57 protein-coding genes and 1 tRNA gene (2 of these 58 running past the window's edge) are annotated in these 54,576 nt (G+C 66.2%); 37 read left to right on the top strand and 21 right to left on the bottom strand.

The genetic code is table 11. From position 1 onward, the window contains the following. Positions 1 to 273, bottom strand: the start of a protein-coding gene (locus WCL10_RS00880) for a division plane positioning ATPase MipZ (protein WP_336893722.1). The gene continues 540 nt to the left of window position 1, outside the view; 273 of the gene's 813 nt are visible here — the first part of the coding sequence; its start codon is at positions 271 to 273; its stop codon lies off the left edge, out of view. Positions 274 to 377: 104 nt separating this feature from the next. On the opposite strand from WCL10_RS00880, the gene panC reads away from it, so the two are divergent. The 3 genes from panC to WCL10_RS00865 are packed head-to-tail and all read left to right on the top strand — an operon-like array spanning position 378 to position 1,845. Continuing rightward, positions 378 to 1,274 (top strand): pantoate--beta-alanine ligase, encoded by an 897-nt coding sequence (panC, locus tag WCL10_RS00875; protein ID WP_336893721.1) that lies wholly within the window; start codon positions 378 to 380, stop codon positions 1,272 to 1,274. Further along, positions 1,271 to 1,591 (top strand): hypothetical protein, encoded by a 321-nt coding sequence (locus WCL10_RS00870; RefSeq protein ID WP_336893720.1) that lies wholly within the window; start codon positions 1,271 to 1,273, stop codon positions 1,589 to 1,591. Before panC ends, WCL10_RS00870 begins: the two co-directional genes overlap by 4 nt. 26 nt (positions 1,592 to 1,617) lie before the next feature. Beyond that, entirely contained in the window at positions 1,618 to 1,845 is a 228-nt protein-coding gene (locus WCL10_RS00865) for a helix-turn-helix transcriptional regulator (protein WP_336893719.1), read from the top strand. Positions 1,846 to 1,849: 4 nt separating this feature from the next. On the opposite strand, the gene WCL10_RS00860 is transcribed toward WCL10_RS00865, so the two are convergent. From WCL10_RS00860 to WCL10_RS00850, 3 genes are all read right to left on the bottom strand, one after another. Further along, positions 1,850 to 2,065 carry a hypothetical protein gene (locus tag WCL10_RS00860; protein WP_336893718.1) on the bottom strand — a complete coding sequence of 72 codons (216 nt, stop codon included), beginning with the start codon at positions 2,063 to 2,065 and terminating at the stop codon, positions 1,850 to 1,852. Next, positions 2,062 to 3,507, bottom strand: a complete 1,446-nt coding sequence (locus WCL10_RS00855; RefSeq protein WP_336893717.1) for an ATP-binding protein — start codon at positions 3,505 to 3,507, stop codon at positions 2,062 to 2,064. The genes WCL10_RS00860 and WCL10_RS00855 overlap by 4 nt, the downstream gene beginning before the upstream one ends. A gap of 103 nt (positions 3,508 to 3,610) precedes the next feature. Next, positions 3,611 to 4,234, bottom strand: coding sequence for an SOS response-associated peptidase family protein (locus WCL10_RS00850; RefSeq protein ID WP_336893716.1), 624 nt, complete (start codon positions 4,232 to 4,234; stop codon positions 3,611 to 3,613). 30 nt (positions 4,235 to 4,264) lie between these two features. On the opposite strand from WCL10_RS00850, the gene WCL10_RS00845 reads away from it, so the two are divergent. After that, positions 4,265 to 5,032 (top strand): class II aldolase/adducin family protein, encoded by a 768-nt coding sequence (locus WCL10_RS00845; RefSeq protein ID WP_336893715.1) that lies wholly within the window; start codon positions 4,265 to 4,267, stop codon positions 5,030 to 5,032. A 44-nt stretch (positions 5,033 to 5,076) separates the two neighbouring features. Further along, on the top strand, positions 5,077 to 5,586 hold the full coding sequence (locus tag WCL10_RS00840; RefSeq protein WP_336893714.1) for a (2Fe-2S)-binding protein: 510 nt from the start codon (positions 5,077 to 5,079) through the stop codon (positions 5,584 to 5,586). Positions 5,587 to 5,614: 28 nt separating this feature from the next. Here WCL10_RS00840 and WCL10_RS00835 read toward each other — a convergent pair whose 3' ends face one another. The 5 genes from WCL10_RS00835 to WCL10_RS00815 all read right to left on the bottom strand — a co-directional run bounded on the left by WCL10_RS00835 (position 5,615) and on the right by WCL10_RS00815 (position 10,565). Beyond that, a complete protein-coding gene (locus tag WCL10_RS00835) occupies positions 5,615 to 7,693 on the bottom strand; it encodes a TonB-dependent siderophore receptor (RefSeq protein WP_336893713.1) in 2,079 nt (692 codons plus the stop codon). A 235-nt stretch (positions 7,694 to 7,928) separates the two neighbouring features. Beyond that, the gene (locus tag WCL10_RS00830) at positions 7,929 to 8,054 is read right to left on the bottom strand and encodes a hypothetical protein (RefSeq protein WP_336893712.1); all 126 of its coding nucleotides are present in this window, start codon (positions 8,052 to 8,054) and stop codon (positions 7,929 to 7,931) included. Positions 8,055 to 8,119: 65 nt separating this feature from the next. Then, a complete protein-coding gene (locus WCL10_RS00825; RefSeq protein ID WP_336893711.1) occupies positions 8,120 to 9,268 on the bottom strand; it encodes a M14-type cytosolic carboxypeptidase in 1,149 nt (382 codons plus the stop codon). Continuing rightward, a complete protein-coding gene (locus WCL10_RS00820) occupies positions 9,265 to 9,849 on the bottom strand; it encodes a DUF4136 domain-containing protein (protein WP_336893710.1) in 585 nt (194 codons plus the stop codon). The genes WCL10_RS00825 and WCL10_RS00820 overlap by 4 nt, the downstream gene beginning before the upstream one ends. Beyond that, complete coding sequence (locus WCL10_RS00815) at positions 9,846 to 10,565, bottom strand: DUF4136 domain-containing protein (RefSeq protein WP_336893709.1); 720 nt, start codon at positions 10,563 to 10,565, stop codon at positions 9,846 to 9,848. The genes WCL10_RS00820 and WCL10_RS00815 overlap by 4 nt, the downstream gene beginning before the upstream one ends. A 150-nt stretch (positions 10,566 to 10,715) precedes the next feature. On the opposite strand from WCL10_RS00815, the gene galE reads away from it, so the two are divergent. The 3 genes from galE (at position 10,716) to WCL10_RS00800 (ending at position 12,656) form a co-directional block, all read left to right on the top strand. Next, the gene (gene galE, locus WCL10_RS00810) at positions 10,716 to 11,720 is read left to right on the top strand and encodes a UDP-glucose 4-epimerase GalE (RefSeq protein ID WP_336893708.1); all 1,005 of its coding nucleotides are present in this window, start codon (positions 10,716 to 10,718) and stop codon (positions 11,718 to 11,720) included. A gap of 83 nt (positions 11,721 to 11,803) precedes the next feature. Beyond that, the gene (gene ykgO / locus WCL10_RS00805; protein WP_054122357.1) at positions 11,804 to 11,929 is read left to right on the top strand and encodes a type B 50S ribosomal protein L36; all 126 of its coding nucleotides are present in this window, start codon (positions 11,804 to 11,806) and stop codon (positions 11,927 to 11,929) included. Positions 11,930 to 12,053: 124 nt separating this feature from the next. Next, positions 12,054 to 12,656: an HAD family phosphatase gene (locus WCL10_RS00800; RefSeq protein WP_336893707.1), complete on the top strand. Its 603-nt coding sequence runs from the start codon at positions 12,054 to 12,056 to the stop codon at positions 12,654 to 12,656. Here the strand turns inward: WCL10_RS00800 and pgeF are convergent. After that, a complete protein-coding gene (gene pgeF, locus WCL10_RS00795; protein ID WP_336893706.1) occupies positions 12,653 to 13,429 on the bottom strand; it encodes a peptidoglycan editing factor PgeF in 777 nt (258 codons plus the stop codon). The genes WCL10_RS00800 and pgeF overlap by 4 nt on opposite strands. Beyond that, the gene (pepN, locus tag WCL10_RS00790; protein ID WP_336893705.1) at positions 13,429 to 16,068 is read right to left on the bottom strand and encodes an aminopeptidase N; all 2,640 of its coding nucleotides are present in this window, start codon (positions 16,066 to 16,068) and stop codon (positions 13,429 to 13,431) included. Before pepN ends, pgeF begins: the two co-directional genes overlap by 1 nt. A 147-nt stretch (positions 16,069 to 16,215) precedes the next feature. On the opposite strand from pepN, the gene WCL10_RS00785 reads away from it, so the two are divergent. Next, the gene (locus WCL10_RS00785) at positions 16,216 to 17,505 is read left to right on the top strand and encodes a M48 family metallopeptidase (protein WP_336893704.1); all 1,290 of its coding nucleotides are present in this window, start codon (positions 16,216 to 16,218) and stop codon (positions 17,503 to 17,505) included. Next, positions 17,502 to 18,347 carry an SDR family NAD(P)-dependent oxidoreductase gene (locus tag WCL10_RS00780; RefSeq protein ID WP_336893703.1) on the top strand — a complete coding sequence of 282 codons (846 nt, stop codon included), beginning with the start codon at positions 17,502 to 17,504 and terminating at the stop codon, positions 18,345 to 18,347. Before WCL10_RS00785 ends, WCL10_RS00780 begins: the two co-directional genes overlap by 4 nt. Here WCL10_RS00780 and WCL10_RS00775 read toward each other — a convergent pair. Both WCL10_RS00775 and WCL10_RS00770 read right to left on the bottom strand, forming a co-directional pair. Continuing rightward, positions 18,257 to 19,195, bottom strand: a complete 939-nt coding sequence (locus WCL10_RS00775; protein WP_336893702.1) for an EamA family transporter — start codon at positions 19,193 to 19,195, stop codon at positions 18,257 to 18,259. The genes WCL10_RS00780 and WCL10_RS00775 overlap by 91 nt on opposite strands. Beyond that, positions 19,192 to 20,208 (bottom strand): beta-eliminating lyase-related protein, encoded by a 1,017-nt coding sequence (locus WCL10_RS00770; protein ID WP_336893701.1) that lies wholly within the window; start codon positions 20,206 to 20,208, stop codon positions 19,192 to 19,194. Before WCL10_RS00770 ends, WCL10_RS00775 begins: the two co-directional genes overlap by 4 nt. 64 nt (positions 20,209 to 20,272) lie before the next feature. Here WCL10_RS00770 and WCL10_RS00765 point away from each other — a divergent pair, with 64 nt between their 5' ends. After that, entirely contained in the window at positions 20,273 to 20,563 is a 291-nt protein-coding gene (locus WCL10_RS00765) for a GNAT family N-acetyltransferase (RefSeq protein ID WP_336893700.1), read from the top strand. Between the two features lie 30 nt (positions 20,564 to 20,593). On the opposite strand, the gene WCL10_RS00760 is transcribed toward WCL10_RS00765, so the two are convergent. Together WCL10_RS00760 and WCL10_RS00755 are read right to left on the bottom strand one after the other, a co-directional pair. Then, the gene (locus WCL10_RS00760) at positions 20,594 to 21,022 is read right to left on the bottom strand and encodes a hypothetical protein (protein WP_336893699.1); all 429 of its coding nucleotides are present in this window, start codon (positions 21,020 to 21,022) and stop codon (positions 20,594 to 20,596) included. 29 nt (positions 21,023 to 21,051) lie between these two features. Next, complete coding sequence (locus tag WCL10_RS00755) at positions 21,052 to 22,017, bottom strand: fatty acid desaturase (RefSeq protein WP_336893698.1); 966 nt, start codon at positions 22,015 to 22,017, stop codon at positions 21,052 to 21,054. A gap of 132 nt (positions 22,018 to 22,149) precedes the next feature. On the opposite strand from WCL10_RS00755, the gene WCL10_RS00750 reads away from it, so the two are divergent. Together WCL10_RS00750 and WCL10_RS00745 are read left to right on the top strand one after the other, a co-directional pair. Beyond that, positions 22,150 to 22,983, top strand: a complete 834-nt coding sequence (locus tag WCL10_RS00750) for a helix-turn-helix domain-containing protein (RefSeq protein ID WP_336893697.1) — start codon at positions 22,150 to 22,152, stop codon at positions 22,981 to 22,983. Then, positions 22,976 to 23,797 (top strand): PhnD/SsuA/transferrin family substrate-binding protein, encoded by an 822-nt coding sequence (locus WCL10_RS00745; protein WP_336893696.1) that lies wholly within the window; start codon positions 22,976 to 22,978, stop codon positions 23,795 to 23,797. The genes WCL10_RS00750 and WCL10_RS00745 overlap by 8 nt, the downstream gene beginning before the upstream one ends. 13 nt (positions 23,798 to 23,810) lie before the next feature. Here WCL10_RS00745 and WCL10_RS00740 read toward each other — a convergent pair. Next, positions 23,811 to 23,885, bottom strand: a tRNA-Thr gene (locus WCL10_RS00740). 125 nt (positions 23,886 to 24,010) lie between these two features. On the opposite strand from WCL10_RS00740, the gene WCL10_RS00735 reads away from it, so the two are divergent. The 6 genes from WCL10_RS00735 (at position 24,011) to WCL10_RS00710 (ending at position 28,053) form a co-directional block, all read left to right on the top strand. Further along, positions 24,011 to 24,163 carry a hypothetical protein gene (locus WCL10_RS00735; RefSeq protein ID WP_336893695.1) on the top strand — a complete coding sequence of 51 codons (153 nt, stop codon included), beginning with the start codon at positions 24,011 to 24,013 and terminating at the stop codon, positions 24,161 to 24,163. Between the two features lie 208 nt (positions 24,164 to 24,371). Further along, positions 24,372 to 25,058, top strand: a complete 687-nt coding sequence (gene gpmA / locus WCL10_RS00730; protein ID WP_336893694.1) for a 2,3-diphosphoglycerate-dependent phosphoglycerate mutase — start codon at positions 24,372 to 24,374, stop codon at positions 25,056 to 25,058. A 28-nt stretch (positions 25,059 to 25,086) separates the two neighbouring features. After that, positions 25,087 to 25,572, top strand: a complete 486-nt coding sequence (gene purE / locus WCL10_RS00725) for a 5-(carboxyamino)imidazole ribonucleotide mutase (RefSeq protein WP_336893693.1) — start codon at positions 25,087 to 25,089, stop codon at positions 25,570 to 25,572. A 4-nt stretch (positions 25,573 to 25,576) separates the two neighbouring features. Continuing rightward, entirely contained in the window at positions 25,577 to 26,632 is a 1,056-nt protein-coding gene (locus tag WCL10_RS00720) for a 5-(carboxyamino)imidazole ribonucleotide synthase (RefSeq protein ID WP_336893692.1), read from the top strand. After that, positions 26,633 to 27,121 carry a dihydrofolate reductase gene (locus tag WCL10_RS00715; protein ID WP_336893691.1) on the top strand — a complete coding sequence of 163 codons (489 nt, stop codon included), beginning with the start codon at positions 26,633 to 26,635 and terminating at the stop codon, positions 27,119 to 27,121. Further along, positions 27,121 to 28,053, top strand: coding sequence for a bifunctional riboflavin kinase/FAD synthetase (locus WCL10_RS00710; protein WP_336893690.1), 933 nt, complete (start codon positions 27,121 to 27,123; stop codon positions 28,051 to 28,053). Before WCL10_RS00715 ends, WCL10_RS00710 begins: the two co-directional genes overlap by 1 nt. Here the strand turns inward: WCL10_RS00710 and WCL10_RS00705 are convergent. Beyond that, positions 28,038 to 28,538, bottom strand: coding sequence for a TspO/MBR family protein (locus WCL10_RS00705; RefSeq protein ID WP_336893689.1), 501 nt, complete (start codon positions 28,536 to 28,538; stop codon positions 28,038 to 28,040). The genes WCL10_RS00710 and WCL10_RS00705 overlap by 16 nt on opposite strands. Before the next feature lie 113 nt (positions 28,539 to 28,651). Here WCL10_RS00705 and WCL10_RS00700 point away from each other — a divergent pair, with 113 nt between their 5' ends. The 5 genes from WCL10_RS00700 (at position 28,652) to WCL10_RS00680 (ending at position 34,440) form a co-directional block, all read left to right on the top strand. Further along, on the top strand, positions 28,652 to 29,293 hold the full coding sequence (locus WCL10_RS00700; protein ID WP_336893688.1) for a hypothetical protein: 642 nt from the start codon (positions 28,652 to 28,654) through the stop codon (positions 29,291 to 29,293). A gap of 66 nt (positions 29,294 to 29,359) precedes the next feature. Next, a complete protein-coding gene (locus tag WCL10_RS00695) occupies positions 29,360 to 30,385 on the top strand; it encodes a glycerophosphodiester phosphodiesterase family protein (RefSeq protein WP_336893687.1) in 1,026 nt (341 codons plus the stop codon). A 49-nt stretch (positions 30,386 to 30,434) separates the two neighbouring features. Continuing rightward, positions 30,435 to 33,497 (top strand): isoleucine--tRNA ligase, encoded by a 3,063-nt coding sequence (gene ileS, locus WCL10_RS00690; RefSeq protein WP_336893686.1) that lies wholly within the window; start codon positions 30,435 to 30,437, stop codon positions 33,495 to 33,497. Then, complete coding sequence (gene lspA, locus WCL10_RS00685) at positions 33,494 to 34,027, top strand: signal peptidase II (protein ID WP_336893685.1); 534 nt, start codon at positions 33,494 to 33,496, stop codon at positions 34,025 to 34,027. Before ileS ends, lspA begins: the two co-directional genes overlap by 4 nt. After that, positions 34,027 to 34,440 carry a DUF3035 domain-containing protein gene (locus tag WCL10_RS00680; protein WP_336893684.1) on the top strand — a complete coding sequence of 138 codons (414 nt, stop codon included), beginning with the start codon at positions 34,027 to 34,029 and terminating at the stop codon, positions 34,438 to 34,440. The genes lspA and WCL10_RS00680 overlap by 1 nt, the downstream gene beginning before the upstream one ends. 55 nt (positions 34,441 to 34,495) lie before the next feature. Here WCL10_RS00680 and WCL10_RS00675 read toward each other — a convergent pair whose 3' ends face one another. Continuing rightward, complete coding sequence (locus tag WCL10_RS00675) at positions 34,496 to 35,821, bottom strand: hemolysin family protein (RefSeq protein WP_336893683.1); 1,326 nt, start codon at positions 35,819 to 35,821, stop codon at positions 34,496 to 34,498. Between the two features lie 167 nt (positions 35,822 to 35,988). Here WCL10_RS00675 and WCL10_RS00670 point away from each other — a divergent pair, with 167 nt between their 5' ends. The 3 genes from WCL10_RS00670 to WCL10_RS00660 all read left to right on the top strand — a co-directional run bounded on the left by WCL10_RS00670 (position 35,989) and on the right by WCL10_RS00660 (position 38,631). Further along, on the top strand, positions 35,989 to 36,681 hold the full coding sequence (locus WCL10_RS00670; protein WP_336893682.1) for an OmpA family protein: 693 nt from the start codon (positions 35,989 to 35,991) through the stop codon (positions 36,679 to 36,681). A gap of 70 nt (positions 36,682 to 36,751) precedes the next feature. Next, entirely contained in the window at positions 36,752 to 37,753 is a 1,002-nt protein-coding gene (locus WCL10_RS00665; RefSeq protein WP_336893681.1) for an aldo/keto reductase, read from the top strand. A 296-nt stretch (positions 37,754 to 38,049) separates the two neighbouring features. After that, positions 38,050 to 38,631, top strand: a complete 582-nt coding sequence (locus WCL10_RS00660; RefSeq protein ID WP_336893680.1) for a hypothetical protein — start codon at positions 38,050 to 38,052, stop codon at positions 38,629 to 38,631. A 76-nt stretch (positions 38,632 to 38,707) separates the two neighbouring features. On the opposite strand, the gene WCL10_RS00655 is transcribed toward WCL10_RS00660, so the two are convergent. Beyond that, positions 38,708 to 39,484, bottom strand: a complete 777-nt coding sequence (locus WCL10_RS00655; protein WP_336893679.1) for a 3'(2'),5'-bisphosphate nucleotidase CysQ — start codon at positions 39,482 to 39,484, stop codon at positions 38,708 to 38,710. 230 nt (positions 39,485 to 39,714) lie between these two features. Here WCL10_RS00655 and sucC point away from each other — a divergent pair, with 230 nt between their 5' ends. Together sucC and sucD are read left to right on the top strand one after the other, a co-directional pair. Next, positions 39,715 to 40,914: an ADP-forming succinate--CoA ligase subunit beta gene (gene sucC, locus WCL10_RS00650; protein WP_336893678.1), complete on the top strand. Its 1,200-nt coding sequence runs from the start codon at positions 39,715 to 39,717 to the stop codon at positions 40,912 to 40,914. A gap of 3 nt (positions 40,915 to 40,917) precedes the next feature. Continuing rightward, positions 40,918 to 41,802, top strand: coding sequence for a succinate--CoA ligase subunit alpha (gene sucD / locus WCL10_RS00645; RefSeq protein ID WP_336893677.1), 885 nt, complete (start codon positions 40,918 to 40,920; stop codon positions 41,800 to 41,802). A gap of 118 nt (positions 41,803 to 41,920) precedes the next feature. Here the strand turns inward: sucD and WCL10_RS00640 are convergent, their stop codons facing one another. After that, positions 41,921 to 43,336, bottom strand: coding sequence for a short-chain fatty acyl-CoA regulator family protein (locus WCL10_RS00640; protein WP_336893676.1), 1,416 nt, complete (start codon positions 43,334 to 43,336; stop codon positions 41,921 to 41,923). Between the two features lie 177 nt (positions 43,337 to 43,513). Between WCL10_RS00640 and WCL10_RS00635 the strand changes: the two genes are divergently transcribed. The 8 genes from WCL10_RS00635 to WCL10_RS00600 all read left to right on the top strand — a co-directional run bounded on the left by WCL10_RS00635 (position 43,514) and on the right by WCL10_RS00600 (position 53,057). After that, the gene (locus WCL10_RS00635) at positions 43,514 to 45,040 is read left to right on the top strand and encodes an acyl-CoA carboxylase subunit beta (RefSeq protein WP_336893675.1); all 1,527 of its coding nucleotides are present in this window, start codon (positions 43,514 to 43,516) and stop codon (positions 45,038 to 45,040) included. Positions 45,041 to 45,061: 21 nt separating this feature from the next. Further along, on the top strand, positions 45,062 to 46,240 hold the full coding sequence (locus WCL10_RS00630) for an acetyl-CoA C-acyltransferase family protein (protein ID WP_336893674.1): 1,179 nt from the start codon (positions 45,062 to 45,064) through the stop codon (positions 46,238 to 46,240). Between the two features lie 2 nt (positions 46,241 to 46,242). After that, positions 46,243 to 46,683 carry a methylmalonyl-CoA epimerase gene (gene mce, locus WCL10_RS00625; protein WP_336893673.1) on the top strand — a complete coding sequence of 147 codons (441 nt, stop codon included), beginning with the start codon at positions 46,243 to 46,245 and terminating at the stop codon, positions 46,681 to 46,683. Between the two features lie 113 nt (positions 46,684 to 46,796). Then, complete coding sequence (scpA, locus tag WCL10_RS00620) at positions 46,797 to 48,935, top strand: methylmalonyl-CoA mutase (protein ID WP_336893672.1); 2,139 nt, start codon at positions 46,797 to 46,799, stop codon at positions 48,933 to 48,935. 4 nt (positions 48,936 to 48,939) lie between these two features. Further along, on the top strand, positions 48,940 to 49,245 hold the full coding sequence (locus WCL10_RS00615) for a DUF1330 domain-containing protein (RefSeq protein ID WP_336893671.1): 306 nt from the start codon (positions 48,940 to 48,942) through the stop codon (positions 49,243 to 49,245). Then, positions 49,245 to 51,266: an acetyl/propionyl/methylcrotonyl-CoA carboxylase subunit alpha gene (locus WCL10_RS00610; protein ID WP_336893670.1), complete on the top strand. Its 2,022-nt coding sequence runs from the start codon at positions 49,245 to 49,247 to the stop codon at positions 51,264 to 51,266. Before WCL10_RS00615 ends, WCL10_RS00610 begins: the two co-directional genes overlap by 1 nt. Before the next feature lie 112 nt (positions 51,267 to 51,378). After that, on the top strand, positions 51,379 to 52,125 hold the full coding sequence (locus WCL10_RS00605; protein ID WP_336893669.1) for an electron transfer flavoprotein subunit beta/FixA family protein: 747 nt from the start codon (positions 51,379 to 51,381) through the stop codon (positions 52,123 to 52,125). Then, positions 52,125 to 53,057 (top strand): electron transfer flavoprotein subunit alpha/FixB family protein, encoded by a 933-nt coding sequence (locus WCL10_RS00600; RefSeq protein WP_336893668.1) that lies wholly within the window; start codon positions 52,125 to 52,127, stop codon positions 53,055 to 53,057. The genes WCL10_RS00605 and WCL10_RS00600 overlap by 1 nt, the downstream gene beginning before the upstream one ends. Positions 53,058 to 53,142: 85 nt before the next feature. Here the strand turns inward: WCL10_RS00600 and WCL10_RS00595 are convergent, their stop codons facing one another. Continuing rightward, a protein-coding gene (locus WCL10_RS00595; RefSeq protein ID WP_336893667.1) for a M10 family metallopeptidase C-terminal domain-containing protein crosses the window boundary here: on the bottom strand, positions 53,143 to 54,576 show its 3' portion. The gene runs 285 nt beyond the window's last position; only the last 1,434 of its 1,719 coding nucleotides appear in the window; the start codon falls outside the window, past its right edge; it ends in the stop codon at positions 53,143 to 53,145.

The raw sequence follows: 54,576 nt of genomic DNA, 5'->3' as shown, positions 1-54,576 counted from the left end.
GCCCAGATGCCCGGCCAAAGCGTCAAGGTCTTCGGTACTCGTGCCTTCATAGACCGAGAAGGTTGCGCTCGGCAGCGCGATCCCACGCCGTCGCTGCGTCTCGGCGCGGTTCTCGAAGTAGCGGTGCATGGTGCGCTGGCGGGAATCGAGATCGATCGCCGCCACCCGCGCGCCCAGATAGGCCAGCGCGATCGCCACGTGCACCGCCGTGGTGGACTTGCCGGTGCCGCCCTTTTCATTGGCGAAGACGATTCGATAAGGCGCGGCGGACAAGCGATGATCCTTTCCAAGAGTGGCGGGCCCCCTTGCCGCCGGGCAGGCCGCCCGGCTAGAGGGCGCGTTCCCCTTTTGCGGGGATTACTGGAGAGGCGAGGCGCGTGCAAATCCTGACTGGGCTTGAACCCTTGCGCTCTGCGCTCGCTGCGCTGAAATCGGGGGACAATTCGGACCGCCCTGGACTGGCTCTCGTGCCGACAATGGGTGCGCTCCACGAGGGTCACCTCACGCTGGTGCGCGAGGCGAAGCGCCGCGCGGCGCATGTTGTCGTCTCGATCTTCGTCAATCCGCGCCAGTTCGCCCCGCATGAGGATCTGGCAACCTACCCCCGCAGGCTGGAAGCCGATGGCGCACTGCTCGAGGCCGAAGGCGTCGATGTGCTCTGGGCGCCAACGGTGCAGGCGATGTATCCCGCAGGCTATGCCACAAGCCTTCAGGTTGGCGGGCTCGACGCCGTGCTCTGCGGCGCCGCGCGGCCCGGCCATTTCGATGGCGTTGCGACAGTGGTGGCCAAGCTGTTCAACCAGGTGCAGCCCGACGTGGCCTTGTTCGGCGAGAAGGATTGGCAGCAGCTCGCCATCATCCGCCGCATGGCCCGTGATCTTGACCTAACCCACCCGCGCGCCGATGCGATCCTCGGCGTGCCGACGGTGCGCGAGGCGGACGGCCTAGCGATGAGCAGCCGCAACCAGTATCTGACGGCGGAGGAACGCTCGCAGGCCCCCGCACTGAACCGCGCGATGCGTGGCGCCGAGGCGCTGATCCTGGCGGGCGAACCGGTGGCATCCGTGCTGGCAGGCCTCAGGGCCGAAGTGCTTGCCTCAGGCTTCCGTCAGGTGGACTACGCCGATCTGCGTGATGCGGCGACGCTGGAGGAGCTGTCGGCGTTTGACGGCCGCGCTGCGCGTCTGCTGGTGGCGGCGCATATCGGCAAGGCGAGGCTGATTGACAATATGGCGATAGGGGGCCGGCCAGACCTGCTAGATGTGCTCGGATGACTAACATCCACAGGCTTTCCGGTGTCGTCGACGTTGACGGGTTTCCATACGAATGGGAATTGCGGAGCGAGCCGCAATGGAGCGAGTCTCTGGGTTGGAAGGGCATGACCGTTGCCCTGCTACGCAAGCATACCCAGCGCGCGGCCTTGCTTGAATTTCCCCCGCCGAAGCGCCTGCTGAAAGGGATGCAGCGCGGTCGGCTTCAGATCAGCGATGCGATTGTATCGCGGGGAATCCGGGCTGCGCTGGATGCGGGATGGGAACCTGAATCGCGCGGCAAGCCGATGGTGTTCATGGTCGATGCGGATGGCAACTAGGGCCGAGACAATCTGACGGGGCACGCATGCAAAATCGACAGGACCACTTCGCCTATTGTGCCCAGCTGTTCGGCGGCACCACGGCCTTCTCGCGCCGCCTCGGCATCGATGAGCGTGCAATCCGGCGCTTCATCAATGGCGAGCGGCCAATCAGCGACGGCTTGCTGGCGGACACCGCGCAAGCCTTGCGCGCGCTAAGCGTCGAAGCGGCTGCAGCTGCCGAACAGATCCCCGGCGCACACGGCCTTCCATAAGGGGTTACAGGCTCCCCGGGCCATCGACCGCGCCGCTCTTCATGGCCGCGTAGGCCTTCTCCCGTGCCTCGGGAGTGAGGGACAGGAGGTAGCGGCTTGCCTCCTTGTAGGTCAGGAATGACCGGTCATCGGCGATTATGGGCACCGTGCGGCCATTGTAGATCCGGCGCAGCAGCCGGCGCTCCGCCCTCCCCAGCGCCGAATCGGCGTCTTCGGTCACGGCGCGGTCGGCTCCGTTGTCCAGCCCAGCGCGGGAATCGTGATTGAACGGCGGCCGGAGAGATCTGTGCGCGCGACGATGATGTTGCGCTCTTCCATGTAGCTCAGCACACGCCGCGCGCGGCCGAGCGAGCTGGTGCCGTAGACCTGCGCCAGTTCCTGATCGCTCGGGCAGGGGCGGCTTTCGCTGGCGGCACGGGCGATCAGCAGGAAAGCGCCGAGCATGTCATCCGGCACCTTGCTGCCCGCCTCCAGCGCGGGGGCCCATTCGTCTTCGAGGCCTTCGAAAATCCCTGCGCGTGCGGCGGCCAGGCGGCGCGTGAAGCCGGCCAGATCGAGGGGCGCCTGCCGGAGACCGAGCATGCGGCAGCGGACCTGAAAGTCCTGATAGAGGACCGCAGTCGTCTTGCCGGTCGCGTCCTCGTCACCCACGATCGCGCGCAGCGCGGTGACCATGACCGGATCAGTATCGACGGGGGCCGTCTGTTCCTCGTCCGCCGGTGCGGCGGGCAGGCGGGCCAGTTCTTCGAGCACGGTAGCGGCCGGTTGAGGGCGCGGCGTGGGCGCAGGGGCGGGCATCGGCGCCTCCTCCATGCCCGCCAGCAGGAACTGCCGCATATCCGCGGACGGCGCATCGGGCAGCGGCATCAGCACCGGGCTGCTGCTGCGCGCCGAGGTTTCGACGGGGCCAATCCTGAGCTTGACCGGCCGCCGGGCAATCGCCGGGCCAAGCCCCAGGAATGTGCCCCGGGCGAGGTCGCGGATCGATTCGGCCTGTCTGCGCTCCATCCCCAGGAGATCGGCCGCGCGGGCCATGTCGATATCGAGGAACGTGCGCCCCATCAGGAAGTTGCTCGCCTCTGCCGCCACGTTCTTCGACAGCTTGGCAAGGCGCTGGGTCGCGATGATCCCGGCAAGCCCGCGCTTGCGGCCGCGCGACATCAGGTTGGTCATCGCGCCGAGCGACGCGCGCCGCACCTCTTCGCCCACTTCCGCGCCCGCGGCGGGTGCGAAGATCTGCGCCTCGTCGACAACGACCAGTGCCGGAAACCAGTGCTCGCGCGGTGCATCGAACAGGCCGGAGAGGAACGACGCGGCGCATCGCATCTGCCCTTCCATCTCCAGCCCCTCGAGGCTTAGGACCACCGATGTGCGATGTTCACGGCAGCGCCGCGCGAAATGCGCGATTTCGGTGGCGGAATAGTCGATCGCTTCGATCGCCACATGGCCGTAGGGACCTGACAGCGTGACGAAATCACCCTCGGGATCGATGATGATCTGCTGGACCTGCCCTGCGCTTCTTTCGAGGAGGCGGCGGAGCAGATGCGATTTGCCCGAGCCGGAATTGCCCTGAACCAGAAGGCGCGTTGCAAGCAGCTCCTCCAGATCCACCAGCGCCGGACCGCCGGTACCATCGAGTCCCATGTCAACCTTGAGTGTCATCCGGCGTGGCATGACCCGTTTGCGCGCGGACGGGCAAGTCCCGGGCAAGGCCTTATACGCTGAATATGTCGGCGCGATCGACGATGAGGAGCCGAGGCAGTGGTCAGAACAGGCTCGCTTGAGACCCTGGCGGCTCATCACCCGCAATCTCGCACATCAGATCATCGGCCAGCGCCACCTGCATTTCCGCGGCGCCGGCGCCGTCCGCCGTCAGCCAGCGGTCAAAGGCCTCGCCCCCACGCAGGATCACCGGCATGGCTTTGGGGTGAACGCGGCCAACGGTCTCGTTGGGCGCGCAGGTGAGGAAGGCGAAGCGGGGGCCCTGGTCGGTAGGCCGCCAGAGGCCCGCGAAGGCGAAGAGTGGATCGGCAGGCACATCAAACCAGTGCTTGCGCTTGCGGCCCGTCTTCGCATCGGGGGCGGCCGACCATTCGGAGAATGCGGTGACGGGCACAAGGCAGCGCCGCGCGGGATCGGCGAGCGCGCCGCGCCACATCGGGGAGGCAAGATTGCGCACGTTGGTGATCGGGCGCTTCACTTCGCCGAATGGCGGCCAGCCCCAGCGCATCAGTTCGAGGCTGCGTCCCGCCGCATTGGAGACCACCACCGGTGCATCCTGATCGGGGTAGATATCGCCGAGCGCCGGCAGATTGCGCCCACCGGTCTCCGCGCGGAAAAGCTGCGCGATTGCTTGCGCATTGCTGGTCATGCGATAGAGATTGCACATAATCGGCGAATGATAGCGGGAGAGAACGCGATGGCCACCCAGATCCGGCCCAACATCAATTGCAGCGATGCCGAGTGGCACGCGCGGCAGGAACTGGCCGCCTGCTATCGCATCTTCGATCTGCTCGGCTGGTCCGAATCGGTCTACAACCACATCTCGCTGCGCGTGCCGGATGAGGAAGGCGCCTTCCTGATCAACCCGTTCGGGCTGCTCTATTCCGAAGTCTGCGCCAGCAATCTGGTCAAGATCGACATCGACGGCAACAAGCTCGATGACAACCCGCACCCGGTGAACCTCGCCGGATTTACGCAGCACGGCTACTTCCACCGGCACCTGAATTGGGCCCACGCTATCTGCCACGTCCACACCACGGCGACGATGGCGGTGTGCAGCCTTGAAGAAGGGCTGATGCCGATCAATTTCTACGCCTGCAACTTCATCGGCCGTCTTGCCTATCACGATTTCGAGGGCATCACCGTGCGCGCCGAGGAAGGCGAGCGGCTGCTCTCCAATCTGGCGGACAAGAACATCCTCATGCTGCGCAACCACGGCCCGGTCGTGATGGCCAAGTCGCTGCAGGCGATGTTCATCCAGCAGTGGGCGCTGCAGCGGGCCTGCGAGATCCAGATGGCGACGCTTTCGATGGGACGGCCGCCGATCATGATTTCGCAAGACGTGATCGACGTCCACCAGCGTGACCTCAACATGGCAACGCCGCCCGGCGGCGGCCCCGGTGTCGGCGATTTCAACGCATGGACCCGGCGGATCGACCAGATCGACCGGTCCTGGCGCGACTGAGCGCCTTGCCCATGGGCGTGACGGTGCGGTAGGCGGCAAGCGCCATGGCCATCCTCACCGTCAACAACCAGCCGATCGAGATCAAGCTGGAGAGCGACACGCCGCTGCTTTGGGCGCTGCGCGATGCGGCCAATCTCACCGGCACCAAGTATGGCTGCGGCACCGGCGAATGCGGCGCGTGCATGGTGATCGTCGACGGGCAGGCCATGCCAAGCTGCACGCTCACGCTGGGTGAGGCCGAAGGGCGCAGCGTGACCACCATCGAAGGCCTCGGCCCCGATCGCAATCACCCCGTGCAGCAGGCATTCGTGGCGGAGCAGGCGATCCAGTGCGGCTTCTGCACGCCCGGCCTCGTGATGGCTGCTGCGGCGCTGCTGGCGCACAACGGCGATCCGACCGAAGCCGATATCAAGGCGGCGATTACCAACATCTGCCGCTGCGGTGTCTATCCCCGCCTCGTGCGCACGATCCAGCGCGCCGGGCGCATCATGCGCGGGGTGGAGCCGGGCGTGCCGCTGCCCGTGCCGGCGACCGCGACGACGCCGGGGCTCTAGGGGGCGAGGCCCCGACCCACGTTATGCTCTAGAACGCCATCCGCACTGCCAGCTGCGCGCTGCGGGGCTGTGCGGTGGAGATATTGTTGTCGGTGTGCGCCGTCGGAAAATACTGATCGTTCAGCAGGTTGTCGACATTAAGCTGGATCGAGACCGACTTCGAGAGGGTGTAGAACACCGCCGCATCGACCCGCGTGAAAGCCGGCAGCGTGACAGCATTGCTCACCGTGGTGAAGCTCGAGGCCTGGTGCGTTACGCCGAGGCCGAAGCCGAGGTTCTTGCGGACATCGTAGCGCGTCCACAGCGCGATCTGGCTTTCGGGCAGGAGCGCGAGGCTGCGCCCGGCAGGGGCGGCGGTGGTGCTGGAGCGGACCTTGCCGTCCTGCATGGTGTAGCCGAGGCTGACCTGCCACTCGGGGAGGATCTTGCCGGTCGCAGACAGCTCGATCCCGCGCGTGCGGGTCTTGCCGGAAAGCTGGGGCAGGCCGGTGACCGGATCGTTGAACCGCGAGTTCTCGCGGTCGAGCCGGTAGGCGGCAGCGGTAAGCGCGAGAGTGGGCGTCACGTCCCACTTGGCGCCTAGCTCGAGGTTGCGAAACGCCTCGGGCGCGAGCGTTGCCTGCACGGCATCGAGCGCGCTGAACTGGTCGCCTGACTGGGGGAGGAAGCTCCGGGTATAGCTGGCGTAGAGCGAGACGTTCCGGCGCGGCTTCACGATCACCCCGGCGCGGGGCGACCACTTGTGATCGGAGCGCTCGGCGCTTGTGCCGGTGAGCAGGTTGTCGGCGCTGATCTTGAAGGCGTCATAGCGCACACCGCCTACGATCTGCAGGAACGGCGCGAGCTCGATCTGGTCCTGCACATAGGCCGAGAAGGTCGTGACCTTGGCGTAAGTCGAGCGGCTGGGCGCGCCGAAGGTGACGCCCGGGATTGCAAGGCGATCGGCCAGCGCGACGGTGGCGCTGCCAAGCCCGCCGGCGAACACACCCTCGGAACGGCGCGCATTGGTCGCCTGGTCGGCGCCTTCGATACCGGCGATCACGGTATGGCCGATGGGGCCGGTCTTGCCTTGCCAGGTGAGGTTCGCCTGCCCGATCCAGCTCTTGCGCAACACGGCGCTGTTGTAGGCGCTCAGCGAGACGGTGCGGGTGGCCGCATCGACCGCGTGGGCAGCGAAGATATTGCCGTAGTATTTGTCAGTGTGGCTGTACTGGCCGGCGAGCGTCAGCGTCAGGCTCTCCGCCAGCTGCTGGGCGAGCCGCGCCTCGACAATATGCGCCTTGACCGCGGCCACGTTGGTGTCCTTGCGACCGAAGAAAGTGTCGCGGTAGCCTTCGAGCGGCATGCCGCCGAGCGAGGGAATGCCGCGATCGGCAGTGCGGCGATCATCGTCGTAATTGTACGAGAGGTCGATGCGGGTGGCGGACGAGGGCGTGAACGCGAGCGTGGGGTTCACGCCGAAGAAGCGGCCGTGAAAGTCCTGCCGGTGGTTGTCGAATTCCTCGTAAGTGCCGTTGAGCCGCAAGCCCACGGTTTGTGACAGCGGCTGGTTGAGATCGGCGGCGAGCGCGAATTCGCCGAACGTGCCGACGGCGGCATTGGCACCGAGGCTCTTGCCCGAAAGCGAGGGGGTCTTGCGCACGCGGTTGATCACCCCGCCGCCGCCGCCGCGCCCGAAGAGCAGGGCATTGGAACCCTTGAGCACTTCGACGCGCTCGATGTTGTAGAGCGAGCGGTAGTACTGTGTGTCGTCACGCAAGCCGTCGAGGTAGAAGTCGGCAGTGGTGTTCTGGCCGCGCAGCACGATCTGGTCGCGGTTGCCCTCGCCCTGCCCGAGCACGACGCCGGGCACATAGCGCAGCGCATCACCAAGCTGGCTGACGCCCTGATCGTCGAGCTGCTGGCGGGTGAGTACAGTCACCGTCTGCGGGACGTCGATCAGCGGGGTGGGCGCCTTCACGCCCGCGGCGGTGTCGGCATGATAGCTGTCGGCAACGCCGGTGACCACGATGACCGGGTGACCGGCCTCATCCCCCGCCTCTTCAGCCTGCGCGGCAAGCGGCAGGAGGGCACTGGTGGCGAGGAGGAGGGAGGCGAGCGATTTCACGGGACCGGGTCTTTCTTGAGAGGCATTCTCAAGAGCTATCTATTGCGAGTCATTCGCACTTGCAAGACTGATATTGCGAATGCTTCGCGATTGAATGCGAATGCTCGGAGCCGAGGGCTGAGGCGATGATCGGGGTCGGGATCGAATGTCCGCAAGCCTAGCCGTATGCGGGCGAGGCAAAAGGTGAGCGGTGCGAAGCGAAGAGAGCGCAGGCCAGGTGGCTAGCGCAGAGCGCTCAGATCAGCGGAAAGGCTTTTCCGGCCAGGATCAAAGCAAGGGCCGAGCCGAGCACGATCACAGTGCGCAACGCTTCAGCGAGCGGGGCGACAGGAGCGACAGCAAGGGCAAGAGCGCGGGCCATGACCGGATCATGCGCCCGCAATGCCTAACAAACCGTAAACACTCCGGCCTCGTGGACAGGTGGGTTCAGCCGATCCACTCGAGCAGCGCAGCCATGCACTCGCGCGCGAGCAACCTGCTGCGCTCGGGGCTCCAGCCTTGTGCCGGATCAGGCAGATCGTCGTTGTCCTTGAACGGCATCTCGAGCGTCATCGAGATCGCGCCGAAGCGCTCTGCGATCTGGTTCGTCGCCATCGCAAGATTGGCCTTGCCCGGGCGCGCGGTGGGATAGCCGCGCCGCGTCTGGAAATCCGGCGTGCGCCGCTCGAGGATCGCGCGGTAGCGGCGGTAGGCCTCGCCCTGCGCTTCGGTCCAGCCGGGGATTCCTTCGAAGCCGGCGAAAAACACCGCCGGGATCGCCTCGTCGCCGTGGACGTCCATCGCGAAGTCGACCCCGGTCGCGTCCATCGCGGTGCGGATGGCGAGCACTTCGGGCGACCGTTCGGTGCTCGGCTCGTTCCATTCGCGGTTGAGGTTCACGCCTGCGGCATTGGTGCGCAGATGACCCCGGCGCGATCCATCCGGATTGCAATTGGGCACGACATGGAAGCGGCAGCGCTTGCGCAGCGCCCGTGCGTGCGGGTCGGCCGCATCGGTCAGCATGGCGAGCGCGCCTTCGATCCACCATTCGGCCATCGATTCGCCCGGATGCTGGCGCGCGATCAGCCAGACCTGCTTGTCGCCCTCACCAAGCGAGAGACAATCGATCGGCTGGCCATCGATGCTTCGGCCGAGCACACGGTGGGCCACGCCCTCGCATCCCGCCACTTCGGCGACCAGATCGTGGTGCCGCTCCATCGAATAAGGCGCGAAATAGGCGAACCAGCACGTCGCGGCCTGAGGCGTATAGCGGATCGTCATGGTGCCGCCGTCCAGCCCCGCGTCATAACGGGTCTCGGCGCGGGCCCAGTATTCGCGGTCTTCCGAAACGCAGGCGCGGTAGCCGATCCAGCCATCGGGATAGGCGGCGGCGGCAAGCCCGGTAATCCTGAGTTCGAGAGCGCGGCCAGCGCAGCCGCCGACGCGGAAATGGAACCACTGGAAGAATTCCGACGCGGTATCGCGCCGGATTGCGAGCCGCGCGGTGGCCCCCGCGATGCCAAGAACCTCGATATTGCCGCTGTCGAAGGCCGCGTCGATGCTGATCGGGCTGGCGCCCTCGTCCGGTGTGCTCATTTCACCGTGATAGTCGCCCCCGAGGTTCCGGGAAAGCCCGAGAAGAGGGCATGTGCAAGGCGCGGTGCGGCCTGATCAACTGCGGCAACCCTGGCCTTCTCGCGCTCGATGTTGTCGGCGCGGCCTTCCCACAGCGCCTGGCCGGTGGCGCGGCTGCGGATGGTGACGGAAAGGCGCGTTATCACGCGGCTGCGCGGGCCACCCCCAAGATTGAAACCTACGCCCAGTCCGACGCCGCTGTTCCACCCGCCGGTTGATCCGCCGACCCCGACCGAGACTGGCCCGCGCTGGCGCTCGGTGCGCTGCACTTCCCGCTCGACGCGCACTTCCGCGAGGCAATCCGCCGCGCCAGGCGTGGCGCTGCCGAAACGAAGGGCCGCGAGTTCTGCACCGACAGCCTCGAGCCAGACGCGCATTTCGAGGCTGGTGCCGTCCATGCCGGGGGCAGCGACCACCGCCACGGCGCTGCGGCCGAGCGTGGTGATGCTGTCGGGCGTATGGAACCGCGTTACCTCGACCGGTGCGGCCAGCGCGGGCGTGGCCGCGAGCGCGAACGCTGCGAGCAGGGCGCGCGCCTTCACGGCGTCACCGCCGAAAGCGGCTGGACCACCTGGCCATCGGGAAACTTCTTCAGCAGCGCGGTGGCGAGCCGTGAGGCCATCTGGGTATTGTCGATCCCGCCGTCCTCCTCGCGCGCCTCACCTTCGGCATGGCCTTCCCACAAGACGCGGCCCGAGGCCTTGTCGCGGATGCGCAGATCGAGCCGGGTGGCGATGATCGCCTTCGCGGGTTTGGTAAGGTCGACCGCGAGCGCAAGGCCGAAGCCGCTGCCGCGATTGCTGACGGTGGTGCTCATTGCGCCGCTCACCTTCTTGTGGGGGGCCTCCTCGGGCACCGCCACGTTGTGGCTGACGCCGATTTCAGCGACCTGGCCCGGATCCATCGCTGTGGCGGTATCATAGCCGCGCCGGGCAAGCTCGTCGATCACCGCGGCTTCGTAAACCGGGAGCTTGCCATCGTTGTCGTCGCCGGCGTCGCCCGCCATGCGGCTTACCACGATTCTGCCTTTGCCAAGCAGTCCGGTAGCATCAGCGCTGCGGAAGGCGGTGACGTCGATCTTCTTCGATGGCTGCGCGCTTTGGCGGGCGGAAGGCAGGCGCGCATCATCGTCCTCGCCGCCGCGATCGCGCCATCCGCCGCCCCAGCCGGGCCCGGGCATGCCTTGCGCAAGCGCGCCTGCGCTGGGGAGGGCAAGGAGTCCGGCGGCCAGCAGGCTATGGGTAAGGCGATGGGGCATGAAGCTCCTTTCGAAACACGGAACAGGCGGAGCCTAAGGAAGGGGGCCTGTCAATGTGATGAACGTCAATGTGATGAACGGTTTGTTTCCCGATTCCATCCCAAGGCGGGGCTGCTAGTGCAGTGCAGCATCGATGTGGGAGTGATTCGCGTGGGGAAAGTGCCCGTTCTCGTCACCGGCGGCGCCGGTTATATCGGCAGCCACGCGGTGTTGGCGCTCAAGGATGCGGGCTGGCCAGTCGCGGTGATCGACAATCTAACCACCGGTTTCCGCTTCGCGATCCCGGAGGGCGTGCCGCTCTACGAAGGCGATATCGAGGACGGCGCGCTGCTCGCCCGGATCTTCGCCGAGCAGAAGATCGGCGCAGTGATGCATTTTGCCGGCTCGATCATCGTGCCCGAATCGGTCGAGAACCCGCTCAAGTACTACCACAACAACACCGCCAAGAGCCGCGCGCTGATCGCCGCAGCGGTCGAGGGCGGAGTGAAGCACTTCATCTTTTCCTCGACTGCGGCGACCTACGGCATTCCCGAAGTCTCGCCCGTCACCGAAGACAGCCCCAAGGCACCGATCAACCCTTACGGCATGTCGAAGCTGATGACCGAGACGATGCTGGCCGATACGGCCCGCGCGCATCCACTGAACTATTGCGCGCTGCGCTATTTCAACGTGGCGGGCGCGGACCCCGAGGCGCGCACCGGGCAATCGACCGCCGGGGCGACGCACCTCATCAAGGTCGCGGTCGAAGCCGCACTTGGCAAACGCGGCCATGTCGGCGTGTTCGGCACCGACTATGATACCCCCGACGGCACTGGCGTGCGCGACTATATCCATGTGTCCGATCTTGCCGCCGCGCATGTGCTGGCGCTGGAGGCCTTGATCGAGCAGCCGGAGCGTTCGCTGACCATGAACTGCGGCTATGGCCGAGGCTTCTCGGTGCTCGAGGTGCTCGATGCGGTGGACCGCGTCACCAACCGCAGGATTGAGCGGAAGCTGGAAGGGCGCCGCGCGGGCGATCCCGATTCGCTGATTTCGGACAACCGCCGGATCAAGGCGACGCTGCCATGGGTGCCGCGCTATGCCGATCTTGATGTGATCGTGCAGCATGCTCTCGCCTGGGAGCGCAAACTGACCGAGATCCGCGGGGACGCCTGAGTGCCCGGTTGACTTTCGCGCGGCCCGCGCATAACCGCCGCGTTCAATTTTCGGCCCGGTCGCTTCGGGCAAAGGGATTCGCCATGAAGATTCGCAACAGCCTGAAGTCGCTCAAGGATCGCCACCGGGACAACCGCGTGATCCGTCGCCGCGGCCGCACCTACGTCATCAACAAGACCCAGAAGCGCTTCAAGGCGCGTCAGGGCTGATCTGCGCGCGCCCTGCTGCGGCGGGGCGGTTTGCGGTCAAACGGTGTTGAACCGGCAGGAGGCCCCCGCGTTTGCGGGGGCGCTTTTGTTTGTGGCGAAGTAAAGGTCCGGCATGAGCGCGGCGGTGGACGCAGTTGTCTGGGATATCGGCCACGTGCTGGTGCAGTGGTCAATCCGCGGGCTATATGAAAAGCTGATCGACGATCCGGCGGAGCTCGACTGGTTCCTGGAGAATGTTGTCATGCTGCCGTGGCATTTCCGGCACGATGCGGGAGAGCCGCTGGCCGACCTCATCGCCGAGAAAGTCGCCGGGTTTCCCGAACATCGCGCGCTGATCGAGGCCTATGCCCCGCGCTGGCTGGAGACGATTCCGGGCCCGATCCCGGGAACTCCGGCCCTGGTCGAGGCGCTGGCCGCACGCGGGGTGCCGCAGTTCGCGATCACCAATTTCGGCGCGGACACCTGGGCGATGTTCCGCCCGACGTTTCCGCTGCTCGATCACATGGGCGCAATTGTGGTGAGCGGGGTGGAGCGGCTGATGAAGCCCGATCCGGCGATCTTTCACCTTGCCGCACAGCGTTTCGGCCACGCGCCGGAGCGGATGCTGTTCATCGACGACAACGCGCGAAACATTGCCAGCGCCGGTGCGCTCGGCTGGCGGGTGCATCACTTCACGGATGGCGCCGAAGCGCTGGAAGCGGAACTGCGGGCGCTCGGGCTGCTTTAGCCGAGGCCAATCAGCGAGATCTGCCGCCCGTAACCGGCTTCTGCGGCATGCGTGGAGCGGCGGAACGAATAGAAGCGGGCGGCCGGCGCGTAAGTGTCCTCGCCCAGCATGGCAACCGTGCCGACGCCGAACCCGGCAAGCCGCGCGGCGACATAGCCTTCGAGATCGAACCACGCGTGCCCTGCACGCCCGGCCTTGAAGAAGCGCGCATTGGCCGCGTCCTCGCCGGTGAAGCGTGCTTCGAAGCCCGCATCCACTTCATAGCTCGTCTGCGCAATGCACGGGCCGACCACGGCGGCGATGCGCGCGCGGTCCGCGCCTAGCGCTTCCATCGCTTCGACTGTCCTGTCAGTCACGCCGCCAATGGCGCCTTTCCATCCGGCGTGGGCCGCACCTATCACACCGGCTTCGGGATCATGGAACAGCACCGGCGCGCAATCGGCGGTGAGCACGCCAAGAAGCAGGCCGGGCTGGCAGGTCACCAGCGCGTCGGCTTTGGGGCGGTCGGCATCGTCCCAAGGCGCAGTCACGGTCACCACATCGGGCGAATGGATCTGGTAGCAGGTGAGGAGCCGGGCCCCCGCCAGCACCGCATTGCCCGCGCGGCGGCGATTCTCGGCCGTGTGCGAAGGCTCGTCCTCGCTATAGCTGACATTGAGCCCGGCATGGAGGCCGGCGCTCACCCCGCCGCGCCGGCCGAGGAAGCCGTGCGCCGCCCCGGCAAGCGAGGGGTGGGTGAGGACTTCCGGCCCGTCGATCTCTGCTTCAGGCATCAGGCGTCGAGGCTCTTGCCCACCTGCTCGCGCACATCGCGCGAGAGACCGGGTGCGGCGGCGATCCGCGCGAGTTCGGCGCGCATCAGCGCGGCGCGGGCCGGCTCGATCTTGCGCCAGCGGCCGAGGGGAGGGACGAAGCGCGCCGCGACATTGCCGTTGATCGGATCAAGCTTGATGATGAGATCGGCGATCATCCGGTAGCCCTCGCCGCTCGCCGCGTGGAAGGCCTGCGGATTGGCGGCAAAGGCCATGTAGAGCGCGCGCGCGCGGTTGGGGTTGCTCAAGGTAAAGTCCGGATGCTCCGCCAGCGCTTTGACGTGCTCCAGCGTATCGGGATGGAGCGCGCCGGCCTGGATCGAGAACCACTTGTCGATCACCAGCGCGTTGCCGGCAAAGCGCGTGTGGAAATCGGCAAGCGCGGCAAGGCGCGCCGCATCGCACTCCGGCGTGCCAATTCCGGCAAGCACCATGAGGGCGCCCTGCCGGTCGGTCATGTTGTCGGCCGCCGCGTATTGCGCCTCGGCGCGGCGCGCGGCTTCGACCGGATCGGCGGCGGCGAGATAGACCAGTGCCTGCGTCTTGAGCTTGCGCGCGCCGCGTGCGGCGGCCTCGAGGCTGTAGGGCACGGCGCTGCAGCGATCGTGCAGTGCGTACCATTCCGGCGCCAGCTGAGCGCCGAGCCAGCGCTTGAGCGCCTCGCGCTCGGCGTGAATGCGCGCCGGGTCGACGACGGCCAGCTGTTCGGCCAGATAACCCTCGCCGGGGAGGATGAGGAGTTCCCCGCGCATCAGATCGTCGAGAGCGGTATCGGCAAGCACGGCGGCGTAGACCTGGCCGATCGCGGCGAGGCCTTCGGCACGCGCCGCATCGGTCAGCTCGTCGGTCACGGCGGCGACGAGGTGGCGCACCATGAGCTGCTGCATCGCCTCGTAGCGCGCGAAGGGATCATCGTCGTGCGCGGCGAGGAACACGAGATCGGCAGTCGGCAACGGCATGTCGATCGCGACGGGCGCGGAAAAGCCCCGGTTGATCGAGAGCACCGGCGGCGCGGCGAACCCGGAAAAGCTGAAGCTCTGGCTAGGTTCGGTAAGGACGAGCAGCTCCTCGCCGCCATGTTTGCCAGTGGCGCGGTCAAACAGTGCGGTGCGCAGCGGGATGACCATCGGCTGTTTGTCAGGCTGGCCGGGGGTGACGGGCACCGTCTGGCTTAGCGTGAGCGTGGCCGTTTCGCCTTCATGGGTGAGCTCCGCGACAAGGCGCGGCGTACCGGCCTGCTCGTACCAGCGGCGGAATTGCTTCAGATCGAGCCCGGCGCCGTCTTCGATGGCACGGATGAAATCCTCGCAAGTCGCCGCCTCGCCGTCGTGGCGGTCGAAGTAGAGGTCGGTGCCCTTGCGGAAACGTTCGGCCCCCGCCAGCACGGTCATCATGCGGATCACCTCGGCGCCCTTGTTGTAGACCGTCGCGGTGTAGAAGTTGCTGATTTCCTGGTAGGCATCGGGGCGGATCGGGTGTGCGAGCGGCCCTGAATCTTCGGGGAACTGCGCCGCCCGCAGGATACGCACGTCCTCGATCCGCTTGACCGGGGCCGAACCCATGTCGGCGCTGAACTGCTGGTCGCGCAGCACGGTAAACCCTTCCTTGAGGCTCAGCTGAAACCAGTCGCGGCAGGTGACGCGGTTGCCCGACCAGTTGTGGAAGTATTCGTGTGCGACGACGCCTTCGATCGCGTCGTAGTCGCCGTCGGTCGCGGTTTCGGGGTCTGCGAGGATGTAGCGCGTGTTGAAGACGTTGAGGCCCTTGTTCTCCATCGCGCCGGCGTTGAAATCGGCCACCGCGACGATGTTGAACAAGTCGAGATCGTACTCGCGGCCATAGACATCCTCGTCCCACTTCATCGAGGCGATGAGCGCGCGCATGGCGTGATCGGTGCGGGTCTCATCGCCGGCGCGCACGTAGATCGCAAGATCGACCTTGCGGCCCGAGCGGGTGGTGAAGCTGTCGCGCGTGGCGACGAGATCGCCCGCGACGAGCGCGAAGAGGTACGAAGGCTTGGGCCAGGGATCGTGCCACTCGGCCCAATGTGTGCCGTCCGCGTCATCACCCGAGGCGACCGGATTGCCATTGGAGAGCAGCACCGGGAAGGCCGCTTTGTCGCCCGCCATGCGCACGGTGTAGCGGCTCAGCACATCGGGCCGATCGGGGAAGAAGGTGATGCGGCGGAAGCCTTCGGCCTCGCACTGGGTGCAGAGCATGCCGTTTGACGCATAGAGGCCGGAGAGCTGGGTGTTGGCGGTGGGGTCGATCACGGTCTCGATTGTCACCGTGTGCTGGTCGCCCGGAAGATCGATGACAAGCGCGTCGCCGTCCATGGCCCACGCGTTGTGCGCCGCGCCGTCGACTTCGACCAGCGCTGCGGCGAGGCCGTCACCATCAAGGCGCAGCGGGGCGTCCATATCGCCCTGCCGGGTCACCACCATGGTGCTGCGCACGCGCGTGGCGGTGAGCGAGAGCGCGAAATCGAGCGTGATTTCGGGCACCAGCCAGGCCGGCGGGCGATAGTCGGCGCGCCGAATGACCTGAGGGATGACGGGAGCGGTGGCGGGCACGGCGGGGGTGCTGGAAAGGTCGTTCATCCCGCCAATGTAGGGAGCACGGCGGCATTCCGAAACGCAAAATCGGCAGGCGCGGCAACTTCATGGGAAGACAGCTTGACGCGGGCGGCGCGGCTGCGCACGCATGGCGCCCGAGAGCAGAGCCAGATACAACAGGGGCGCGGGCGAATGGCCGGATTGAATCGCATCGCAATGGCCGCCGCGGCCGGTCTGTGCTGCTGGCCGGGCCTTGCCCATGCCGCCGCGTTCGATGTGGATCATGCCGCGCAGCTCTGGCTCTCCACCCTGAGCGGCCCGGCACGGGCGCGCTCCGATGCCTATTTCGAAGGCGGGCTGTGGCTTTCGCTGTGGGGCACAGTGGTCTCGGTCGCGATCTGCTGGTTGCTGCTGCGCATGCGGCTGTTGCCCAAGGTGCGCGACGGGATGCAGCGGCGCGGCTGGCGGCCTTGGCTGGGCATTCTGGCCTGCGCGCTGGTGTTCATTGTGGCGGACACGCTGCTGAGCCTGCCCTGGACCGTCTATGCCCAGTACTGGCGCGAAAAGCAGTACGGGCTGATGAACCAGTCGCTCGGTGAGTGGCTGGGCGATCAGGCGATCGGTCTTGTACTCAGCGCACTCTTTGGCAGCCTGTTCCTGCTTGTCCTCTACGCGGTGATCCGCAAGTTCCCGCAGCGCTGGTGGCTGATCGGCACGGGGGTGGTGGCGCTCGCGATGACCTTTGCAACGCTGGTTGCGCCGATCTTTCTGCTTCCGCTGTTCAACACCTCGACCGAGCTGCCGGACGGGCCGGTACGCGCGCGGATCGTCGCGATGGCCACCGCCGCCCAGGTTCCTGCCGAACACATCTATCTGATCGACGCTTCGCGCCAGTCTGACCGGATTTCCGCAAATGTATCCGGGTTTGGCCCCACTGTGCGGATTTCGCTCAACGACAATCTCTACCGCAAGGCCAGCCTTGCGGAGACAGCGGCGGTCATGGGGCACGAGATCGGGCACTACGCGCTCGGCCATATCTGGAAGCGGATCGTGCTTTTCACACTTCTGTTCGGCGGGCTGCTGTGGCTGACTGCGCAGATCGCGCCGCCGCTGATTCGTTTCGGCGGCCAGCGCCGCGGCGTGCGCGGTCTGGGCGATCCGGCGTCGCTGCCGGTGCTGGCGGGCGTGCTGAGTGTGCTATCGCTGCTCAGCGTGCCGATGATCAACACGATCGTCCGCTTGGAGGAACGCGAGGCCGATGTCTTCGGGCTCGACGTGTCGCGCGAGCCGGATGGCTTTGCCGGAGCGGCGATGAAGCTTTCGGCCTATCGCAAGATCGGGCCCGGGCCGCTTGAGGAAATGCTGTTTTTCGATCACCCGTCGGGCCAGACGCGGGTGCGCATGGCGATGCAGTGGAAGAAGGACCACATGCCCGGCGCGACCGAAGTGGTTCCGCCGCCTCTTCCGGATTCGAGGCCATGAAGCTCTTCATTTTCGGCATGGGCTATACTTCGCAAGTGATCGCCGCGCGGCTGCGCGGCGCGGGATGGGAGGTAAGCGGCACGGGGCGCGAAGGCACGCATCGCTTTGAAGACCGCGATGCCGTGCTGGCGGCGCTGAGCGGGGCGAGCCATGTGCTCTCCTCGGTTCCCCCGGCGCGCGATGGCGGTGATCCGGTGCTCGACGCCTTTGGCGAAGCGCTGGCCAGTGCGCCTGCAGGCTGGATCGGCTATCTCTCCTCGACCGGCGTCTATGGCGATACCGGCGGTGCGTGGGTGGACGAAAGCGCACAGGTCGGCACCGGGCGGCGCTCGGCACGCACGGCGGCCGATCTGGCATGGCAGGAATTGGGTGCGCGGGTGCGCGTGTTCCGCCTGCCGGGCATCTACGGCCCCGGCCGCAGCGCCCTCGATCGGGTGCGCGATGGCGCCGCGAGGCGGATTGCGCTGGAAGGACAGGTGTTCAGCCGTGTCCATGTCGCGGATATCGCCTCGGGCGTGATCGCGGGGATGGAGGGACCCGGCGGGGTCTATAATCTCGCCGATGACGAACCATCGAGCCAGAATGCGGTGATCGAGGAGGCGGCGCGGCTTCTGGGCGTTGCTCCGCCGCCTTTGCAGACCTTGGAGGAGGCCGCGCTCTCGCCGATGGCGCTGGCGTTCTATGCCGAGAACCGCCGGGTCGCGAATGGCAAGGCGAAGCGCTTGCTTGGCTGGCGCCCCGCCTATCCGACTTACCGCGAGGGGCTGCGGGCTCTCAGCGCTACGACCAGCCCGATCATTGCCAGCACCGCGCCGGAGCCCGCAAGCAGCGACCAGCGGTAGCCCTCGAACAAGGTTGAGATCAGCATGGCGACGACGGGCACCAGCACCCCGTTGTAGGCGGCGCGGCCAGGGCCCAGTGCGCGCAGCAGGCCGTTGTACATCGGGAAGGTCACGACCGTACCGACAATCGCGAGATAGGCGACCCCGCCGGCATAGGGCAGCGTCCACTCAAAGCGCGGCGGGCCGGCGAGGAGCCACGCGATGGTGCCATCGACCAGCGCGCCGAACAGCATGGCCCAGGCAAGCAAGGTCGGCACCGGCTGGCCGCGCGCGGCGGGGCTGGCCTGCACCACATTGCCCACCGATGCGAACAGCAGCGCGGTGAGCACCATGGCCCCGCCGACAAGCACCTTTGCGCCCATTGCGGCATTCTGGGCGAGCGCCAGCCGGTATTCGTGGAGCATCAGCAGCGCGATCCCGGCAAGCGCGATGGCTGTGCCGAGGAGGAACCCGCGGGTGATGCGCTGGCCGAGGAATACGCGCGAGAGGACCGTGTTGGGCACGAGCAGCAGGGCGAAGAGCACCGCGACGAGGCCCGAGGTGAGGTACTGTTCGGAGCGGTAGACGAACTGGAAATTGAGGCTGAACACGCTGCAGCCCATCACGGCCGCAACCATGAGACCGCGCGCATCGGGCACGAGCGGCAGGCGCTGGAACAGGACCAGCGCGAACATGCCGAGCGCACCGCCGGTGAAGCGCCAGGTGACCGACCAGCTCGGCGGCACATTGCCGAGCTGGTACTTGATCGCGATCCAGGTCGAGCCCCAGATCAGCGCCGTCAGGAGGAAGGGGACGAGGATGCGCGCTTCGAGAAAGTGGGCCTCGCCGGGCCGGTGCTCGGCGCTCACAGCGCGGCCAGGGCGCGGGCAAGCGCTTCCACTTCATGGGGCGGGCTGCTCCACGCGGTGACGAGGCGCGCGGCGCCGGGGGCTCCTGGAGGGGCGGTCCAGTCATAGAAGTCGAAGCCTTGCGCCCTAAGAGCAGTTCGTTCGGCAGGGCTCATGATCACGAAGATCTCGTTTGCCTCGACCGGGTGGATCAGCCGGCCGGCGCAAGCCGAGGCGATTTCGCGCGCGGCTGCATTGGCGGCGCGGGCGTTTTCGAGCCAGAGATCGCCTTCCAGCATCGCGAGGATCTGCGCGGCGAGATAGCGGCCCTTCGATTGCAGGTGCCCGGCGCGCTTGCGGCGGTAGCGCACGACATCGACGAGATCGGGGGCGAAGAACACGATCGCCTCCGCACTCATCCCGCCGTTCTTGACGCAGCCGAAGGTGAGCGCATCGACTCCGGCACGGACGGTGACGTCCGCCGGATGGCAGCCCAGGTGCGCAATGGCATTGGCAAACCGTGCGCCGTCCATGTGGAGGCCAAGTCCGCGGTTCTTGGCCAATGCGCCGATGGCGGCGACTTCGGCCGGTGTATAGACGCGGCCGTATTCGGTGGCCTGCGTGATCGAGATCGCATGCGGCTGGACCTGATGGACGCCGGGGCGGATCGCATCGAGCACGGCGCTGATCGTCCCGGGCGTGAGCTTGGCGCCCTCGCCGTCTGCCAGCAGGAGCTTGGCGCCGTGGAGGAAGAAGCCGGGCGCACCGCCTTCGTCCATCTCGATATGCGCCTCGCGGTGGCAGACAACGCCGCCATGCGGGGGCACCATGGCCGAAAGCGCCAGGCAATTGCCCGCCGTGCCGGTCGCCACCCAGAGCGCGGCGCATTCGGCGCCGAACAGATCGGAGAACGCCGCGTCGAGCCGGGCCGAAAGCGCGTCGCCATCATAGGCGGTGTCGGGCGCATCGGCGGCCTGCATCGCGGCCCAGATGCGGGGGTGGACAGGGGCGGCGTTGTCGGAGAAGAACTTCATGGAACGGGCCTTAGCGGGCACGGGCCCCGGTTGGAAGTGCACTTGCCCTGGGAGGCCTATAGCCATGGATGATCCTGCCATCACCCTGATCGATGAGGGCGCGGAAGGTGAATACCAGGCGCGCGTCGCCGGCACAGCCGCAATCGGGCGGCTGACCTGGGTGCGGCAGGGCGAGGTGCTGACCACCGAGCACACACTGGTGCCGACCGAGATCGGCGGGCGCGGCATTGCTGGCAAACTGGTGGAGGCCCTGATTGTCGACGCCCGTGCGCAGGGCTGGAAGATCGTGCCGCAGTGCAGCTATGTCGCCGCAGCGTTCAAGCGGCATCCCGAGTGGGCCGACCTGCTGGCTTGAGCGGCCCGAAAGCAGGGCGGCTCCCTGCACTCAACCGCAGAGCATCCGCTGCGCCGTCCGCGCGGGGCGAGCTGTGAAGCGGCGGATGTGGCGGATGCCGCTGGCGAAGGTTGCGTCGAATGTGCCGCTGATCGAGCCGCCGGGTTGTCCGCTCAGGGTGAAGCTGCCTGATTGCGGATAGTCGCACAGGGTCTCGGGCGCGGTGCGGCAGAGGAGGATCGTGGCCGAGCCGGGGCGCGTATCCAGAGTGTGGGTCCAGCGGCCGGCAAGCTTTCCGAGCGGGACATTGGCGGCAAGCTCGTATTGCGGCCGCCCCGGGCCCGGCACGGGCAGAGTCACGCGGAACGCGGGGCCGTCATAGGGTGCGCAATCGGCGCGGTATTCGCCGCGCAGCGCAGGCGGCGCAGCGGCGAGCAGAAGGAGTGCGGCAAGCGCGGCGAGGCTTCGAGCGGCAGACATCGACGCCTCCTTGCGTGTGGCCGCCAACGTCAGCCGGCAGGGCGCTCCTGCGGCGAAGCGGCGTGGACGGGATGCACCACCGGCTCCTTGGCGCGCAAGGCAAATGCGCGCAGCACGGCGCGGTAGCCGGTGAAGACATAGCCCTCGTTAAAAGCCAGCCATTCGGCACGCCGGGCGCGGTAGGCTGCGGGGAGCGCGTACCACGCAAGGTGCGGGTGGCTGTGGTGGACGAAGTGGAGGTTGTTGTTGAGGAACAGCCAGCCAAGCCGCGAACGCTCCACAATCACCGTGCGTGCTTCCGGCGCATCGGCCCAGCGGTGCTCGGCAAAGCCGCGCAAGGCCAGCAGCGCCATGCCTAGATAGACCGCACCGAAATAAGCCGCGAAGGGCATCACGAAGACGAAATGGACAAGGCCGAGAACCGGGACAAGCCCGAGCGCGTGGAGCGCCCATGCCTTGCGCCATTCTCGTGCCGCCGCGCCGCGCTGGCGCAGCCCAAGCCGCGCTTCGGTCAGCAGAAAGCGGGCGGCGGCAATGGCGGGGCCGAGCAGGAGGCGGCCTGCAAGCGTGGCGTTCGCCGCGAGCAGCAGGCGCACCGCGCGCGGCAGGCGGCGGTGGTCGGCGGCGGCGATATAGAAGCTCTCGGGATCGTCGTAAGGGTCGGTGATTCTGCTGTCGACGTGGTGCGCGAGGTGCGTCTCGCGGTAGCGGCGCCAGGGGATCAGGAGGCCGAGCGGCAGGCTGACGAGCAACTCGTTCCAGCCCTCGCTGGGCGTGGGGTGGCGGTGGATCGCCTCATGCTGCAGCGAGGAATGAAGCGCGATGGCGAGCGCCAGGAGCGGCACGGCGAGCCACGGCGCGAGGCTGTAGAGCAGGCATGCGCCGACCCAGGCGACATGGCACGCAAACAGCAGCGCGAGCGTCGGCCATTCAATGATGGCGCGCTCTGCGCGGCGGAGAGTCTGCTCGAATTCGGCGTGGGTAAGCTCGTTCATCGGGTGCGGGACAGACCTCCGGGCCAGAATATCCAACTCGACCGGTAGACATTCAAGGCGACAATGGTGACGACTTGTTGCATTTGCGCACAAGCTGCGCCAAATGTTGACTATAGTCACAGGATGGGAAGCATGGACAAACGCCAACTGGCCGAAGTGTTCCGCACTCGGCTGAGCAATGTGTTCGAGCGCTCGCGTCTCAGCCAGTCGGCCTTTGCCGACGGGATCGGGATCGACCGCTCGGCGCTCTCGCTTCTGCTTTCGGGGCGCACGGTGCGGTTGCCGCGCGTGGAAACGCTGCTCGCCATCGCGCAGCGCCACGCGGTGACCATCGACTGGCTGCTCGGCGTTTCGCAGGACGAGGGCGTGACCGGCGCGCTGCTGTCGAGCGGCTCGATCGAGACCACCGAGGAAGACGGCGCGAGCCTCCTGATGCGCTGGCATGCCGAGGCAGCGGGCGCGAAGATCCGCTATGTGCCCGCGCGCATCCCCGATCTGCTGCGCACCAACGCGGTGATCGCGTATGAAGCCGCCGCCGCGCACCAGAGCCCGCTGGCGCAAGTGGAGGACGCGGCCTTCCGCCTCGAATACAACCGTGCGGCGGGGACCGACATGGAATGCTGCATGCCGCTTCAGACGCTGGAGCAGTTCGCCGCCGGCGCGGGCATCTGGAGCGGGCTTTCGAAAGTGGCGCGGCAGGCGCAAGTGGCGCATATGAGCACGCTGATCGACGAGCTCTATCCCTCTTTCCGCCTGTTCCTGTTCGACGGGCGCGAGCGCTTCTCGATCCCTTACACCATTTTCGGTTCAACCCGGGTCGCGATCTTTGCCGGGCAGATGTATCTCGTGCTCAGCAGCGCGGAGTCGATCCGGACCATGCAGCGCCAGTTCGAAGGCCTGATTCGCCACACCCGCGTGCATGCGCACGAAGCGGCGGACTTTGTGCGGGGGCTGAAAGTTGGCTGAGAGCCCGCGCCTCGCCAGTCTCGCGATGTACCGCGATCCGCCGGTGGTCGCGGAGGCGACGCGGGGGCTCTGGGCGTTCCTGCGCGATCGGCTGCGTGCGGCGGGGCTGGCCGATGTGCCTGAAGGGTTGGACGAGGATATCGCCCACGATGCCGCCTGGCTCGATCCGCGCCTCTTGCTGGCGCAGACCTGCGGCTATCCCTTCATGGCCCAGCTGCAAGGCCGGGTGCGGCTGGTGGCGACGCCGGTCTATCGCCATCCGGGGTGCGAGGGGGTGCTGAACGGCAGCTTCGTGATCGTGCGGACGGATGCGGCGGCCGCGTCCGTGGCGGAATTGCGCGGGCAGGTGGCGGCGATCAACGACCCGGGGAGCAATTCGGGGATGAACCTCCTGCGCCACACAGTCGCGCCCCATGCTTCAGGGGGCCGGTTCTTCCGGCAGGTGGTGGAGAGCGGCAGCCACCGCGCAAGCATCGCCATGGTGGCGCGGGGCGATGCGGATGTGGCGGCGGTGGACTGCGTGACCTTCGGCAATCTCGCCCGGTTCGCGCCGGAGCTGGTCGCAGGGGTGCGCATTCTGGCGGAAACGGCCAAGACGCCGGGTCTTCCGCTGATCACGCGCATTGGCGCGAGCGATGCGGACCTGGCCCTGCTGCGCGGCGCGCTGGACGATTTTGCCGCTGATCCGGCAGCCGCGCGGGTTCGGGATGTGCTGGGGCTTGGGGGATTCGCTCAGCAGCCGGAAAGCGCCTACGCCGTGGTGCAGGCGCTTGAGCGCGAGGCGGCGGCGCTGGGGTATCCGGTGCTGGGGTGAACCCAGGGGGAAATGGTGCTGCTGGGGAGGATTGAACTCCCGACCTCAGCCTTACCAAGGATGCGCTCTACCACTGAGCTACAGCAGCACACCATTTCCATGCGGCCCGGGCGCGGCAAAGCCGGGGCGGGCAGGGGCGCGCTTTGGCGGGGGGCCTTGCGTTTGTCAAGCTGGGCTTGCCGCCGCCATGATCGCGGGGCAGAGAGGCGCGCGATGACGGACCGCACTCCCCCCTCCGGCGACAAGCCCGCCCTCGCCCGCGAGGAGCGGCTGGCGCAGCGACTGCGCGAGAACCTGCGGCGGCGCAAGGCACAGGCGCGGGCGTTGGGCGCGGCTGGGGAGGATGACGCGTCTTCGCAGGGGTAGTGTTTGGGGCGGCCCACCCCCGGCCCCTCCCGCAAGCGGGAGGGGAGAAGAAACAAGTGTCCCTGGTGCATCCGGCAGGACGCAACCTTGATCCCCCTCCCGCTTGCGGGAGGGGTCGGGGGTGGGCAGCGCGCAGCAGGGCTTTCCAAACCGGCGGACGGGCGCTAGGTCCGCGCCCTTGTTCCATCCCAAGCTTGCGAGGACCACGATGCCCCGCCTGATCCTGATCCGCCACGGCCAGTCGCAGTGGAACCTCGAAAACCGCTTCACCGGCTGGTGGGACGTCGACGTGACCGAGAAGGGCGCGGCCGAGGCTTTTGCGGCGGGCGAACTGCTTGCGGCCAAAGGCATCCTGCCGACAACAGCGTTCACCTCGCTCCAGAAGCGCGCGATCAAAACGCTGCATCTGGCGCTGGAAGCGGCGGGGCGGATCTGGATTCCCGAGGACAAGGACTGGAGGCTCAACGAGCGGCACTATGGCGGCCTCACCGGGCTCGACAAGGCGGAGACCGCGGCCAAGCACGGCGAAGAGCAGGTCAAGATCTGGCGCCGCAGCTTCGATATTCCGCCGCCTCCGCTGGAAGCGGGGAGCGAATTCGATCTCGCCAGCGACGCGCGCTATGCCGGGATCGATGTGCCCAATACGGAGAGCCTCAAGGACACCATTGCCCGCGTGCTGCCGTGCTGGGACGAGAAGATTGCCCCGGCGCTGCGTGCGGGCGAGACAGTGCTGGTCTCCGCCCATGGCAATTCGCTGCGCGCGCTGGTGAAGCACCTTTCGGGTATTTCGGACGCCGATATCACTGGCCTCGAAATTCCGACCGGGCAACCGATTGTCTATGAACTGGACGATGATCTGGCCGAGATCGAGCGGTACTACCTGTCCGAGCGTTGAAACGCCGGGCGAGAGGGGATGCAAGAGGATGGGTGAAGGCCCCAAGGTTGCCATCGTCATGGGGAGCCAGTCGGACTGGGAGACCATGCAGAACGGCGCTGCTGTGCTGGAAAAGCTGGGCGTGGCGCATGAGTGCCGGATCGTGTCGGCGCACCGCACGCCGGACCGGCTGGTGGCCTTTGCCAAGGGCGCGGCGGACGCGGGGCTGCAGGTGATCATCGCGGGCGCGGGCGGTGCGGCGCATCTGCCGGGCATGATCGCTTCGATGACGCATCTGCCGGTGCTGGGCGTTCCGGTGCAATCCAAGGCGCTGAAGGGGCTCGATAGCCTGCTTTCCATCGTGCAGATGCCGGGCGGCATTCCGGTGGGAACGCTTGCCATCGGCGCGGCAGGGGCGACCAATGCAGCGCTGCTGGCGGCTTCGATTCTTGCGCTGAATGATCCGGCGCTGAGCGAGCGGCTCGTGGCATGGCGCAAGGCGCAGACCGAATCCGTGGCCGAGTTTCCGGTGTGAGCGCATGATCCCGCCCGGCGAGACCATCGGTATTCTGGGCGGCGGCCAGCTGGGCCGGATGATTGCGCTTGCGGCAGCGAACCTTGGCTATCGCTGCCATGTCTATGCACCCGAGGCGGATTCGATCGCTGCCGATGTCTGCGCCGGGTTCACTTGCGCCGGATGGCAGGACGGCGAGGCTCTGGCGGCGTTTGCGGCCGCATGCGCCGTCGTGACTTACGAGTTCGAGAACGTGCCGGTGGGGCCGCTTTCGGCGCTGGGCGATGTGGCGCTGTATCCAGGTACGCGCTCGCTGGAAGTGGCGCAGGACCGGGCGGCGGAGAAGCGCTTTGTCGAGGAACTCGGCGGGCGGCCCGCGCCCTGGGCCGTGGTGGACAGCGCGGAGGATCTGGTGGCGGCGATTACCCGGATCGGGACGCCAGGCATCCTGAAGACGCGGCGCGACGGTTATGATGGCAAGGGCCAGTGGCGGATCATGGCGCCCGCGGATGCGGACGCGCTGGAGCTGCCGGGGGTGCCGCTGGTCTATGAAGGCTTCGTCGACTTTGCGGCGGAGTTTTCAGTGATCCTCGTGCGCGGGGCCGATGGCGACGTGCGCTTCTGGGATAGCGCGGAGAATGCACACAAGGCGGGCATCTTGAGCCAGTCGGTGGTGCCGGCAGGCACGGCGGTGCGCGAACAGGTCGATGCGGCGCGGATGCTGGCGCGGCAAGTCGCGGATGCGCTGGGGCATGTCGGCGTGCTGACGCTCGAGTTCTTTGCAACCGCCGATGGCCCGGTCTTTAACGAGATGGCGCCGCGCGTGCACAATTCGGGGCATTGGACCATCGAGGGCGCGCTCACCTCGCAGTTCGAGAACCATGTGCGTGCGATCTGCGGGCTGCCGCTGGGCTCCACAGACCTCTGCGCGGCGGGCGTGGTGATGGACAACCTCATCGGCGACGAGGCGCACGACTGGCCGGCGATCCTCTCCGATCCGGCCAACCATCTGCACCTTTATGGCAAGGCGGCGGTGCGGCCCGGGCGCAAGATGGGCCATGTGACGCGGTTGGTGCTCTGAATGCCGCAAGAGATCATGCTGATTGTGGCGCGCGCCGATGATGGCACGATTGGCGACAAGGGTGCCCTTCCGTGGCGCTTGCCTGCGGACCTCAAGCGCTTCAAGGCGCTGACCATGGGCAAGCCGATGATCATGGGCCGCAAGACATTCGCCTCGTTGCCGGGTCTGCTGCCGGGGCGGCGGCATATCGTGCTGACGCGCGATGCCGGCTGGTCTGCGCCGGGGGCCGAAGTGGTGCATGATGTGACGGGCGCGCTGGCACTGGCGGGTGATGGCGAAGTGGCTGTGATCGGCGGGGCGGATGTGCTTGCGCAGTTCGAGGGACTGGCCCATCGCTACGAACTGACCGAGGTTCATGGCGCCTACGCCGGGGATACCAAGCTGGCCTATCCGGCGGTTCCGTGGCGCGAGACTGTGCGGGAGAGCCATCCGGCGGAAGGGGGCTACCCGGCCCATGATTTCGTGACGTTCGTGCGGGGCGCGGCCTGATGCGCGTCCATGCCAGCGAGGCCATGCCCGAAGCCTTGCGCGGCGCGGTGATCGCGCTGGGCAATTTCGACGGGTTTCATCTGGGCCATCAGGCCGTGGCCGGAGAGGCCGTGCGCTGGGCTCGCGAGCAGGAGCGGCCCGCGATCATCGCGACGTTCGATCCGCATCCGGTGCGCTTCTTCAAGCCCGATGCGCCGCCGTTTCGCCTGACGACGCTAGACCAGCGCGAGGCGTTGTTCACCGCCGCCGGGGCCGATGCCATGCTGGTGTTCGCCTTCAATGCGGCGATGGCGAGCATGCCGGCCGAGGCCTTCGTGCGCGATCTGCTCTCTGATCGGCTCGGCGCGGCGGCGGTGGTGACGGGCGAGGACTTCACCTTCGGCCGGGCGCGCGGGGGCAATGTCGGCGTGCTGCGCGAAGTGGGCGCCGACTGCGGGCTCGAGACGCGCGCGGTGGGGCCGGTTCTGCTGGATGGTGAGGTCGTCTCTTCCAGTCGCATCCGCGAGGCGCTGGTGGCGGGCGATCCGCAGGAAGCGGAGCGGCTCCTGACGCGGCCTTTCGCGATAAGGGGCCCGGTGCAGCACGGCGACAAGGTGGGGCGCACGATCAACTTCCCGACCGCGAACCTCGATATCGGCACGTACCTGCGGCCACGCTACGGCATCTACGCGGTGACGGGACGGCTGCCTGATGGCCGCGTGCTGAAGGGCGCGGCCAATATCGGCATTCGCCCCACGTTCGACCCGCCCAAGGAACTGCTCGAGCCGCATTTCTTCGACTTCAGCGGGGATCTCTACGGGCAGGAGATCGAAGTGGCGTTCCACCATTTCCTGCGCGGCGAGGCAAAGTTTGACGGCCTCGACGCGCTGGTGGCGCAGATGGAGCGCGATTGCGCCGAGGCGAAGCGGCTCCTCGCTCACATCGCCGGATAGGCGGTCATCACCGAGACGACATAGCCGCCCCAGATCGCGGTGGGCAGCAGATACCACGGTGAGCGGGCATCGCGGGTGCGCAGCACGAAGATGGCCGCGAGCGTGCAGAAAATCGTCAGCCATGTGCCCCAGTAGGCGGCTGCGTTGAGCTTGAGCCCGCTGGTGTAGAACGGATAGGCGATGCACACCGCGCCGAGCGCATAAGGCGCCCAAGAGCGCCAGCCGGTGTCGCCGCTCCGGCGCACATAGACCCAGCGTGCTGCACCCATGAGGCCGAGCAGCACCGTCCAGATCAGGCCGACCATGTAGTCAGGCGGGACCATCGGCATCTTGCGCGCGGCTGTGGCGGCGGGGCCGGCCCAGCCCACGGCGAAGAGGAAGCCGTTGATGGCGATCGTCACGATCAGCAGCACCGCGACATTGGCGGTGAGTCCAGAGCGCCCCTGGGCGAGGGTGAAAGCGTTGTGGAACTTGGAGGAGGCCATGGGAGGAGTCCTTATCTGTGGTCGGCGCGCTTTTGCCATAAAATATATCATATGCAATAATAAATTCGCGCAGACGATTGCCCGGGCCCGCGCAGCCTGCCACAAGCGGGCTCATGAGCCGGACCCGCGGTGCCAAAGCTGCCGACCATGAAGCGCGCCGCGCCGCGCTGCTGGCCGCCATGCACGATCGCCTTGTGGCCCCCGATCTTGCGCCGCCCTCGCTGCGCGAACTGGCAGCCGCCGCCGAAGTCACGCTCCCCACGCTGGCACACCACTTCGGCAAGCGCGAGGATATTGTCGCGGCGCTGATCGAGGAGCTTGGCCGGCAGGGCGCGCCCTATCTGGCCGAGGCAGCGGCGACCGCCCTGCCCTTTGCCGAAAGCGTCGCGGCGCTGCTCGCGCTTATTGTGGACGGCTTGACCCACGGAGGTGTCGCCGCGCTCCATGTGCTGGGGCTGCGCGAGGGCCTGCGGCAAGGGCGGATCGGGCCGACTTATGTCGCGGCGATACTCGAGCCGACTCTCGCGGCGGCCGAGGCACGATTGGCCACTCATATCGCGCGCGGCGAGATGATCGCGGCCGACCCGCGCCATGCCGCCATCGCGCTGGTCTCGCCGCTGCTGGTGGCGGCGCTGCACCAGCAGGAGCTTGGCGGGGCGGATGTGCGCTGCCTCGACCTCGCCGCGCTGGCGCGCGATCAGGGAGCGGCATTTGTGCGCGCCTATCGGACTGTGGCCGACGAAAGAAGCATTTGACCTTGGATCATCTCTGAGCGAGCTTGCTAACGAGCTATTACAGCACGCACGGGAGCACGTTTTTCGGTGATCTGGCTTCGTGGAATCGCGTTTTTCGGCGCTCTCGGCTTTCTGGCACTCACTTTCGTCAATGCGAGTTGGCTGGCGGACAATCCTCGGGGGAGCCTGAGATTGATCGCCAACGGTGGTATTTCGCAGCAATACACAGCTGCGGCAGCCAAATCGCCCTGTCCGGCGCAGGCGATCCTGCCGCCGCTCCATGATTTCATCGCGGATACCGACCGCTCGGTGCAGATGGCGCGGCGCATGGGGGCGGATCTCGTCACGCTCGATGTGGCGCGCACCGCAGACAATGCGCTGGTACTCTATCCGGATGCCACGCTTGATTGCCGCAGCAATGGCAAGGGCGCGGTCTCGGCGCTGCCGCTTGCGGCGGTGCAGGCGCTTGATCCGGGCTATGGCTATACCGCGGATGGCGGCAAGACCTTCCCGCTGCGCGGCATTTCGCGCAACACCATCCCGACGCTGGAGCAGGTGATCGAAACCGATCCGCGTTGGCACTATTTCTACCGCTTCGTCGCCGACGATGCCGAGGCAGCCAAGGTGCTGGTCGCGAAGTTCAAGGCGATGGGGCGCGATCCGGCGGCCGCGGGCGACGGGTTCAGCGGCGGCCCGGCGGCGATCGCGGTGATCCGCGCCGCATGGCCGAGGGTCTGGGCCTATGATCCGGCGCAGGCGGCGGCTTGCACCTCGGGCTACCGGCAGACCGGGTGGACCAGCATGCTGCCCGAGGCCTGCAAGGGCGGCACGATGCTCGCCCCGCTCGATGCGACATTCACGTTGTGGGGCTGGCCCAATCTGACGGTGAACCGGATGACGGCGAACGGCGGGCAGATCGTGGCGATGCTGACCAGCGCGGGCGCGGGGCTGCGCCATGCGCGAGACTTGCGCTCGATTCCGATTACCTTCCGCGGCTACGTCATGGTCGACGATTACTGGACCGTGGGCCCGGCCCTGCGTCCGGGGCTCGACCGGCGCACCAATGCGGAGGCGCTGGCTGCGCAGGCGCGCGACGAGGCTTCGACGGATTAGGCTGCGAGTGTTTGCAGGAATCCCGGCGCGGCGCTAAGGCCCGCCGATCATGACCGAAGCTCCTCGCCAAGAAACCCCCGACTTTCGCTCGACTGTCTTCCTGCCGAAGACCGATTTCCCGATGAAGGCCGGCCTCCCCCAGAAGGAGCCGGGCATTCTCGCGCGCTGGCAGGACGAAGGGCTTTACAGCCAACTGCGCAAAAGCCGTGCGGGCGCTGAGAAGTTCATTCTCCATGATGGTCCGCCCTATGCCAACGGCGACATGCATATCGGCCATGCGCTGAACCATATCCTCAAGGACATGGTGTGCCGCACGCAGAGCCTGCTCGGCAAGGACGCGCCCTATGTGCCCGGCTGGGATTGCCACGGCCTGCCCATCGAGTGGAAGGTCGAGGAAGAGTACCGCAAGAAGAAGAAGAACAAGGACGAGGTCCCGCCGGTCGAATTCCGCGCCGAATGCCGCGCCTATGCCCAGAAGTGGGTGGACGTGCAGCGCGAGCAGCTGAAGCGGCTGGGCATTCAGGGCGATTGGGACCACCCGTATCTGACGATGGACCCGGAAGCGGAAGGCACCATCGTTGCCGAACTGCTGAAGTTTGCCGAAAGCGGGCAGCTTTATCGCGGCGCGAAGCCGGTGATGTGGTCGCCGGTGGAGAAGACCGCGCTGGCGGAGGCCGAGGTCGAGTACGAGGATATCGTTTCGACCCAGATCGATGTGGCGTTCGAGATTGTTGAGTCGCCGATTGCGGAACTGGTCGGCGCGCATGCGGTGATCTGGACGACGACGCCTTGGACGATCCCGGTGAACCAGGCTTTGGCTTATGGGCCGGAGGTTGACTATTCGCTGGTGCTGCTGCGCTGGAAGCCGAGCACCATCGGGGACAGTTACCTAGTTGCCACCAAACTCCTGGATGATTTTGTGGCACGTGTCCGGTCTCAGCCGGATGTCCACGCAACAGGCGACAATGAAGTCGAAGTGTCTGTTATCACAGACTTCATCGGCTCCGCCCTCGCCGGAACCATCTGCCGCCACCCGATGGCCAACCTCTTCCGTCACCCCGCGCTTGACGCGGGGTCCCGCTTGGATGCGGACACGGCGTTGGAAGGTAGCGGGACCCCGGATCAAGTCCGGGGTGACGAGAGTGTGGTTCGGGGTGACGGGGTTGGGTTGGGGATCAACCGCGAGAGCCCGCTGGCGGAGTTCTTCCTCCGTCCGCGCCCGATGCTCCCCGGCGATTTCGTCACCACCGACAGCGGCACGGGCCTTGTCCATATGGCGCCGGACCATGGCGAGGACGACTTTGCGCTGTGCAAGGCGCACGGGATCGAGCCGGTGTTCGCGGTGCTCGGCGATGGCAAGTACCGCGAGGACTGGGGCTGGCTCGGCGGTCAGGGCTCGGTGATCAATCCCAAGTTCAATGCGCCCGATGGGCCGATCTGCAGCGACCTCAAGTCCGCTGGAGGTTTGCTAGCGGCATCCGCAGATTATAAACACAGTTATCCACATAGCTGGCGCTCGAAAGCCAAGGTGATCTATCGCTGCACGCCGCAGTGGTTTGTGCCGATGGACCGGCCGGTCGATATGCCGCACGCCGAAAGCCGGGCGGAAAGCCGCTGGGACAACGAAGGCGGCGCGCTGGAACACCCGAACGCCACGCTGCGCCAGATCGCGGTGCAGGCCATCGCGGATACGCGCTGGGTGCCCGAAAAGGGCCGCAACCGCATCGGCGCGATGGTCGAGGGGCGGCCGGACTGGGTGCTTTCGCGTCAGCGCGCGTGGGGCGTGCCGATCACGCTGTTCGTGGACCGCAAGACCGGCCAGTACCTCAACGACGCGCAAGTCAACGCGCGGATCGTGGCGGCGGTGCGCGCAGGCGGCGTCGATGCGTGGAGCGAGGAGCGCGCGCAGGAGTACCTCGGCGCTGACTACAAGCTTGAGGACTACGAACGCGTCACCGACATTCTCGACGTCTGGTTCGATAGCGGCAGCACGCATGCCTTCGTGCTCGAATCGGGCAAGTGGCCCGATCTGCTGCGGCCCGAAGGCTACACCGGCCCCCATGCCGATCTCTATCTCGAAGGCAGCGACCAGCATCGCGGCTGGTTCCAGTCCTCGCTGCTGGAAGCCTGCGCGACGCGCGGCCATGCGCCCTACAAGGCGGTGCTGACCCACGGCTTCACGATGGATTCCAAGGGCATGAAGATGTCCAAGTCGCTGGGCAACACGATCTCGCCCATCGACCTGATGAAGGAATATGGCGCGGATATCCTGCGGCTCTGGGCGCTCTCGGTCGATTTCACCGAAGACCACCGCATCGGCAAGGAAATCCTCGCCGGCGTGGCGGACCAGTACCGCAAGCTGCGCAACACGTTCCGCTATCTGCTGGGCGCGCTGGATGGGTTCGACTGGGATGCCGAAGGCGTCGAGGCGGCGCAGATGCCGGAGCTCGAGCGCTATATGCTGCACCGGCTCTCGGAGCTTGATGCGACCCTGCGGCAGGCCATCGCGGACTTCGATTTCAACACCTACACCCGCGTGCTGATCGATTTCTGCAACGAGGACCTCTCGGCGTTCTTCTTCGATATCCGCAAGGACTGCCTCTATTGCGACGCGCCCACGGACCCGAAGCGGCGCGCCTATCGCACGGTGCTCGACGTGCTGTTCCATGCCCTGGTGCGCTATGCTTCGCCGGTGCTGGTGTTCACGAGCGAAGAAGTGTGGACCACGCGGTTCCCGGATCGCGGCAGCGTCCATTTGGGCGCGCTGCGCGAGCTTCCTCCCGAGTGGCGCGACGCGGCGCTGGCGGAGCGGTTTGAAGGGCTCCGGACGCTGCGCAATACGGTCACCGAAGCGATCGAGCCGCTGCGCCGCGACAAGGTGATCGGATCGAGCCTCCAGGCCGAAGTGAGCGTGCCGGCGGATGCGCCGGAAGCGGACCTTGCCGAACTGTTCATCACCGCGTCAGTCACGCGCGGGCAGGGCGAGGGCGTGTCGATCACGCCCACCTCCCACCACAAGTGCGGTCGCTGCTGGCGGCATCTGCCCGAAGTGGCCGAGGACGGCGCGCTGTGTGCCCGGTGTGACGACGTGGTCGCAGGGCTGAACGCATGAATCGCATCACAGCCATGCGCGCGGGCGGGTTTGCCATAGCGCTCGGCGTCTTCGGGCTCGACCGCGCGGTCAAGGCGCTGATGACCGGGCCGCTCGATCTGCAGCGCGTGGCCGCGATCAAACTGCTTCCGTTCTTCGACTTGCGCTGGACCGAGAACTACGGCGTTTCCTACGGGATGTTCACCGCGCAATCGAGCGAGACCAAGTTTGCGCTCCTCGGCCTGACCGGTTTCATCGCGCTGGGCGTTGCCGTGTGGATGATGCGCGAGAAGGTGTTTGGCGAGATCGCGGCGCTGGCGCTCGTGCTGGGCGGGGCGCTGGGCAACATCCACGATCGGTATACGCGCGGTTACGTGATCGATTATGCCGATCTGCATATCGGCCACTGGCGCCCCTTCCTGATCTTCAACCTTGCCGATGCGGCGATCACCTTTGGCGTGCTGATACTGCTTGCCCGGTCGCTGCTTTCGCGCGAAAAGCCCGCCGATGCGGCGGATGCTGACAATGATACCGCCACGGAGACTGTTTGATGCGTAAGGCCACGACCATCCTGATGCTTGCCGGGGGCGCCATGCTGCTCGGTGCCTGCTCGCAGGGGGGCTCGCTCTTCAACCGCATCCGGCCTGATGAATTCGCGGTGAGCCGGCAGGCCCCGCTTGTCGTTCCGCCCGATTTCGCGCTGATGCCGCCCAACCCTGGCGCGCCGCGCCCGCAGGATGTCGACAGCTCGAAGCAGGCGCTTGATGCCCTGTTCGGCGGCCCGGCGCCGCGCAGCGCGGTGGAAACCGATGCGCTGGGCAAGGCGGGCGCCTCGGCCGTGGGCATCCGCAGCGTGGTCGGCGATCCCAAGACCAAGACCGTGGCCAAGGGCGCTGCAGTACGCGATATCCTCGCCGCGCCTGAAGGCGACGGACGCGAGGCGCAGGCTCAGATCCCGGGCTGAGCCTTCAGGTCCTCCCTGTTTTGGCGAAGCCCAAACGGGGAGAGGGCCCTTTGGTTCAGCCGTCCAGCATTGTCGTGGTGGGCGCAGGTTTGACCTTGCTCGCCAGCAGCTTGTCGATCTTGCGGCCGTCCATGTCGACCACTTCGAAGCGCCAGCCCTGATCGTGGAAGTGCTCGCCCTCGCTCGGCAGGCGCTTGAGCACCGAGAGCGCGAAGCCGGCGGCGGTAGCGAAATCGCGGTCTTCGGGGAGCTCGATGGAGAGCCGGTCGGCGAGCGCATCGGCGGGCAGCGCGCCTGACAGGAGCAGCGAGCCATCCTCGCGCACGGTCACCATCGGCGCATCGCCCTCATCGCCGTGCGCGACGAAATTGCCGACGATGGCGTCGAGGAGATCGGCCGGCGTGACGATGCCTTCGAGGTGGCCATACTCGTCGTGCACCAGCGCAATGGCGATTTCGGCCTGCTGGATCACGCGCAGCGCGTCCATCGTGTCGAGCTGGTCGGGCACGATCGCGGGCTTCTTCATCAGCCGCCCGAGCATGACCTTGCGGCCGCGCAGCAGCACCGAGAGCACGTCGCGCACCTTGACTACGCCGACGACGTTGTCGACCGAGCCGTCGGCGACGAGCAGCAGCGAGTGCGGGCTGTCGGCGATGGCGGCGCGCAGTTCCGTCTCGGGCGCGCGGCGCTCGATCCAGTGGAGCTCGGTGCGCGGGGTCATCACTTCCCGCACGGGCCGTTCGGCCAGGCGCATGATGCCGGTCATCAGCGCGCGCTCGTCCTCCTCGATCACGCCCGAGCGGGTGGCCTCGGCGAAGATCATGTGGAGTTCCTCGGCGGTCACGTCCTGATCGTTGCCCGGAGCGACGCCGAAGAGGCGCAGGAGCAGCGCCGAGGAACTGTCGAGCGCCCAGACCAGCGGCGCATTGGCGCGGGCCATGAGCTTCATCGGCCCCGCGGCGACGATCGCTATGGGCTCCGCCGCGCGCAGGGCAAGCTGCTTGGGCACAAGTTCGCCGACGACGAGGCTGAGATAGGTGGTCGCGGCGATCACCAGCACGAAGCCCACGATAGGCGCCCATTCGCCGGGCATGCCCAGCGCGGCGAGGCGCTCCGCCGTGGGGCCGCCGAGGCTCGCGCCCGAATAGGCACCCGCGATGATGCCGATGAGCGTGATGCCGATCTGCGCGGTGGACAGGAGCTTGCCCGGGTCCGCGGCGAGATCGAGCGCGATCTTCGCGCCCTTGCTGCCCGCTTCGGCCGCGACCTTGAGCCGGGCCGGGCGCGCCGAGACGATCGCCAGCTCCGTCATTGAAAAGAGGGCGTTGAGAACGACCAGGCCAAGAATGATGAGGGCGTCAGGCCAAGGATAGGGGGTCACGAGCGAGGCGCTAGCAGATTTGCAGCGCGGCGCGAAGGGCCGCTATTCGGGAACCGTTCAGCATGGTACGGCGAAAGAGCGTGGCAGAGCCGGATGGCGGGACGCCTTCCCGGCAAGACAGGCCAAGTCCAGGAGCCCTCGCAGGGGCCGTTCACAGGGGAAATATCATGAAAATCCGGCGCGTTCTTGTCTCCAGCCTTTGCGCGGTCTCGCTCGTCAGCCTTTCCGCCTGCGTGACCGACCCCAACACCGGCCAGCAGAAAGTTTCGCGAACCGCCATCGGCGCGGGCGGCGGCGCGCTGGCAGGCCTGCTGCTTGGCGGCCTTATCGGCGGCGGCACCGGCCGCATTATCGGCGCGGGCATCGGCGGTATCGCCGGTGCGGCGGTGGGCTACACCATGGACAAGCAGATCAAGCAGCTGCGCGAGCAGACCGCCGGTTCGGGCGTCGATGTCAGCCCGATCGACGGCGGCAAGGCGATCCTCGTCAACCTGCCCAACGGCGTGACCTTCGATACCGACAGCACGCTGATCAAGCCCGCCTTCCGCGATACGCTCGACAAGGTGGCGCAGAGCCTCGTGCAGTATCCCGATTCGCTGATCGACGTCACTGGCCACACCGATTCGACGGGCTCGAGCGCCTACAACCAGACGCTTTCGGAAAACCGCGCGCGGGCAGTGGCAGACTACCTGGCCTCGCGCGGGGTCGCGCCGGGCCGTGTGCGCAGCCAGGGCTATGGCGAGACGCAGCCTGTAGCCTCGAACGCCACCGAGGAAGGCCGTTCGGCCAACCGCCGCGTCGAGATCAAGATCGTGCCGGTGACGCAGGATGACGTCGCGCGGGCACGCCAGGGGCAGTAAAGAGTCAAACCAGCCGGGTTGACGCACTGTCGGCCCGGCTGGCATCGCTCCTGCCAAAGGAGCCCGACGCATGACTTTTACCCGCCGTACGATCGCCGGTCGCGAGACCAACCCCATCGGCCTTGGCTGCATGTCGCTGAGCTGGGCCTATGGCACGCCGCCGAGCGACGAGGACGGCAAGCGCCTCCTCGCCCGCGCGCTCGACCTTGGCTACGACCACCTCGATACCGCGCGGATCTATGGCGACGGGCACAACGAGACACTGATCGGCGAGGCGCTTTCGGGCCAGCGCCAGCGCTTCTTCCTCGCCAGCAAGACCGGGATCATCGTCGATGGGAAGGCGCGGCGGATCGACTGCAAGCCCGAAACGATCCGGGGCGCGCTCGAGACCTCGCTGAAGCTGCTCAAGACCGATCACATCGATCTCTACTACCTGCACCGCCGCGATTTCACCGTGCCGATCGAAGAATCGGTCGGGGCGCTGGGCGATCTCGTGCGCGAGGGCAAAATCGGCGGGATCGGCCTTTCGGAAATGTCCGCCGAGACGGTGCGCCGCGCGCATGCCGAGCACCCCATTGCCGCATTGCAGACCGAATACTCGCCGATGACGCGCAATCCCGAGATCGCGGTGCTGGAGACTTGCCGCGAGTTGGGGATTACCTTTGTCGCGTTCTCGCCCGTTTGCCGGGGGCTGCTGGTCGACGAGCGGCCCGATCCGGCCGCCATGCCCAAGGGCGATATCCGGCCCAACATGCCGCGCTTCCAGGGTGAGAACTGGTCGCACAACCTTGGGCTGGCGGAAGCGTTTTCCGCGCTCGCCGCGGGCGAGGGCGTGACGGCGGCGCAACTGGCACTGGGCTGGGTGCTGGCGCGGGGTCCGCATGTCGTGGCGATTCCCGGCACCTCGCGGCAGGACCACCTCGCCGAGAATATCGCGCGGTGGGATTGGGAACCCTCCGCCGCGCTGGTCGCCGAGGTGGATGCGCTGATCAATCACCAGACGGTTGCCGGCCACCGTTATGGGCCGGTGATGCAGGCGACGATCGATACGGAAGAGTTCGAGGCGGCCTAAGAGGGGCCTCCGGCGGGCAAGGGCCATCGCCCTTGCATCCCCATACCTCTCCATCTCGTCATTGCGAGCGAAGCGAAGCAATCTAGGGCGGTTCTGCACAGCTCTGGATTGCTTCGCTTCGCTCGCAATGACGAAGTGTGGGTGGTGCGCCGCAGGCTTTATGCAGCTTCAGGGAAGGCACTTGGTCGCGCAGCAAAGTGCGAAGGGCAGCTTGCGCCCAAAACTTGCCGTTCCGGAAACGATCCCATTGCGGACACTAGCGAACTGTTGAATGTGTGCCCGAGGGAGGTTGTCGCTTGCTCACACTGCTTCTGGCTTTGGCCGCCAGCCCTCACGCGCATTCGATGTCAGATAGCCGCACTGGCACGCTTACTGGCGGGTGCCGCTCACTCGACGTGATCAAACTCTGCTTTGTGAACGGCAACACATCATTGTTGGTCGCAGGAAGAGAGACACGGCTACTAAATGACGGATGGCCCAACTTTCTGCCGTATCAAATCACACGCAAAAGGGGTTCCTACCGTGTTAAGATTGGCCTGAGATCGTTATCCGATATTCCTTTCTATCGCTATGTGGAGATCACATTTCACCGGAAGGGCTCACAATACGTCGCATCCAGATATACGATCGTATCCGAAAATCGATGTGATGGTTGGCCTGACCTGAAAGTCACCTACACCATCGATTTTACCCGCCGCGTTCTCTCGACTCAAATCGACCCCGAGTGGACAAGCGATGGCAATGGTCGGCGATACAGCAACCACATCCAGCTCAAGACTTCCGATATTCATGAGCTGTCAGACGAATACCTTAACGCATTTATCGGGAACGCGAGCGCCAACGGCAAGCTCTGCAAGGATTACAGTGGCGGACGCTAATGTCAGCTCCCCACCAAAATCCGGCGTAAAGCTAAGGGATGCAAGGCCGATGGCCCCTCCCCGCCGAAGGCCCTTCCTAAGCCATCCGGCTCGCCCTCTCCGCCAGCCGGTCCACCGCCGCCGCGTGGATCGCAGGCGCGGCAGCTAGCAGCCCAAACGCGCGGGGGTCACGCTTGTTGTACGCCAGCGGCGCGCCAAACGCATCGCTCACCGCTGCGCCGGCTTCGCGCGCTATCAGCGCGGCGGCGCCGATGTCCCATTCGTAGCCCCAGCGCAGGGTGGCGAGGAGATCGGCTTCGTCGGCTGCGACCATGGCGATGCGCAGGGCAATGGAGTTGGGTTTGTCGACGAGGACGAGGTCGTGGTCGACGCGGGGGAGCGCATCGGCGGGGACGCGGGCTCCTGTCAGTTCGAGGCGGTTGCTGGCGGTGAGGGGTGTGTCGTTGCGGCGCGCGCCCTGCCCGGCGATGGCTTCCCAGTATTCGCCGCGCGCGGGGGCATCGAGTGCGCCGATGAGGGGGCGGCCTTCGGAAATGAGCGCGACCGAGACGGCCCAACCGGGGCGGCCGCGGACGAAATCGCGCGTTCCGTCGATGGGATCGACCAGCCAGCACAGGCCCTTGTCGAGGCGGACGGGGTCATCGGCGGTCTCTTCCGAGAGCCAGCCTGCAGCCGGGAGCAAGAGCCCGAGCTCCTGTTTGAGGTAGGCATCGACAGCAAGGTCGGCAGCGCTGACCGGGTTGCCGGGGTCCTTGTCCCACACTTCGAGCGCGTGGCCATGGCCGGGCCAGCTGGCGAGGGCCAGGCGTCCGGCTTCGGCCATGATGTGGCGGAAGCGGTCGAAGTCGATCATCGGGTTTGCGATGCGGGTTTGGCGGCGCGAGCGCAAGGGGGCCTTGGTGCGGCTGGCCGAAGAATGCATTCGTATTCGGCCAAGCAGGCGCAGCGCAGGCGGGGAATGCATCCATGCAGGTGCGATTGGGCCGTGCGAACCCTTTTCAAGCCCTTGGACGTGTGCTTAAGGCAGCGCGACCTGCCGGTTCAATCCGCTAGCTCTAATTTTCTCTGATGCGGGGATAACGCATGAACGTTCATGAATATCAGGCCAAGGAACTGCTCGCCAAGTTCGGCGTCGGCATTCCGGCGGGCATTGCTGCCCTGACCGTTGAAGAGGCGGTGGCGGCGGCGAAGCAGCTGCCCGGACCGCTCTATGTGGTGAAGGCGCAGATCCATGCAGGCGGGCGCGGCAAGGGCAAGTTCAAGGAACTCGCCCCCGAAGCCAAGGGCGGCGTGCGGCTGGCCAAGTCGGTCGAGGAAGTCGAGGCTTTCGCGAAGGAGATGCTCGGCAACACGCTGGTGACGGTGCAGACCGGCGCGGCGGGCAAGCAGGTCAACCGGCTCTACGTCACCGACGGCGTTGATATCGCCAAGGAATACTATTTCTCGATGGTGGTGGATCGGGGCACTGGCCGCGTCGCCATGATCGTGTCGACCGAGGGCGGCATGGACATCGAAGAGGTCGCGCATTCGACCCCTGAGAAGATCGCCACGATCACGATCGATCCGGCGCAGGGCTTCATGCCGCACCACGGCCGCGCCGTGGGCTACGCGCTGAAGCTGACGGGCGAGCTCAACAAGCAGGCCGCCAAGATCGCAAGCCAGCTCTATGCCGCGTTCATGGCGCTCGATTGCGACATGCTGGAGATCAACCCGCTGGTCGAGACGCAGGACGGCAACCTGCTCGTCCTCGACACCAAGATGAGCTTCGACTCGAACGCGCTCTATCGCCATCCCGACGTTGTCGCGCTGCGCGACGAGACCGAGGAAGACCCGGCGGAGATCGAGGCCAGCAAGTACGACCTCGCCTACATCAAGCTCGACGGCAACATCGGCTGCATGGTGAACGGCGCAGGGCTCGCCATGGCGACGATGGACATCATCAAGCTGAACGGCGAATTCCCGGCCAACTTCCTCGACGTGGGCGGCGGCGCAACGACCGAAAAGGTGACGGCGGCGTTCAAGCTGATCCTGTCGGATCCGGCGGTGAAGGGCATTCTCGTCAACATCTTCGGCGGCATCATGAAGTGCGACATCATCGCCGATGGCATCGTTGCGGCGGCGAAGGAAGTGAACCTGCAGGTGCCGCTGGTCGTGCGCCTCGAAGGCACCAACGTGCAGCAGGGCAAGGACATTCTTGCCAATTCGGGTCTCCCCATTGTCCCCGCCAATGACCTTGGCGATGCCGCGCAGAAGATCGTGGCCGCAGTCCGGAAGGTTTCCTGATCCATGAGCATTCTCGTCAACAAGCACACCAAGGTCATCACCCAGGGCATGACCGGCAAGACCGGCGCGTTCCACACGCAGGCCGCGCTCGATTACGGCACGCAGATGGTCGCGGGCGTTACCCCTGGCAAGGGCGGCACCAGCCACATCGGCCTGCCGCAGTATGACACTGTCGCCGAAGCCAAGGCTGCAACCGGCGCCACCGCCAGCTGCATCTACGTGCCGCCTCCGGGCGCCGCGGATGCGATCCTCGAGGCGATCGACGCGCAGATGGAACTGATCGTCTGCATCACCGAAGGCATTCCGGTGCTCGACATGGTGCGCGTGAAGCGCGCGCTGCAGGGCTCGAAGTCGCGCCTGATCGGGCCGAACTGCCCCGGCGTGCTGACCCCGAACGAATGCAAGATCGGCATCATGCCGGGTTCGATCTTCAAGAAGGGCTCGGTCGGCGTGGTTTCGCGTTCGGGTACGCTGACCTATGAAGCGGTGTTCCAGACTTCGAACATCGGGCTGGGCCAGACCACCGCGGTGGGCATCGGCGGCGATCCGGTGAACGGCACGAACTTCATCGACGTGCTCGAGCTGTTCCTGGCGGACGAGGATACCAAGTCGATCATCATGATCGGCGAGATCGGCGGCGACGCGGAAGAGAACGCGGCGCAGTTCCTGATCGACGAGGCCAAGAAGGGCCGCAAGAAGCCGATGGCTGGCTTCATCGCGGGCCGCTCGGCACCTCCGGGCCGCCGCATGGGCCACGCCGGCGCGATCGTTTCGGGCGGCAAGGGCGATGCGGAAAGCAAGATCGCCGCGATGGAAGCGGCCGGCATTCGCGTGTCGCCGAGCCCGAGCCTGCTGGGCGAGACGCTGGCGGAAGTGCTGAAGGGCTGAGGTTTTCGGTCTTTGGGATAGAGAAGGGCCGGGGGGAAACCTCTGGCCTTTTTTCTTTGCCGTGATCCTCCCCTGGAAGGGGAGGTGGCAGCGCGCAGCGCTGACGGAGGGGTACCGGTTACCCCTCGACGATCCGATACGGCACCAAGTCTCGCTGACTCGGATCCACCGCGATCGCCTTGTCGCTCGGGGGGAAGGCGCGCTGGTCGCAGGTGTCGCGGGGGCAGATGCGGCAGCTGATGCCGATGCGGGTGACGGCGTCGTCGCTCTTCAGGTTCAGGCCGTCGGCATAGACGAATTCGTCGGCCAGCGCGGCTTCGCAGCCGAGGACGACGGCGTAGCGGCGGGGCTGGCGGTAGTAGCTGCCGCTGGGTTTCACGAGGCCCTTGGCGATCGAGACGTAGCGGATGCCGTCGGGCATTTCGGCGAGCTGGACGTGGATGCGGTCGGGGATCGCGACCGCCTCATGGACGATCCACAAGGGGCAGGCGCCACCGAAGCGGCCGAATTGCAGGCGCGTGGCGGAGTGGCGCTTGGTGATGTTGCCGGCCATGTCGACGCGCGCGAAGAACACCGGGATGCCGCGCGATTGGGGGCGTTGCAGGGTGGAGAGGCGGTGGCAGCACTGCTCGAAACTGGTGTGGAACAGTTGGCGCAGGCGGTCGATGTCATGGCGCAAGATGCGCGCGGCGCTGCGGAAGCGTTCGTAGGGCATGAGGAGCGCGCCAGCGGCATAGTTGCCGAGGCCGACGGTGAGGAGGTGGCGTGCGGCTTCGGTCTGCAAGGGGGCGGAGGCGACGATTTCGGCGATCTGGCCCGAAAGCGCGAGCGCGGCGACCTGGTAGGCGAGCTGGAACCGGCTCGATTCGTTGGGCTGGGCGGAATCGAGCTGGAGGTGGCGGGTGGCTGCGTCGAAGCGGCGCAGGGGGCCGCCGCCTCTCCATTCGATCGTCACGCCCTCGCGCCGCAGCCATTGCTGCATGGTGCGGATGCGCGGAGTGGCCTCGTCGCCGGCGATCTGTTCGGCGAGGCGTTCGGCATCGCGGTCGATCTGGTCAACATAGTTGTTGGCGGCATGGAACCAGTCGCGGGCTTCCTCCCAGGGGAGGCGGCCGCCGCCGATGTTACCAGGTAGGCCAATGCCTTCGTCCACCATTTCGAGGCGCTGGCGGCTGCGCGCGTAAAGGCCGTGCAGCGCCACGAAGCGTTCGGCGAAGGCGGGGAACTGGCGGGCGAGGCGCTCGATCTGCTCGCCCGGGATGCCGCCCGAAAGCTCGGGATCCTCCAGCGCCTCACGTAGCGCCTCGGCCATGCGGTCGCCGTCGGCTGGTTCGAGATCGGCCCAGTCGATGGGAAAGGCGGCGCGCAGGGCATCGCCCAGCGCGGGAGTGAGGTGGCGCTCGTCGGTTTCCAGCTGCGAGAGATAGGAGGCGCTGATGCCGAGCATGCTCGCCATCTCGGTTTGGCGCAGGCCGCGCCGCTGGCGCAGGGCGCGCAGGGCGGGGCCTGCGAAAAGGCGGCGGTTGGGCATCATTGTGTTTCCTGGTTCGACCCCACCCCGCTCAGCATGAGAGGGTGTGGTGAAGGGGCACTGCCGCGAGACTAGTTTGCAAAGTTCGGCTTTGCAACTTTGCAGAATTGCATTGGACAGCGCTGCTGCAATGCGGCATCGGCCTCAGCCTTGATCCCTAGCAACCGGGGCTTTGCACGCATGTCCGCCAATATCGCCGAAATGGAAAAGCGCCGCGAGGCGGCCCGCATGGGAGGCGGCCAGCGCCGCATCGATGCCCAGCACGCCAAGGGCAAGCTGACCGCGCGCGAGCGGCTGGATATCCTGCTCGACGAGGGCAGCTTTGAAGAGACCGACGCCTACGTCGAGCACAACTGCGTCGATTTCGGGATGCCCGAGCAGACTGTGCCGGGTGACGGCGTGGTGACCGGATCGGGCACGATCAATGGCCGGCTGGTCTATGTGTTTTCGCAGGACTTCACCGTATTCGGCGGCGCGGTTTCCGAGCGGCACGCGATGAAGATTTGCAAGATCATGGACACCGCGCTGAAAGTCGGCGCGCCGGTGATCGGCATCAACGACAGCGGCGGTGCGCGCATTCAGGAAGGCGTCGCCAGCCTTGGCGGCTATGCCGAAATCTTCCAGCGCAATGTGCTGGCGAGCGGCGTGGTGCCGCAGCTTTCGCTGATCATGGGCCCCTGCGCAGGCGGCGCGGTCTATTCGCCCGCGATGACCGACTTCATCTTCATGGTGAAGGACAGCTCCTACATGTTCGTCACCGGGCCGGACGTGGTAAAGACCGTCACCAACGAGATCGTCACGCAGGAGGAACTGGGCGGCGCGGTGACGCATTCGACCAAGACCTCGGTGGCCGATCTCGCCTGCGAGAACGACATCGAGGCGCTGCTGATGGCGCGCGAGTTCTTCGATTATCTGCCGCTGACCAACCGCTCCGGCGTGCCTGAGCGGCCGACGGCGGATGCGTGGGACCGGCTGGAGCACAGTCTCGACACGCTGATCCCGGCCTCGGCCAACCAGCCCTATGACATGCACGAGGTGATCACGAAGACGCTCGACGAGGGTGAGTTCTTCGAGATCCAGCCCAAGCATGCCGCGAACATCATCTGCGGCTTCGGGCGGATCGAGGGCAAGACCGTGGGCGTGGTCGCGAACCAGCCGATGGTGCTGGCGGGCGTGCTGGATATCAATTCGTCCAAGAAGGCCGCGCGGTTCGTGCGCTTCTGCGATGCGTTCGAGATTCCGATCGTCACCTTTGTCGATGTGCCGGGCTTCCTGCCGGGCACGGCGCAGGAACTGGGCGGCATCATCAAGCACGGCGCCAAGCTGCTGTTCGCCTATGCCGAAGCGACCGTGCCCAAGATCACCGTGATCACGCGCAAGGCCTATGGCGGTGCCTATGACGTGATGGCGTCCAAGCACTTGCGGGGCGATTTGAACTACGCCTGGCCGACCGCCGAAATCGCGGTGATGGGCGCCAAGGGCGCGGTGGAGATCATCTTCCGCGGGCTTTCGACCGAAGAGCAGGCGCTCAAGACCAGGGAATACGAGGACCGCTTTGCCAACCCCTTCGTGGCGGCGAGCAAGGGCTTCATCGACGAGGTGATCTATCCGCATTCGACGCGGCGGCGCATTGCGCTGGGGCTGCGGAAACTGCGGAACAAGAGCCTCGAGAACCCTTGGAAGAAGCACGATAACATTCCGCTGTGAGCGGCCTGAAGGACATTCGACATGACTGACATCTTCATCGTTTCCGGCGCGCGCACGGCCATTGGCACGTTTGGCGGCAGCCTGGCCTCGTTCCGTCCGGCGGACTTGGGCACCATCGTGATCAAGGAAGCGATTGCCCGCGCCGGGATCAGCGCGGACATAGTCGAGAACGTGGTGATCGGCACTGTTGTGCCGACGCAGCCGAAGGACGCCTATGTCAGCCGCGTCGCGGCGGTGAACGCAGGCGTGCCGATCGAGAGCCCTGCGATGAACGTGAACCGGCTGTGCGGATCGGGCCTGCAGGCGATTGTCTCGGCGGCGCAGGGTATTGCGCTGGGTGAGCAGCAGATCGCCATTGGCGGCGGCTGCGAGGTCATGTCGAACGCGCCGCATATGGTGCTCACCGCGCGCAACGGGCAGAAGATGGGCGATCAGGTGATGATGGACGCCATGCTCGGCGCGCTCCACGATCCCTTTGAGAACATCCATATGGGCGTGACGGCGGAGAACGTGGCCGAGCGCCACCAGATCACGCGTGAGACGCAGGACGCGCTGGCGGTGGAAAGCCACAAGCGCGCAGCGGCGGCGACGGCGGCGGGCTACTTCAAGGAACAGATCGTTCCGGTCGAGATCAAGACCCGCAAGGGCGTGACCGTGTTCGATACCGACGAGCATTTCCGGGCTGATGCCAGCCTCGAAGCGATGGCGGCGCTGCGCCCGGTGTTCAAGAAGGACGGTACCGTCACCGCAGGCAACGCCAGCGGCATCAACGACGGCGCGGGCGCGGTCGTGCTGGCGAGCGGGGAGGCCGTGGCCGAGCATGGGCTGAAGCCGATCGCCAAGATCCTCGCCTGGGGCCATGCGGGTGTGGAGCCGAACGTCATGGGTCTCGGCCCGGTCAAGGCCGTGCCGGTGGCGCTGAAGCGTGCGGGGCTGACGCTTGACCAGATCGACGTGATCGAAAGCAACGAGGCGTTTGCGGCGCAGGCCTGCGGCGTGGCCAAGGAGCTGGGCTTCGACCCCGCCAAGACCAACCCCAATGGCTCGGGCATTTCGCTCGGCCATCCGATTGGTGCGACGGGCGCGATCCTGACGATCAAGGCGGCTTACGAGCTGCAGCGCACGGGCGGCCAGTACGGCCTCATCACGATGTGCATCGGCGGCGGTCAGGGCATCGCCATGGTGATCGAAAGGGTCTGATCATGAAGCTCGGCCGTTTGAATCATATCGGCGTCGCGACGCCTTCGATTGCGGACAGCATTTTGTTCTGGCGCGATGTGATGGGCGCGACGAAGATCCACGAACCGTTCGACCTGCCCGAGCAGGGCGTGAAGGTGTGCTTCGTCGACACGCCGGGGGCGGATGGTGCGCTCAATGGCACGCAGATCGAGCTGATCGAGCCGCTGCCGGGCAATGCCAGCATCGCGAGCTTCCTCGAGAAGAACCCGGCGGGCGGGCAGCACCATATGTGCTATGAAGTGCCGGACATTCACGCTGCCAAGGCCGAGTTCGAGGCCATGGGCAAACGTGTGTTGGGCGAGCCGCGGATTGGCGCGCATGGGACGCTGATCTTTTTCGTCCACCCGCGCGACATGGGCGGGGTGCTGACCGAGATCATGGAGACGCCGAAGGGCGCTCACTGACAAAACTTCGTCACCCGGGGCTTGACCCGGGGTCCCGCTGCCTTCGGGAGCGCGGGGGTTGAGACAAAGCGGGACCCCGGATCGAGTCCGGGGTGACGATTGAGGAAAGAGCGATGGCGAATATCGAAGACTGGCAGAAGGCGGCGGCCAAGGAGGTCAAGGGCAAGGACCTGACCTGGCAGACACCGGAAGGCATTGCGGTCAAGCCGCTCTACACGGCCGAGGACGTGGCGACTGATCCCGGCCTGCCGGGCTTCGCGCCGTTCACGCGCGGCGTGCGCGCTTCGATGTATGCGGGGCGGCCTTGGACGATCCGGCAGTATGCGGGCTTCTCCACCGCCGAGGAATCGAATGCGTTCTATCGCCGCAATCTGGCGGCGGGGCAGAAGGGGCTTTCGGTTGCCTTCGATCTCGCCACCCATCGCGGCTACGACAGCGATCACCCGCGCGTTGTCGGCGATGTCGGCAAGGCGGGCGTGGCGATCGACTCTGTCGAGGACATGAAGATCCTGTTCGACGGCATTCCGCTCGATCAGATGTCGGTTTCGATGACCATGAACGGCGCGGTGATCCCGATCCTCGCGTTCTTCATCGTGGCGGGGGAGGAGCAGGGCGTGCCGCGCGCCGCGCTCGACGGGACCATCCAGAACGACATCCTCAAGGAGTTCATGGTCCGCAACACCTATATCTACCCGCCCGAGCCGAGCATGCGGATCATCTCGGACATCTTCGGCTACACCAGCCGCGAGATGCCGAAGTTCAACTCGATCTCGATTTCCGGCTATCACATGCAGGAAGCCGGGGCGACGCAGGTGCAGGAGCTCGCCTTCACCATCGCCGACGGCATGGAATACGTGAAGTACGGCGTTGCGAGCGGGCTGGATATCGACAAGTTTGCCGGGCGGCTGTCGTTCTTCTTCGCCATCGGCATGAACTTCTTCATGGAAGTGGCCAAGCTGCGCGCGGCGCGCGTGCTGTGGCACCGGGTGATGACGCAGCTGGGCGCGCAGGATGAACGCAGCAAGATGCTGCGGACGCACTGCCAGACCTCGGGCGTGAGCTTGCAGGAGCAGGACCCCTACAACAACGTGATCCGCACCACGATCGAGGCGATGGCCGCGATGCTGGGCGGCACGCAGTCGCTCCACACCAATGCGCTCGACGAAGCCATCGCGCTGCCGACCGACTTCTCCGCGCGCATCGCCCGCAACACGCAGATCGTGATCCAGGAAGAGACGGGCATGTGCAACGTGGTCGATCCGCTCGGGGGCTCGTACTACATCGAGGCGCTGACGCAGGAACTGGTCGACAAGGCGTGGGAGATCATCGAGCGGGTGGAAAGCGAAGGCGGCATGGCGAAGGCCGTGGCGGCAGGCTGGCCCAAGGCGATGATCGAGGAAGCCGCTGCCGGCCGTCAGGCTCGGGTGGACAAGGGCGATGACGTGATCGTCGGCGTCAACAAGTACCGCCTCGCCAGCGAGGACAAGCTCGATACGCTGGAAGTGGACAACATGGCGGTGCGCGAAGGCCAGATCGCGCGGCTGAAATGGGTGCGCGAGAACCGCGACGAGACCAAGTGCCGCGCGGCGTTGAACGCGCTGACCGAAGGCGCGAAGACCGGCGGGAACCTGCTCGAACTGGCTGTCGAGGCCGCGCGCCAGCGGGCAACGCTCGGTGAGATTTCGGATGCGATGGAGCTGGTGTTCGGCCGGCACGGCACGTTCCCCACGCCGGTCAAGGGCGTCTACAGCGCCTATTACGCCGGCGACGCACGTTACCAGCAGGTGCTCGACGGCGTGGAAGCCGTGACGCGCCGGTTGGGCCGCGCGCCGCGCATGCTCGTTTCCAAGATGGGCCAGGACGGGCATGATCGCGGCGCGAACGTGATTGCCTCGGCGTTCGGCGACATGGGCTTTGACGTGACGAGCAGCCCGCTGTTCCAGACCCCCGAGGAAGCCGCCAAGCTGGCGCTGGAGAACGAGGTCGATGCAGTCGGCGCGTCCAGCCTTGCGGCGGGCCACAAGACACTGATCCCCGAGCTGATCCGCCACCTGCGCGAAGCGGGCCGCAGCGATATCAAGGTCGTCGCGGGCGGCGTGATCCCGCCGCAGGACTACGACTTCCTGCGCGAGGCCGGGGTGCAGGGCATCTATGGCCCGGGCACCAATGTGGTCGAAGCGGCGGCGGACATGCTGCGCCTCCTGGGGCACAATATGCCGCCGGCGGGCGAAGAGCTGGCGGCGGCGGAGTAAACCCGTGGCCGAAACGCCCAAAGGCTATGTCGTCGCCGAAGTCGACGTCCATGATGCGGAAGGGTTCGCTGCCTATCGCGCTACGGTCCCTGCGGTCATTGCGCAGTACGGCGGGCACTATGTGGCGCGCGGCGGGGCGCTTATCGGCGTCGAGGGCGAGCCGCCCTCGGGCCGCGTCGTCATTGTCGAGTTTCCGAGCAAGGCGCAGGCCGAAGCCTTCGTCAGTTCTCCCGAATATGCCCCGGTTGCGGCGATCCGCCACCGGACGAGTTCCTCGCGCCTCTTCGTCATTGAAGGTGTAGATATCTGATGTTCAAGAAAATCCTCATCGCCAATCGTGGCGAAATTGCCTGCCGCGTGATCAAGACGGCGCGGCGGATGGGTATCCAGACCGTCGCGGTCTATTCGGATGCCGATGCGCGGGCGCCGTTTGTGAAGATGGCGGATGAGGCGGTGCATATCGGGCCTTCGCCTGCTGCGCAGTCGTACCTCATCGCGGACAAGATCATCGCGGCGTGCGAGCTGACCGGCGCCGAGGCGGTGCATCCCGGCTATGGGTTCCTTTCGGAGCGCACGAGCTTTGCCGAGGCGCTGGCGGCCAAGGGCATTGCGTTCATCGGGCCGCCCGTCGGCGCGATTGCTGCGATGGGCGACAAGATCGAATCGAAGAAGCTGGCGAAGGCGGCGGGCGTCAATGTCGTCCCCGGCTTCGTGGGCGAGATCGAGGATACCGAGCACGCGGTGCGCATCTCGGACGAGATCGGCTATCCAGTGATGATGAAGGCCTCGGCCGGCGGCGGCGGCAAGGGCATGCGCCTTGCCTACAACGAGAAGGACGTGCGCGAGGGCTTCGAGGCGGTGAAGCGCGAGGGGCTGAACTCGTTCGGCGATGACCGCGTGTTCATCGAGAAGTTCATTCTCAATCCGCGCCACATCGAGATCCAGATCCTCGGCGATCAGCACGGCAATATCCTCTACCTCAACGAACGCGAATGCTCGATCCAGCGGCGGCACCAGAAGGTGGTCGAGGAAGCGCCCTCGCCCTTCGTGACGCCGAAGATGCGCAAGGCGATGGGCGAGCAGTGCGTCGCGCTCTCCCGCGCGGTGGGCTATTATTCGGCGGGCACGGTGGAGCTGATCGTTTCGGGCGCGGACCCGAGCGGCGAGAGCTTCTACTTCCTCGAAATGAACACCCGCCTGCAGGTGGAGCACCCGGTTACCGAGGCGATCACCGGGATCGATCTGGTCGAGCAGATGATCCGTGTGGCCGCCGGAGAGAAGCTCGCCTTCACGCAGGACGACATCGGCATCGACGGCTGGGCCATCGAAAACCGCGTCTATGCCGAAGACCCCTATCGCGGGTTCCTGCCCTCGACCGGGCGGCTGGTGCGCTATGATCCGCCGGTGGAAGGCTGGACCGACGACGGCGCGGCCAACGGGCGGCGCGGCGTGGACGGTGTGCGGGTGGACGACGGCGTCTACGAAGGCGGCGAAGTCTCGATGTTCTACGATCCGATGATCGCAAAGCTCGTCACCTGGGGCGAAACGCGCGACGAAGCGGCGGACAAGCAGATCGAAGCGCTCGATGCGTTCGAGATCGAGGGGCTGGGCCACAACATCGATTTCGTCTCGGCGATCATGCAGCATCCGCGCTTCCGCTCGGGCGAGCTGACCACAGGGTTTATTGCCGAGGAATACCCGGACGGGTTCCACGGCGCGGCAACTTCCGAGGAAACGCTGCGTTCGCTGGCTGCCTTGGCGGGCTTCCTCGCCACGGCGCGGGCCGACCGGGCGCGGCAGGTCGATGGGCAGCTGGGCGATACGCTCGATCCGCCGTCCGAGTGGCAGGTGTGCATCGGCGAGGCGACGTTTGCCGTGACGGTGGATGAAGAGGCAATTGCCGTCGATGGCAATGAGATCGACATCTCGCTGGAATACACGCCGGGCGACCGGGTGGTGGCCGCCGAAGTCGATGGCAAGCCGCTCACGGTCAAGGTCAAGTCGCGCGCTGCAGGCTTCCGCCTGACGACGCGCGGGGCGAGCCATGACTTGACGGTGATCCCGGCGCGAATCGCCCCCCTGACCCGGCACATGATCGCCAAGGTGGCGCCGGACATGTCGAAGTACCTCGTCTGCCCGATGCCCGGGCTGCTCGTGGCGCTGCATGTCGGCGTCGGCGATGCGGTCGAGGCGGGGCAGCCGCTCGCGGTGGTCGAGGCGATGAAGATGGAAAACATCCTGCGCGCCGAGAAATCGGGCCGGGTGAAGGCAGTGAACGCGGCGCAGGGCGAGAGCCTTGCAGTGGATGCGATCATCCTCGAAATGGAGTAGCAGGCGCTTTGATGCCGAGGCTGACTTTCCTGCATTGGCACCCGCGGCGAGATTGACGTTTACGTAAGGGCGACTTATGCGCGCGCCACAAGATTGAGAAAGGCCTGACACGATGAAAGCCCTGGTCTGCGTGAAGCGGGTGATCGACTACAACGTGAAGCCGCGCGTGAAGGCGGATGGCACGGGGGTTGACCTCGCCAACGTCAAGATGAGCATGAACCCGTTCGACGAAATCGCGGTCGAGGAAGCCATTCGCCTCAAGGAAAAGGGCGTGGTCACCGAGATCGTGGCGGTTTCGGTCGGCCCGGCCAAGGCGCAGGAAACCCTGCGCACCGCGCTTGCCATGGGTGCGGACCGCGCGATCCTCGTGGTCAGCGAGACCGAGGTCGAGCCGCTGGCGGTCGCCAAGATCATCAAGGCGATTGCCGATGAGGAACAGCCGGGCTTGATCATCACCGGCAAGCAGGCGATCGACGACGACGCCAACCAGGTCGGCCAGATGGTCGCCGCGCTGCTCGGCCGTCCGCAGGGCACGTTCGCCAACGAGATCGCTGTCGAGGGCGACAGCGTCGTCGTGAAGCGCGAGATCGACGGCGGTCTGGAGACGGTCAAGCTGGCGCTACCCGCGATCGTCACCACCGACCTGCGCCTCAACGAGCCGCGCTATGCTTCGCTGCCCAACATCATGAAGGCGAAGTCGAAGCCGCTCGCGAGCAAGACGCCGGAAGATTACGGTGTCGATACCGCGCCGCGTCTCAAGACGCTCAAGGTCACTGAACCGCCGGTGCGCAGCGCGGGCATCAAGGTGCCTGACGTCAATGCGCTGGTTGCCAAGCTCAAGGAAATGGGAGTCGCCTGATGTCCAAGACACTCGTTTGGGTCGAACACGACAACGCCTCGGTCAAGGACGCTACGCTCGCGGTTGTTACGGCCGCCGCGCAGATAGGCGAAGTGACCGCGCTGGTCGCGGGCTCGGGCTGCGATGCCGCCGCTGCGGCCGCCGCGCAGATCGCCGGCGTGAGCAAGGTGCTCAAAGCCGATGACGCCGCCTATGCCAACGCGCTGGCTGAAAACGTCGCGCCGCTCGTCGCCGGCCTGATGGCCGACTACGACGTGTTCGTCGCGCCCGCCACGACCACCGGCAAGAACATCGCCCCGCGCGTTGCCGCGCTGCTCGATGTGATGCAGGTTTCGGACATTCTCTCGGTCGAAGGCCCCAAGACTTTCACCCGCCCGATCTATGCCGGCAACGCGATCGCGACGGTTGAATCGACCGATGCCAAGCTGGTCGTCACCGTGCGCGGCACTGCCTTTGCCAAGGCAGACGCCACCGGCGGTTCGGCTGCGGTGGAAGCCGTGGCGGCTGCGGGCGATGCCGGAACGTCGACCTTCCTCGGTTCGGAAATCGCCAAGAGCGAGCGTCCGGAACTGACCTCGGCCAAGATCATCGTCTCGGGCGGCCGCGCGCTCAAGGATGCGGAAACCTTTCAGAGCGTGATCATCCCGCTCGCCGACAAGCTCGGCGCTGGTGTTGGCGCCAGCCGCGCGGCGGTCGATGCGGGCTATGTGCCCAACGACTACCAGGTCGGCCAGACCGGCAAGATTGTCGCGCCGGAAGTCTACATCGCCGTCGGCATCTCGGGCGCGATCCAGCACCTTGCGGGCATGAAGGACAGCAAGACCATCATCGCCATCAACAAGGACGAAGATGCCCCGATCTTCCAGGTCGCGGATATCGGCCTCGTCGGCGATTTGTTCACGCTGGTGCCGGAGCTTACCGGCAAGCTGTGATCGGGCCATTGGCTGTGTAATGAAGAGGCCCCGCAGCGATGCGGGGCCTTTCTTTTTGCACAACAAGCGGCCGGAACAGCCCTAATCAGAGCAGAATATCGGCAACCGTGAATGCCGCATCGGAATGCACGTCGATTGCAATCTCATTGGTCTTGAGGTTGTCGTCGAGGTTCAGGTAAATCGTGGTGATGCCGCCGTGCGTGAACAGGCTCACCTGCCCGGCGGCGGTGAAGTCGCCCGACACCACGGTGAGCTTCTGGTCCCCGTATTCCGCGCCGGGATCGATGCTGCGAAGGTCGATGCGGTCCTTCTGGGCATGGCTGAAATCCATGATCGTGTCGTAGCCGTCGTCCACGCCGAGCACGAAGCGGTCGGCACCGAGCCCGCCGTAAAGCGTGTCGTCGCCGGCCCCGCCGATGAAGATATCGTTGCCCTTCCCGCCAACCAGCGTGTCGAAGCCGGCATAGCCGAACAGCGTATCGGCACTTTTGCCGCCGAACAGCATGTCGTTTGAATTGGTTCCGCCAACCACCAGCTTGTCTGCCGCAGTGTTGAACACGAAGGCGTCCGGCGAGGCGCTCAGTGTGGCGAGACTGGCGCCGCGGATGGTGATGCTCTCCTGCTCGCCGCCGAAGAAGGTCTTGATCACGACATCGTTGCCGATCTGGCTCATGAACGGCTGCAGCATCGCAATATCGCTGACGCCGAGATTGCGCAGATCGATCCGGTCCTTGCCGAGGGTGAAATCGACGACCGAGTCTTTGCCGAACTGTCGTCCGTCGAACACGAACAAATCGTTGCCCGCCCCGCCGCGCAGGCTGTCGCTGGCCGCGTCGCCGTGGAGAATGTCATTACCGGCGCCGCCATCCAGGTCGTCGCTGCCGTTGCCGCCGAACAGGGCGTCGGCGCCCCTGCCGCCGAACAGCACGTCGCTACCCTCGGTGCCGTTGACGACAAGCGGGGCCTTGGCGGTGTTGAAGATGAAGGCTGCCGGATGAGCCAGCAGGTCGGCGATCGTGACATTCGCGATCGTGATGGCTTCACGGTTGCCGCCGAACGCGGTCTGGATGACCACATCGTTGCCGATCTGGCTGAGATAGGGCGTCAGCGTCGCCATGTCGCCGATGCCAAAGACGCGCAGATCGATCCGGTCGGTGCCCAGCACGAAATCCTTGATCGTGTCGGATCCGAACTGGCGGTCGCCAAATGCGAAGACATCCTTGCCCGCTCCGCCGCGCAAGAGGTCGTCGCCGAAGCCTCCGTCCAGCACGTCGCTCCCTGCCCCGCCATTGAGGTCGTCGTTGCCGCTGAACCCGCGCAGAACGTCCGCACCCTTGCCGCCGAACAGCACATCGCGCGCCGAGGTGCCCTCCCAGATGACCTGGTCGGCCAAGGGATTGAACACGAACGAGCCGGGCGATGCCAGGAGGTCCGCCAGCTTGATGTTCTGCAGGGTGACCGACTGGACATCACCGGCGATGGCGATGCTCAAGACCACGTCGTTGCCGATCTGGCTGAG

Source organism: Novosphingobium sp., from assembly GCF_037133355.1.
Classification (GTDB): domain Bacteria; phylum Pseudomonadota; class Alphaproteobacteria; order Sphingomonadales; family Sphingomonadaceae; genus Novosphingobium.
Note: the sequence above shows the minus strand (reverse complement) of the source record. Positions and strands in the feature narration are given on the sequence as shown.

What these genes read in the sequence shown, in the direction of transcription:
- WCL10_RS00865 (WP_336893719.1), top strand. Translation starts at nt 1,618, where the DNA reads ATGCAAAATCGACAGGACCACTTCGCCTATTGTGCCCAGCTGTTCGGC.
- WCL10_RS00715 (WP_336893691.1), top strand. Translation starts at nt 26,633, where the DNA reads ATGCCGCAAGAGATCATGCTGATTGTGGCGCGCGCCGATGATGGCACG.
- WCL10_RS00750 (WP_336893697.1), top strand. Translation starts at nt 22,150, where the DNA reads ATGGACAAACGCCAACTGGCCGAAGTGTTCCGCACTCGGCTGAGCAAT.
- pgeF (WP_336893706.1), bottom strand. Translation starts at nt 13,429, where the DNA reads ATGCCTGAAGCAGAGATCGACGGGCCGGAAGTCCTCACCCACCCCTCG.
- gpmA (WP_336893694.1), top strand. Translation starts at nt 24,372, where the DNA reads ATGCCCCGCCTGATCCTGATCCGCCACGGCCAGTCGCAGTGGAACCTC.
- WCL10_RS00755 (WP_336893698.1), bottom strand. Translation starts at nt 22,017, where the DNA reads ATGAACGAGCTTACCCACGCCGAATTCGAGCAGACTCTCCGCCGCGCA.
- ykgO (WP_054122357.1), top strand. Translation starts at nt 11,804, where the DNA reads ATGAAGATTCGCAACAGCCTGAAGTCGCTCAAGGATCGCCACCGGGAC.
- WCL10_RS00735 (WP_336893695.1), top strand. Translation starts at nt 24,011, where the DNA reads ATGACGGACCGCACTCCCCCCTCCGGCGACAAGCCCGCCCTCGCCCGC.
- WCL10_RS00680 (WP_336893684.1), top strand. Translation starts at nt 34,027, where the DNA reads ATGCGTAAGGCCACGACCATCCTGATGCTTGCCGGGGGCGCCATGCTG.
- WCL10_RS00780 (WP_336893703.1), top strand. Translation starts at nt 17,502, where the DNA reads ATGAAGCTCTTCATTTTCGGCATGGGCTATACTTCGCAAGTGATCGCC.
- WCL10_RS00705 (WP_336893689.1), bottom strand. Translation starts at nt 28,538, where the DNA reads ATGGCCTCCTCCAAGTTCCACAACGCTTTCACCCTCGCCCAGGGGCGC.
- WCL10_RS00825 (WP_336893711.1), bottom strand. Translation starts at nt 9,268, where the DNA reads ATGAGCACACCGGACGAGGGCGCCAGCCCGATCAGCATCGACGCGGCC.
- WCL10_RS00770 (WP_336893701.1), bottom strand. Translation starts at nt 20,208, where the DNA reads ATGAAGTTCTTCTCCGACAACGCCGCCCCTGTCCACCCCCGCATCTGG.
- sucD (WP_336893677.1), top strand. Translation starts at nt 40,918, where the DNA reads ATGAGCATTCTCGTCAACAAGCACACCAAGGTCATCACCCAGGGCATG.
- sucC (WP_336893678.1), top strand. Translation starts at nt 39,715, where the DNA reads ATGAACGTTCATGAATATCAGGCCAAGGAACTGCTCGCCAAGTTCGGC.
- WCL10_RS00655 (WP_336893679.1), bottom strand. Translation starts at nt 39,484, where the DNA reads ATGATCGACTTCGACCGCTTCCGCCACATCATGGCCGAAGCCGGACGC.
- WCL10_RS00830 (WP_336893712.1), bottom strand. Translation starts at nt 8,054, where the DNA reads ATGGCCCGCGCTCTTGCCCTTGCTGTCGCTCCTGTCGCCCCGCTCGCT.
- WCL10_RS00785 (WP_336893704.1), top strand. Translation starts at nt 16,216, where the DNA reads ATGGCCGGATTGAATCGCATCGCAATGGCCGCCGCGGCCGGTCTGTGC.
- WCL10_RS00605 (WP_336893669.1), top strand. Translation starts at nt 51,379, where the DNA reads ATGAAAGCCCTGGTCTGCGTGAAGCGGGTGATCGACTACAACGTGAAG.
- WCL10_RS00855 (WP_336893717.1), bottom strand. Translation starts at nt 3,507, where the DNA reads ATGACACTCAAGGTTGACATGGGACTCGATGGTACCGGCGGTCCGGCG.
- lspA (WP_336893685.1), top strand. Translation starts at nt 33,494, where the DNA reads ATGAATCGCATCACAGCCATGCGCGCGGGCGGGTTTGCCATAGCGCTC.
- WCL10_RS00640 (WP_336893676.1), bottom strand. Translation starts at nt 43,336, where the DNA reads ATGATGCCCAACCGCCGCCTTTTCGCAGGCCCCGCCCTGCGCGCCCTG.
- WCL10_RS00765 (WP_336893700.1), top strand. Translation starts at nt 20,273, where the DNA reads ATGGATGATCCTGCCATCACCCTGATCGATGAGGGCGCGGAAGGTGAA.
- WCL10_RS00600 (WP_336893668.1), top strand. Translation starts at nt 52,125, where the DNA reads ATGTCCAAGACACTCGTTTGGGTCGAACACGACAACGCCTCGGTCAAG.
- WCL10_RS00850 (WP_336893716.1), bottom strand. Translation starts at nt 4,234, where the DNA reads ATGTGCAATCTCTATCGCATGACCAGCAATGCGCAAGCAATCGCGCAG.
- mce (WP_336893673.1), top strand. Translation starts at nt 46,243, where the DNA reads ATGAAGCTCGGCCGTTTGAATCATATCGGCGTCGCGACGCCTTCGATT.
- scpA (WP_336893672.1), top strand. Translation starts at nt 46,797, where the DNA reads ATGGCGAATATCGAAGACTGGCAGAAGGCGGCGGCCAAGGAGGTCAAG.
- WCL10_RS00710 (WP_336893690.1), top strand. Translation starts at nt 27,121, where the DNA reads ATGCGCGTCCATGCCAGCGAGGCCATGCCCGAAGCCTTGCGCGGCGCG.
- WCL10_RS00760 (WP_336893699.1), bottom strand. Translation starts at nt 21,022, where the DNA reads ATGTCTGCCGCTCGAAGCCTCGCCGCGCTTGCCGCACTCCTTCTGCTC.
- WCL10_RS00815 (WP_336893709.1), bottom strand. Translation starts at nt 10,565, where the DNA reads ATGCCCCATCGCCTTACCCATAGCCTGCTGGCCGCCGGACTCCTTGCC.
- WCL10_RS00670 (WP_336893682.1), top strand. Translation starts at nt 35,989, where the DNA reads ATGAAAATCCGGCGCGTTCTTGTCTCCAGCCTTTGCGCGGTCTCGCTC.
- WCL10_RS00630 (WP_336893674.1), top strand. Translation starts at nt 45,062, where the DNA reads ATGACTGACATCTTCATCGTTTCCGGCGCGCGCACGGCCATTGGCACG.
- WCL10_RS00870 (WP_336893720.1), top strand. Translation starts at nt 1,271, where the DNA reads ATGACTAACATCCACAGGCTTTCCGGTGTCGTCGACGTTGACGGGTTT.
- WCL10_RS00845 (WP_336893715.1), top strand. Translation starts at nt 4,265, where the DNA reads ATGGCCACCCAGATCCGGCCCAACATCAATTGCAGCGATGCCGAGTGG.
- WCL10_RS00635 (WP_336893675.1), top strand. Translation starts at nt 43,514, where the DNA reads ATGTCCGCCAATATCGCCGAAATGGAAAAGCGCCGCGAGGCGGCCCGC.
- ileS (WP_336893686.1), top strand. Translation starts at nt 30,435, where the DNA reads ATGACCGAAGCTCCTCGCCAAGAAACCCCCGACTTTCGCTCGACTGTC.
- WCL10_RS00700 (WP_336893688.1), top strand. Translation starts at nt 28,652, where the DNA reads ATGAGCCGGACCCGCGGTGCCAAAGCTGCCGACCATGAAGCGCGCCGC.
- WCL10_RS00665 (WP_336893681.1), top strand. Translation starts at nt 36,752, where the DNA reads ATGACTTTTACCCGCCGTACGATCGCCGGTCGCGAGACCAACCCCATC.
- WCL10_RS00720 (WP_336893692.1), top strand. Translation starts at nt 25,577, where the DNA reads ATGATCCCGCCCGGCGAGACCATCGGTATTCTGGGCGGCGGCCAGCTG.
- purE (WP_336893693.1), top strand. Translation starts at nt 25,087, where the DNA reads ATGGGTGAAGGCCCCAAGGTTGCCATCGTCATGGGGAGCCAGTCGGAC.
- WCL10_RS00840 (WP_336893714.1), top strand. Translation starts at nt 5,077, where the DNA reads ATGGCCATCCTCACCGTCAACAACCAGCCGATCGAGATCAAGCTGGAG.
- WCL10_RS00610 (WP_336893670.1), top strand. Translation starts at nt 49,245, where the DNA reads ATGTTCAAGAAAATCCTCATCGCCAATCGTGGCGAAATTGCCTGCCGC.
- pepN (WP_336893705.1), bottom strand. Translation starts at nt 16,068, where the DNA reads ATGAACGACCTTTCCAGCACCCCCGCCGTGCCCGCCACCGCTCCCGTC.